Source organism: Kitasatospora sp. NPDC001175, from assembly GCF_053598215.1.
On sequence record NZ_JBSFJU010000030.1, the window covers coordinates 55,645 to 96,821 of the forward strand.

The 41,177-nt window shown below is 72.0% G+C and carries 39 protein-coding genes and 1 pseudogene (1 of these 40 running past the window's edge); 8 read left to right on the plus strand and 32 right to left on the minus strand.

From position 1 onward, the window contains the following. On the plus strand, positions 1 to 298 hold the 3' portion of the coding sequence (locus tag ACWDAK_RS21975) for a helix-turn-helix domain-containing protein (protein WP_427394484.1). The gene continues 1,691 nt to the left of window position 1, outside the view; 298 of the gene's 1,989 nt are visible here — the last part of the coding sequence; its start codon lies off the left edge, out of view; the stop codon is at positions 296 to 298. Between the two features lie 693 nt (positions 299 to 991). On the opposite strand, the gene ACWDAK_RS21980 is transcribed toward ACWDAK_RS21975, so the two are convergent. Continuing rightward, positions 992 to 3,418: a collagenase gene (locus tag ACWDAK_RS21980; RefSeq protein ID WP_427394461.1), complete on the minus strand. Its 2,427-nt coding sequence runs from the start codon at positions 3,416 to 3,418 to the stop codon at positions 992 to 994. Positions 3,419 to 3,717: 299 nt separating this feature from the next. Between ACWDAK_RS21980 and ACWDAK_RS21985 the strand changes: the two genes are divergently transcribed. After that, positions 3,718 to 5,166, plus strand: a complete 1,449-nt coding sequence (locus ACWDAK_RS21985) for an aminopeptidase P family protein (RefSeq protein ID WP_344635473.1) — start codon at positions 3,718 to 3,720, stop codon at positions 5,164 to 5,166. Between the two features lie 66 nt (positions 5,167 to 5,232). Here the strand turns inward: ACWDAK_RS21985 and ACWDAK_RS21990 are convergent, their stop codons facing one another. Beyond that, positions 5,233 to 6,267, minus strand: coding sequence for a nitronate monooxygenase (locus ACWDAK_RS21990; RefSeq protein ID WP_427394460.1), 1,035 nt, complete (start codon positions 6,265 to 6,267; stop codon positions 5,233 to 5,235). 123 nt (positions 6,268 to 6,390) lie between these two features. Between ACWDAK_RS21990 and ACWDAK_RS21995 the strand changes: the two are divergent. Next, positions 6,391 to 6,597 (plus strand): annotated as a pseudogene (locus ACWDAK_RS21995) (tyrosine-type recombinase/integrase); the annotation flags it as partial. 259 nt (positions 6,598 to 6,856) lie between these two features. On the opposite strand, the gene ACWDAK_RS22000 reads toward ACWDAK_RS21995, so the two are convergent. After that, a complete protein-coding gene (locus tag ACWDAK_RS22000) occupies positions 6,857 to 7,489 on the minus strand; it encodes a response regulator transcription factor (RefSeq protein ID WP_344635475.1) in 633 nt (210 codons plus the stop codon). Continuing rightward, complete coding sequence (locus tag ACWDAK_RS22005; protein WP_344635476.1) at positions 7,486 to 8,718, minus strand: sensor histidine kinase; 1,233 nt, start codon at positions 8,716 to 8,718, stop codon at positions 7,486 to 7,488. The genes ACWDAK_RS22000 and ACWDAK_RS22005 overlap by 4 nt, the downstream gene beginning before the upstream one ends. Before the next feature lie 174 nt (positions 8,719 to 8,892). Here ACWDAK_RS22005 and ACWDAK_RS22010 point away from each other — a divergent pair, with 174 nt between their 5' ends. Beyond that, complete coding sequence (locus ACWDAK_RS22010) at positions 8,893 to 9,966, plus strand: ABC transporter permease (protein WP_427394483.1); 1,074 nt, start codon at positions 8,893 to 8,895, stop codon at positions 9,964 to 9,966. A 61-nt stretch (positions 9,967 to 10,027) separates the two neighbouring features. Then, the gene (locus ACWDAK_RS22015) at positions 10,028 to 10,723 is read left to right on the plus strand and encodes an ABC transporter ATP-binding protein (RefSeq protein WP_344635477.1); all 696 of its coding nucleotides are present in this window, start codon (positions 10,028 to 10,030) and stop codon (positions 10,721 to 10,723) included. A 7-nt stretch (positions 10,724 to 10,730) separates the two neighbouring features. Here ACWDAK_RS22015 and ACWDAK_RS22020 read toward each other — a convergent pair whose 3' ends face one another. The 25 genes from ACWDAK_RS22020 to arc all read right to left on the minus strand — a co-directional run bounded on the left by ACWDAK_RS22020 (position 10,731) and on the right by arc (position 35,345). Beyond that, positions 10,731 to 11,327 carry a Uma2 family endonuclease gene (locus ACWDAK_RS22020; protein WP_344635478.1) on the minus strand — a complete coding sequence of 199 codons (597 nt, stop codon included), beginning with the start codon at positions 11,325 to 11,327 and terminating at the stop codon, positions 10,731 to 10,733. A 91-nt stretch (positions 11,328 to 11,418) separates the two neighbouring features. After that, positions 11,419 to 12,129, minus strand: coding sequence for a GntR family transcriptional regulator (locus ACWDAK_RS22025; protein WP_427394482.1), 711 nt, complete (start codon positions 12,127 to 12,129; stop codon positions 11,419 to 11,421). A gap of 46 nt (positions 12,130 to 12,175) precedes the next feature. Continuing rightward, positions 12,176 to 13,108 (minus strand): ornithine cyclodeaminase family protein, encoded by a 933-nt coding sequence (locus ACWDAK_RS22030; RefSeq protein ID WP_344635480.1) that lies wholly within the window; start codon positions 13,106 to 13,108, stop codon positions 12,176 to 12,178. Next, complete coding sequence (locus ACWDAK_RS22035) at positions 13,105 to 14,196, minus strand: proline racemase family protein (protein ID WP_344635481.1); 1,092 nt, start codon at positions 14,194 to 14,196, stop codon at positions 13,105 to 13,107. The genes ACWDAK_RS22030 and ACWDAK_RS22035 overlap by 4 nt, the downstream gene beginning before the upstream one ends. After that, positions 14,193 to 15,572: an aldehyde dehydrogenase family protein gene (locus ACWDAK_RS22040; RefSeq protein ID WP_344635482.1), complete on the minus strand. Its 1,380-nt coding sequence runs from the start codon at positions 15,570 to 15,572 to the stop codon at positions 14,193 to 14,195. The genes ACWDAK_RS22035 and ACWDAK_RS22040 overlap by 4 nt, the downstream gene beginning before the upstream one ends. Before the next feature lie 96 nt (positions 15,573 to 15,668). Beyond that, a complete protein-coding gene (locus tag ACWDAK_RS22045; RefSeq protein ID WP_344635483.1) occupies positions 15,669 to 16,673 on the minus strand; it encodes a proline racemase family protein in 1,005 nt (334 codons plus the stop codon). Between the two features lie 31 nt (positions 16,674 to 16,704). Further along, positions 16,705 to 17,568 carry a dihydrodipicolinate synthase family protein gene (locus ACWDAK_RS22050; protein WP_427394481.1) on the minus strand — a complete coding sequence of 288 codons (864 nt, stop codon included), beginning with the start codon at positions 17,566 to 17,568 and terminating at the stop codon, positions 16,705 to 16,707. Positions 17,569 to 17,727: 159 nt separating this feature from the next. Next, positions 17,728 to 19,185, minus strand: a complete 1,458-nt coding sequence (locus ACWDAK_RS22055; RefSeq protein ID WP_427394459.1) for an FAD/NAD(P)-dependent oxidoreductase — start codon at positions 19,183 to 19,185, stop codon at positions 17,728 to 17,730. Further along, positions 19,166 to 19,480 carry a (2Fe-2S)-binding protein gene (locus tag ACWDAK_RS22060; protein WP_344635484.1) on the minus strand — a complete coding sequence of 105 codons (315 nt, stop codon included), beginning with the start codon at positions 19,478 to 19,480 and terminating at the stop codon, positions 19,166 to 19,168. The genes ACWDAK_RS22055 and ACWDAK_RS22060 overlap by 20 nt, the downstream gene beginning before the upstream one ends. Positions 19,481 to 19,511: 31 nt before the next feature. Continuing rightward, entirely contained in the window at positions 19,512 to 20,741 is a 1,230-nt protein-coding gene (locus tag ACWDAK_RS22065) for an NAD(P)/FAD-dependent oxidoreductase (RefSeq protein ID WP_427394458.1), read from the minus strand. A gap of 140 nt (positions 20,742 to 20,881) precedes the next feature. Then, positions 20,882 to 21,817, minus strand: a complete 936-nt coding sequence (tatC, locus tag ACWDAK_RS22070; RefSeq protein ID WP_344635486.1) for a twin-arginine translocase subunit TatC — start codon at positions 21,815 to 21,817, stop codon at positions 20,882 to 20,884. A 69-nt stretch (positions 21,818 to 21,886) separates the two neighbouring features. Further along, positions 21,887 to 22,150 carry a Sec-independent protein translocase subunit TatA gene (locus ACWDAK_RS22075; protein WP_344635487.1) on the minus strand — a complete coding sequence of 88 codons (264 nt, stop codon included), beginning with the start codon at positions 22,148 to 22,150 and terminating at the stop codon, positions 21,887 to 21,889. Positions 22,151 to 22,281: 131 nt separating this feature from the next. Beyond that, on the minus strand, positions 22,282 to 22,494 hold the full coding sequence (locus ACWDAK_RS22080; RefSeq protein WP_344635488.1) for a hypothetical protein: 213 nt from the start codon (positions 22,492 to 22,494) through the stop codon (positions 22,282 to 22,284). A gap of 166 nt (positions 22,495 to 22,660) precedes the next feature. After that, positions 22,661 to 22,894 carry a hypothetical protein gene (locus ACWDAK_RS22085; RefSeq protein WP_344635489.1) on the minus strand — a complete coding sequence of 78 codons (234 nt, stop codon included), beginning with the start codon at positions 22,892 to 22,894 and terminating at the stop codon, positions 22,661 to 22,663. A gap of 18 nt (positions 22,895 to 22,912) precedes the next feature. Next, positions 22,913 to 23,869, minus strand: coding sequence for a helix-turn-helix transcriptional regulator (locus ACWDAK_RS22090; protein WP_344635490.1), 957 nt, complete (start codon positions 23,867 to 23,869; stop codon positions 22,913 to 22,915). A 64-nt stretch (positions 23,870 to 23,933) separates the two neighbouring features. Continuing rightward, positions 23,934 to 24,923, minus strand: coding sequence for a helix-turn-helix transcriptional regulator (locus ACWDAK_RS22095; protein WP_344635491.1), 990 nt, complete (start codon positions 24,921 to 24,923; stop codon positions 23,934 to 23,936). A 136-nt stretch (positions 24,924 to 25,059) separates the two neighbouring features. Continuing rightward, positions 25,060 to 25,434 carry an FKBP-type peptidyl-prolyl cis-trans isomerase gene (locus ACWDAK_RS22100; protein ID WP_344635492.1) on the minus strand — a complete coding sequence of 125 codons (375 nt, stop codon included), beginning with the start codon at positions 25,432 to 25,434 and terminating at the stop codon, positions 25,060 to 25,062. Positions 25,435 to 25,571: 137 nt separating this feature from the next. Continuing rightward, the gene (locus tag ACWDAK_RS22105) at positions 25,572 to 26,879 is read right to left on the minus strand and encodes an FKBP-type peptidyl-prolyl cis-trans isomerase (protein ID WP_427394457.1); all 1,308 of its coding nucleotides are present in this window, start codon (positions 26,877 to 26,879) and stop codon (positions 25,572 to 25,574) included. 156 nt (positions 26,880 to 27,035) lie between these two features. After that, positions 27,036 to 28,016 (minus strand): FKBP-type peptidyl-prolyl cis-trans isomerase, encoded by a 981-nt coding sequence (locus ACWDAK_RS22110; protein ID WP_344635494.1) that lies wholly within the window; start codon positions 28,014 to 28,016, stop codon positions 27,036 to 27,038. 119 nt (positions 28,017 to 28,135) lie between these two features. Continuing rightward, complete coding sequence (pafA, locus tag ACWDAK_RS22115) at positions 28,136 to 29,497, minus strand: Pup--protein ligase (RefSeq protein WP_344635495.1); 1,362 nt, start codon at positions 29,495 to 29,497, stop codon at positions 28,136 to 28,138. A 165-nt stretch (positions 29,498 to 29,662) separates the two neighbouring features. Beyond that, positions 29,663 to 30,412: a proteasome subunit alpha gene (prcA, locus tag ACWDAK_RS22120; protein WP_344635496.1), complete on the minus strand. Its 750-nt coding sequence runs from the start codon at positions 30,410 to 30,412 to the stop codon at positions 29,663 to 29,665. Between the two features lie 67 nt (positions 30,413 to 30,479). Then, the gene (gene prcB / locus ACWDAK_RS22125) at positions 30,480 to 31,319 is read right to left on the minus strand and encodes a proteasome subunit beta (RefSeq protein ID WP_427394456.1); all 840 of its coding nucleotides are present in this window, start codon (positions 31,317 to 31,319) and stop codon (positions 30,480 to 30,482) included. A 188-nt stretch (positions 31,320 to 31,507) separates the two neighbouring features. Next, on the minus strand, positions 31,508 to 31,726 hold the full coding sequence (locus ACWDAK_RS22130) for a ubiquitin-like protein Pup (RefSeq protein WP_280699658.1): 219 nt from the start codon (positions 31,724 to 31,726) through the stop codon (positions 31,508 to 31,510). 173 nt (positions 31,727 to 31,899) lie between these two features. Further along, on the minus strand, positions 31,900 to 33,411 hold the full coding sequence (gene dop / locus ACWDAK_RS22135; RefSeq protein ID WP_344635498.1) for a depupylase/deamidase Dop: 1,512 nt from the start codon (positions 33,409 to 33,411) through the stop codon (positions 31,900 to 31,902). A gap of 167 nt (positions 33,412 to 33,578) precedes the next feature. Further along, positions 33,579 to 35,345: a proteasome ATPase gene (gene arc / locus ACWDAK_RS22140; RefSeq protein ID WP_344635499.1), complete on the minus strand. Its 1,767-nt coding sequence runs from the start codon at positions 35,343 to 35,345 to the stop codon at positions 33,579 to 33,581. A gap of 282 nt (positions 35,346 to 35,627) precedes the next feature. Here arc and ACWDAK_RS22145 point away from each other — a divergent pair, with 282 nt between their 5' ends. Continuing rightward, positions 35,628 to 35,915: a ferredoxin gene (locus ACWDAK_RS22145; RefSeq protein ID WP_344635500.1), complete on the plus strand. Its 288-nt coding sequence runs from the start codon at positions 35,628 to 35,630 to the stop codon at positions 35,913 to 35,915. Positions 35,916 to 36,009: 94 nt separating this feature from the next. On the opposite strand, the gene ACWDAK_RS22150 is transcribed toward ACWDAK_RS22145, so the two are convergent. The 3 genes from ACWDAK_RS22150 to ACWDAK_RS22160 all read right to left on the minus strand — a co-directional run bounded on the left by ACWDAK_RS22150 (position 36,010) and on the right by ACWDAK_RS22160 (position 39,048). Then, positions 36,010 to 36,612, minus strand: a complete 603-nt coding sequence (locus ACWDAK_RS22150) for a hypothetical protein (RefSeq protein WP_344635501.1) — start codon at positions 36,610 to 36,612, stop codon at positions 36,010 to 36,012. Positions 36,613 to 36,885: 273 nt separating this feature from the next. Next, positions 36,886 to 37,842, minus strand: a complete 957-nt coding sequence (locus ACWDAK_RS22155) for a tRNA (adenine-N1)-methyltransferase (RefSeq protein ID WP_344635502.1) — start codon at positions 37,840 to 37,842, stop codon at positions 36,886 to 36,888. Positions 37,843 to 37,923: 81 nt separating this feature from the next. Beyond that, on the minus strand, positions 37,924 to 39,048 hold the full coding sequence (locus ACWDAK_RS22160) for a site-2 protease family protein (protein ID WP_425557561.1): 1,125 nt from the start codon (positions 39,046 to 39,048) through the stop codon (positions 37,924 to 37,926). 374 nt (positions 39,049 to 39,422) lie between these two features. Between ACWDAK_RS22160 and ACWDAK_RS22165 the strand changes: the two genes are divergently transcribed. Further along, positions 39,423 to 40,376 carry a RecB family exonuclease gene (locus ACWDAK_RS22165; protein WP_427394455.1) on the plus strand — a complete coding sequence of 318 codons (954 nt, stop codon included), beginning with the start codon at positions 39,423 to 39,425 and terminating at the stop codon, positions 40,374 to 40,376. Beyond that, positions 40,377 to 41,048 (plus strand): response regulator transcription factor, encoded by a 672-nt coding sequence (locus tag ACWDAK_RS22170; protein WP_344635504.1) that lies wholly within the window; start codon positions 40,377 to 40,379, stop codon positions 41,046 to 41,048. Positions 41,049 to 41,177: the final 129 nt, after the last annotated feature.

Genomic DNA, 41,177 nt, shown 5'->3' on the forward strand with positions numbered 1-41,177 from the left:
GGCCTGGGCGGAGGCCCTGCTGCGCCGCCTCACCGAGGACACCCGCGACCTGCGCGGCACCCTGCTCACCTGGCTGACCGTCGACACCGGCGTCGAGCGGACCGCCCGGCTGCTGGAGCTGCACCCGCAGACCGTAAGGGAGCACCTGCGCAGCGCCGAACGACTGCTCCAGCGCCAACTGCTGGCCGGCGGCGGTGGGTTGTACGAGACGGCGCTCGCCTTCGCCGTCCGGGGCGAACTGGACCTCACCGAGCCGGCCGCCGGCCCCACCACCGGGCCGGCGTCAAGTCCGCTCTGACAGCGGCACCGAGTCACCGCAGGTCAGGGGAACGGACCGTGCACCGGTGACGGTTGCGGCCCGGTCAACCGTGCACCGGTGCGGTACCGCCCGGACGGGCAGCCGTCCTAGAGTCAACGCATCGGCCGACACGGGGGACGGCCGGTCCCATACTCACCGGGCGGCGGACCCGCTGCTGCTGCGACCTCGGTCGCCGACCCCGCCCGGTGGCAAGGGTGCTCACCAGGTGCCGTCCGCTGTCCACATCGCGGCGGCCCTGGTGAGCGACGGGGCATCCCGGCGTCTTCAGCCGGTCACGACGTGTCCGGCTCCGGAGTCCGGCACTCCCGACATCCGGGTGCACCGGCCAGCAGGAGCCAACGCCCACCTCGGTCGTGTCCGATCGGTAGGGTGATCGGACCCGGGAACCCGTATCGGACCGAACGAGCGACTCAGTGCGTTCGGCGACGAGTTGATCGAGATCCACCGCTGGCTCCGCGAGGAACTGACCCGGCTGCGCGCGAATGTCGACTCCTCCGCCTGAACCCCCGGACCGCCCGGCCGGAGTCCGGCTCCCGGCGAGTACCCGCCGAGCATCTCCCAGGGCTCCGGCGCTGCCGGCCGGCCGGGCTCGTACCCGGTCCGCGGCCGGCTGCAAACCGGTCGGGCGCGGCATGCCGAGCGGCTGGCCGCCGCGGCCCGACCGGGGCTCGGTCAACGGCGCAGCGGGCCCTCACAGGTGTAGTCGGCGGTGCCGGCCTTGCCGTTCGGCCAGATGTCGACCTTGCCGAAGTAGCAGTTCATGTCGTCGAAGTTGTTGACGCTGCCCTTCGTCCGCTTGAGCAGGAAGTAGTCGACCGTGTCCGACATGTCCTTGAACACCGCGTCGCCGTCGGCGGAGTCGGACAGGTTGGCGGTGATCCTGCCGGTGCAGATGTAGCGCATCGGCTTGTTGTTCCAGTCGCCGTTGTTCTTGCAGACCGGCGTGGCACCGGTCGCGGCGGCGAAGGCGGACTGCACCGAGGAGGCGTACGCGAAGGTCAGCGAGTTGTCGGCGACGTAACTGGTACTGGGGACGTACAGGTTGTCGAGGTTCTTGATCTGCTCGTCCAGGAAGGCGCTGTACTCGGCGTTCAGCGCGGCGTCGTCGGAGACCTTGTCCCGCCAGCCCTCGAAGCCGGCCGGGTCGTCGGCCCGCTGGTAGCCGTACATCTCGCGGATCAGCGAGGGGTGCTTCTGCCACAGGAACTCGAAGAACGTCCCGGCGTAGTTGTAGAAGTGGAACGCCGGCGTGTCGCTGTACTTGGCGTGGATGAGCTCCTTGACCGTCATCCGGGGGATGCCGGCCGCCTCGTCCTGGGCGAGCTTGGCGACCAGCGACTTGCGCACCAGGATGCCCTGGTCCCGGGTGGAGCCGTCGAAGAACTCGGCCGTCCCCTCGTCCATCGCGGTGGTCATGTCGTCGTGGTACCAGCGGTCGTCGCCGAAGTAACCGGGCACCGCCCACCGGCCGTTGAGGTAGTGGGTGTACTCGTGCCGGAACAGCTCCTCCAGGGTGAGGGTGGAGTCCTGCGGCACCCGGCGCTGGTAGGTGTAGAAAGTGGCGCCGTTCTCGATGTAGATGCCGCCGTTGTTGGTGCTCATCCCGGTGAGCAGCGGGTGGTAGACCTCGTAGTCGGCGCGCGAGGCGTACAGGTGGATGTGCAGTGTGGAGTTGACGTCGCCGGCGAGCGGCTGGTCGGTGCCCAACACCCGGAAGAACTGGGTCTTCACCTGCTTGCTGGCGTAGTACATCTGGTCGACGGTGGCCTTGTCGAGTGCGGTGTGCACCTCGATCGCACCGTTGTCGTACTTGTAGGTGTACGGGAAGATCCGGGCCTCGATCTGGTCGGTGCAGACGCCGAACTGGGCGCACACGCCGTAGGTGTTGGCCCAGCCGACCACCTTGACCCAGGGGTCGGAGAACTCCCCGAAGGCGGACTTGGTGAGGTCGAGCAGCGGGCCGATGTCGGCGGTCACCGCGGCCTTGAGCGAGGCTATCTGGCCGAACCGGCCGTACTCGGCGACGGCGTCGCGGGCCAGCCAGGCGTTGGCGGTTCCCTTGAGGTAGCCGGCGCTCGCGAAGGAGCGGAAGGCCGCGCGGTAGTCGGCGTCGGCGGCGACGGCGGCCGTGAAGGCCGCGTCCTGGTTGTAGATGCCGAGGTAGTTGACGTTCAGCGCGGAGAGCGCGGCGCCGCTCCAGGCGGCGTTGTCGGCTAGCGCACTGCCGGGGCCGAACTTGCCGAGGATCCGCTTGACCAGCCCGAGGTTGTTCTGGCGCATCCCGCTGCTGCCCGCGACGATGCCGAGTTCGCGCATGGTGTAGCCGGCCGCGTCGGCGGTGTCCCAGGCGTGCGGGCCGGCGGTGTGGGCGTCGATGGCGCGCTGCATGGCGGCGAGGGTGGCGGGGTCGGTGGTGCCGAGCTCGGGGTGGGTGAAGTCGTGGTAGACCACGGCGTGCAGGAAGGTCCACAGCTCGTACAGGTGGGCCGAGCCGGTGCCGTCGTCCGAACCGGCGCTCTGCGCGATGCGGTTGGCGACGGCCTGGACGTGCGCCTGGTCCATGGTGCCGGCGAAGCGGGCGTCCCAGGTCCACAGGATGCCGTTCAGGCAGCCGTCGGCGGTGACCGCCGGGTCGGTGAGGAACCCCACCAGCTGCGTCGGGTCGAGGCCGGTCAGGCCGTCCACGGTACAGGGCACTCCGGCCGCCGTACGGGCAACCACCCGGTGCGGGGCGGGAGTCAGATCGGCCGCGGTGGGGGCCGGTCGGCCGACCTGGGCGGGGAGCGCGCCGGGGATCCGCGCGGTTCCGAGCGAACCGCCGCCGGGCGCGGGGGCGGCGGCGCCGGTCCTGGCGACGGCGGTGCCGAGGTGGTCCACGTCGTCGTAAGCGGTGGGGTCGGGCGTCGGCACGGTCCTCGGCGTGGTGGCCGCGGTGCGTGCAGCGGAGGCGGCGGTGTGTGCGGTGGAGGCGGCGGTGTGTGCGGTGGAGGCGGTTGGCGCCGGGGTGAGGGCCTGCGCGGTCTGGACGGCCGGCAGCGTCAGGGACGCCGCGATGGCCGCCGCGAGCAGAACCCGACGCGTGGTGTGCGTAGTTGACACCTGTGCTCCTGTGGGAGTGGGGGTGGTGGGGGGGATGGAGCGGTGCAGCTGTTCGTCGGTGCGCCGTCGAACACGCCCCGGGCCGTGCCGCGGTCGGAGAGGGGATCACAGCGGCGGTACGGCGACGGGAGGGTCCGATCCTGTGGGGGGCTGGCGCCCTGGGGTGTGACCCGTAACATAGTAATGTGAAATTGCACAGACAAGTGGGCGGCCGGCCCGTTATCGAGCCGTGTCCTGACAAGACGTCAACTCGCCTTTCACGCAAGGTAAACAGCCGCAGCTCAGAAGGGACCTCCGAGGTGACCACCGACCCCGGGCTCAACACCGGCAGCCATGACCTCCCCGTCAGCCCCGCCCTGAGCGCCTTCATGGGCACCGGCTGGGCCGCCACTCCCCTGCCATCGGGCCAGCGGGCGGCGGCGTACCGGTTCACCCCGGCCCGCCGGGCCAGACTCACCGCTGCCTTCCCCGGCGAGCGACTCATCGTCCCGGCCGGGCAGTTGAAGGTCCGCAGCAACGACTGCGACCACCGCTTCCGCCCGCACAGCGCCTACGCCCACCTCACCGGGCTGACCGGCGAGGACCAGGTCGGGCACGTCCTGGTGATCGAACCCGACGGGGAGGCCGTGCTCCATGTCCGCCCGCGCTCACCGCGTGGCGGCCCGGGCCCGTACGCGGACGAGTTCTACCGCGACCGCCGCTACGGCGAGTTCTGGGTCGGCCGCCGGCCCGACCTGGCCGAGACCGAGCAGCTCACCGGCATCCGCACCGCCCATCTGGACGACCTGGCGAAGCTGCTGACCGGCCATCAGCCACCGACCCGGCTGCTCGCCGGGGTCGACCCGCGAATGGACGGGGCACTCGGCCGGCCCACCGGACCCGAGGACGCCGCGCTCGCCGCCACCCTCTCCGAACTGCGACTGGTCAAGGACCGTTGGGAGGTGGAGCAGCTCCAGCTCTCCGTCGACCACACCACCACCGGCTTCGAGGACGTGGTCCGCGCCCTGCCCACCGCACTGCGCCACGGGCGCGGCGAACGCTGGCTGGAGGGAACGTTCAACCTGCGCGCCCGCGCCGAGGGCAACGGCACCGGCTACGAGACCATCGTCGCCTCCGGCGCGCACGCCTGCGTACTGCACTGGATCCGCAACGACGGCCCACTCGACCCCACCCAACTCCTGCTGTTGGACGCGGGCGTGGAGACCGACACCCTGTACACCGCCGACATCACCCGGACCCTCCCGCTCGGCGGCACCTTCTCGCCCGTCCAACGGGACGTCTACCAGCTGGTGCTGGCCGCCCAGGACGCCGCGATCGCGACCCTGAAACCCGGCGCGAGCTTCCGCGACTTCCACCGGGCGGGCATGCGCGTGATCGCCGAGGGGCTGGCCGAGTGGGGCGTACTGCGGATGTCCGCCGAGGAGGCGCTGCACGAGGACTCCGGCCTCTACCGCCGCTACACCCTCTGCAGCAGCGGCCACATGCTCGGCCTGGACGTTCACGACTGCGCCAGAGCGCGGCGGGAGACCTACCTCGACGGCGTACTGGAGGAGGGCATGGTCCTCACCGTCGAGCCGGGTCTCTACCTCCAGCCGGATGACCAGACCCTGCCCCTGGAACTCCGCGGCATGGGCGTGCGGATCGAGGACGACCTCGTCATCACCGCCGACGGCGCCCGCCTGATGTCGGGAGCGCTGCCCCGCACCGTCCCCGCGATCGAGGAGTGGATGGGCACCCTGCTCTCCTGACGGGCCACCAAGTCACCGCTGTCCCGTCTCCGTCCGGCCGTCGCCCTTGCACCGCGTCACCGGTCCCTACCGAGCCGCCTCCGCCTCCGTCCACAGCTGCCGGGTGATCTCCGCCGCCGGGCCGCTCCGGGCCAGCGCGTGGGCGGTACCGGCCCACAGGTGCATCCCGTCCGCATCGCCCCGCGCCGCGGCCGCGGCCCGCAGCGGACGGGTCAGGTGGTGCACCTCGGGGTAGGCGGCAGGCGCGTACGACTCGTAGCGGTCGATGAAGGCGTTGCGCAGCCCGCGTGCCGGACGGCCGGTGAACGCCCTGGTCACCACCGTCTCGGCGAAGCGCTCGTCCACCAGCGCCGCCCGGTACGCCGCATTCGCGCCCGACTCGTCACTGCGCAGGAACGCCGTGCCCAGCTGCACCGCCGCCGCACCGGCCGCCACTGCGGCGGCGATCGCCGCACCGTCGCCCAGGCCGCCGGCCGCGATCAGCGGCAGCGAGGTCTCCTTTCCCACCTGCGCCAGCAGTTCGAGCAGCGGCGTCTCCCCCGGCCGGTCCTGGGCCCGGTGGGTGCCCCGGTGGGCGCCCGCCTCCGGCCCCTGCACCGCCAGCGCGTCCAGCCCCAGCCCGGCCGCCGCGCGGGCCTCCTCGACCGAGGTCACGGTCCCGATCTGCCGACTGCCCGCCGCCCGCAGCGCCGCCACCTCCGCCGCACTCGGCAGCCCGAAGGTGTACGACACCACCGGGACCGGGTCGGCCAGCAGCGCCTCGACCTTGGCGTCCCAGTCGTCCCGGTCCGGCGCGATCCGCTCGGGCAGCTCCACACCGAGCCGCTCGGCCTCCGGACGCAGCCGCTCCCGGTAGGCGGCCACCTCCGCCTGGTCGGACGGCTCGCCGGGCACGAACAGGTTCAGCCCGAACGGCTGGTCGCTCAACTCCCGCAGCCGGGCGATCTGTTCGGTCATCGCCCGGGCCGTCAGATAGCCGGACGCCAGGAACCCCAGACCGCCCGCACCGTTCACCGAAGCCACCAGCGCGGGCGTGGACGCCCCACCAGCCATCGGCGCGGCCACCACCGGAACCGCAAGCCGCCCCAGCACATCCGCCACCGCCATGCCTCCCTCGCCCGATTTCGGTTCGCTTCACCCTACGTCCAAGCTGACTGACGAACCGTCAGACTCCGGCATGGTTCGGCCTGCTCGGTGAATTGGTCGAGCAGCGGGGCGAATTCCCTCACCGCCGACGAGGCTCGCACCTTCCCCACCTCCACCAACGGGCACCGAGTGCAGGCCCTGTTCGAGCTCGCGCTCCGCACCGAACCACGCAAGGGCGAACTCCTCGGCCTGCACTGGGAAGACCTCGACCTCGACGCCGGCACGGCCAGCATCCGCCGTACCATCCAACGCACCCGCACCAGCGGCCTCACCACCCTGCCGACCACCGGTGTCTGGTTCGCCGACTTCAACGGCGACAGCCACGCCGACTGCCTTTACACCAACCCCGACAACAGCGTCGACGCCGCCTTCTGGAACGGCGGCGACGGCAAGGGCGGCTGGACCAACCGCGGCAGGGTCGCCAGCGGCGCCTGACACCCGCCCTCAGGCTCGACGGCCTTCCGCAGCACCGCCGGAGAGGCAGCCCCGGCTCACCGGAACCGGGGCTGCCCCCGAACCAAGAACCGGCGCGCCCCGCCCCCGCTCACGCCGGCCGGATCAGTCCGCTCGCCAGTCCGGCCGCGATCGCGCCCGTCCGGCTGTCGACGCCCAACTTGTCGTAGATGTGCACCAGATGCGTCTTGACGGTGGCCTCGCTGATGAACAGCCGCCTGGAGATCTGGCGGTTGGCCAGGCCCTCGGCGAGCAGTTGCAGGATCTCCGCCTCGCGCGGGGAGAGGGTCGGCCGGCCCGCCCTGACCCGGCCCAGCAGCCGGGCCGCGACCGGCGGGGCGAGCACGGTCTCGCCCCGGGCGGCGGCGTGCACGGCGGCGGCCACCTCCTCGGGCGGGGCGTCCTTGAGCAGATAACCGGTCGCCCCGGCCTCGACGGCGGCGAGGATGTCGGCGTCGGTGCTGTAGGTGGTGAGGATCAGCACGGCCGGCGGGTCGGGCAGCGCGGTGATCCGCCGGGTCGCCTCGACCCCGTGCATCCCGCTGCCCATCTGCAGGTCCATCAGCACCACGTCGGGACGGACCGGCAGCGACTCCAGCAGCCGCAGCGCCTCCGCGCCCTCCGCTGCCTCGCCCACGGCGGTCACCTCGGGCAGGTCGTCCACCATGGCGCGCAGCCCGCGCCGGACCACCGGGTGGTCGTCCACCAGCAGGACCCGGATCACCGCGCCACCTCCGTCAGCACGCTCTCCGCCGTCCCGATCGCCCGCAGCGGCAGCGAGACCGCGACGGCGGTGCCCTCTCCGGGCGCCGACTCCACCGTGAGGCGGCCGCCGAGCGCCGCGATCCGCTCGCGCATGCCGTGCAGGCCGAAGGTCGGCCGTCCGGAGTCCGGCCGGGCGTACGGGTCGAAGCCGACACCGTCGTCGAACACGTCCAAGGTCACCTCGTCGTCGAGATAGCTGAGGGTCACCGCGATCCGCCCCGCCCGGGCGTGCCGGACGGCGTTCGCCAGCGCCTCCTGGGTGAGCCGCAGCAGCGCCACCTCGGCCTCGACCGGCAGCGGGTACGGATCGCCGTCGAGCCGCAGTTCCGCACCGGCGGCGCCGGCCAGCCGGCGCAGCGCCTCGGTGAGGGTGGCGTCGTCCAGCGCGGGTGGGGTGAGTGCCTGGACGAACCGGCGGGCCTCGGCGAGGTTGGCGGAGGCGGTCTGCCCGACCTCGCGGATCCGCTCCGCCGCCGTCGCCGGATCCTGTGGCAGCGCCGACTCCGCCGAGCGGGCCAGCAGCACGATGCTGGACAGGCCCTGGGCCAGGGTGTCGTGGATCTCCCGGGCCAGCCGCTGCCGCTCGGCGAGCCGCCCGGCCTCCCGCTGGCTGGCGGCGAGTTCGTCCCTGGCCCTGACCAGGTCGTCGATCAGCCGCTGCCGCTCCCGGCTCTCCCGGTACAGCGCGGCGTACCCGTAGGCGGTGAGCAGCGCGACGGCCGCGCCCGCGAGCGGTCCGAGCACCTTGGCGGTGGTCAGCCCGCCCTCCGTGGTGGCCTGGGCACCGATCACGATGCCGGTGAGCCCGGCGACGGCCGCCAGGCCCCAGCGCACGGGCATCAGGTGCAGACAGACGAAGTAGAGCGGGAACGCCAGGTAGCAGAACTCGGGATGCAGCAGGGTCAGCGCCACCCAGAGCGCCAGCACGGCGGCCGTCCAGGCAGCCGCCCACCACCGGCTCCGCCGGACGCGCTCGAAGGCGCCGCCGCTCAGGTACACGGCGGCGAGCAGGACGGCGGTGGCCAGGCCGGCGGTGCCGAGGCCGCCGGTCAGCACGCCCCGGACGGCCAGGACACCCAGCAGGGTGAGGAACAGCCCGTGCAGGGCGAGGTTCGTCAGCCGCAGGGCGGGGGTGACGGCGGCATGTCCGCTCTCCCGGGATGCCGGTGGTGGTGCTTCTCTGGTCACGCCTCCCGAGGGTACGGGCCCGGATGCGGTGCTCCCCGGGGTGCGGCATCAACCGTTCGATGTATTTCGGGATGCATCGCCCGCAGGGGTTGACTCCCGTCCCTCTCCCTGATGGAACGGGCTGGCCGCGCCGACAAGGTGGAGGAGTACTCACCTCCAGCCGGGAAGGTCCCCGTGTTCGTCGCACTGCGAGACATCCGATTCGCCAAGGGCCGCTTCGCCCTGATGGGCGCGGTAGTCACTCTGATAACCACCCTGGTCGTCTTCCTCTACGGACTGACCGGCGGCCTCGCCTCCGCCGCGTCCTCCACCATCACCGGTCTGCGGGCCGACCGGATCGTGTTCGGTGCCCCGGCCGGCGCCGCACCCACGGTCTCGTTCAGCAACAGCACCGTCTCCCCCGCCCAGGCCGCCGCGTTCGCGAGCGCACCCGGCGTGTCCTCGGCCAGGCCGCTCGGGCTGTCGCTGACCAGGCTGACTGCGAGCGAGGCTGCCACCTCGGTGAGCGTGCTGGGGACGGACGCCGCGCTGCTGCCGCCGCTGAAGTCCGGCAGCGCCCCGGCTGAGGGCCAGCTGGCCGTGGGCAGCGACACGGCGGCGGCGTACCACCTGGCGCCCGGCGCGCAGGTGCAGGTCGGCCCGGAGAAGCTGACCGTCTCCGGCATCACCGAGCAGCGCTCGTTCTCGCACGCGCCGACGGTCTGGACCACCCTGTCCACCTGGGAGCAGCTGAGCGGTCAGAACCAGCCGACCGCGCTCGCCCTGAGCACCGCCTCCGGCGCCGGGCCCGGTGCACTGGACGCCGCCCAGGGGACGAAGACGGTGTCCCTCGCGGACTCGCTCTCCGGGATCAACGGCTTCGACGCCGAGCAGGGCAGCCTGCAGATGATCCAGGGCTTTCTGTTCGTGGTGAGCGCGCTGGTGGTGGGGGCCTTCTTCACGGTCTGGACGGTGCAGCGCAAGCCGGACATCGCCGTGCTCAAGGCGGTCGGCGCGAGCAGCGCCTACCTGGTCCGGGACGCGCTGGCGCAGGCGGCGGCCGTCCTGTTCGGCGGGGCGGTGCTGGGCGGACTCGCGGGAGCAGTGGGCGGGGTGTTCGCGGCCTCGGCGGTGCCGTTCGACGTGAGCGTGCTGAGCGTGGCCGTACCGGTGGCGGTGATGGTGCTGCTCGGCCTCCTCGGCGCGGTCCTGGCCGTCCGCCGGATCACCGCCGTCGACCCGCTGGCCGCCCTCGGCGCCAGTCGCTGAACCGCCGGCGCCGAACCCACCGCACGCCCAGCCGCCCCAACTTCCCTGGAGTCCAACCGAAATGACCCTCTCCGAAGTCAAGACCCGCACCGGCCTCGCCCTGCACGAGGTGACCCTGACCTACCCAGACGGCGAGAATCGCCTGACCGCGCTCGACCGGGTGAACCTCGAAGTCGCCCCGGGCGAGTTCACCGCCGTCGCCGGGCCCTCGGGCTCGGGCAAGTCCAGCCTGCTGGCGGTCGCGGCGACCCTGCTGCGCCCGGACAGCGGGCAGGTCCTGGTGGACGGCCAGGACGCGGGTGCGCTCGGCCCCGGCGCGCGTACGGCGCTGCGCCGCGAGCGGCTGGGCATCGTCTTCCAGCAGTCCAATCTGCTGGCCTCGCTGACGGCGGTGGAACAGCTGCTGGTCCTGGAGTCGGTACGCGGCGGCCGGGTGAGAACCGCCCGCCGGCGCGCCGAGGAGCTGCTCGCCTCGGTCGGCCTGGACGGCGCCAAGCAGCAGCGCCGCCCGCACCAGCTCTCCGGCGGCGAACGCCAGCGCGTCAACATCGCCCGTGCTCTGTTCGGCAGCCCGTCCGTCCTGCTGGTGGACGAGCCCACCTCCGCGCTCGACCACGAGCGCGGCGCCCAGATCGTCGACCTGCTGGCCGAGGTCACCCGCACCCACGGCACCGCGACCGTCATGGTCACCCACGACCGCGACCTGCTGGGCCGGGTGGACCGGGTGCTGGAGATGCAGGACGGGCGGCTGCGCTGAGCGGCGACTACTTCTCGGGGCCGAGGACGCTGTCCACGGACAGCGTCACCTTGGCGCCGACCGACTCCGGCAGTTCGAACGACTGACCCGGATGGTGCACCGCGTGAACTCGGTACTCGCCGTCATGCGGATCGGTGAGCACCATCACCCTGCGGTTCTTACGATCGGCGATCACGTACACCGGTACGCCGGCCTGCGCATACGCCGCGGGCTTCCTCTTGAGATCGCTGCTCAGGTTCGAGGACGTGACCTCCAGCACCAGCCGGAAGACCGCGGGGTCGTAGCAGTTGAACTCGACCTTGTGGTCACCGTAGTCGGAGTCGACCACCGCCAGATCCGGAATCGCGAAGTCGGACGGACCGTCCGGAAGCCAGATGCCGATGGCCTGGATCACTCTGGTTCGCTCGCCATGAAGCCCCGCCGCCAGGAACGGGATCATGATGTCGGTCAGGGTGTCGCCGTGAGGTCCGTCGGCCGGTGGCGTCACTGTGATCTCGCTCCCGATGATCTCGACTCGGTGGCCCACCAGCTGATCGGAGATCTTGTCGGCGACTTCGAGCAGGCTCGGCTGCTCGATCGGCTCTTCCACTGCTGCGGCGGACATGGGATTCCTCCTGGCTGCCTGTGTCGAGTGGAATCATCGTAGGCCGCGGCCGGACGACCGGCCCGATTCCCGACGGTTCACCCGATCGGGATCACCGTGCACCGAGCCGCAGCGCCGGGCGCTCCCCGGCCGCCTCCGCCTGGCCGGACGCCCACAGGGACCGGACGTGGCCGAGGTGGCGGGCCATGCACTGCTCGGCGGCCTCGGCGTCGCCGGAGATCATCAGGTCGAGGAGTTCCAGGTGCTCCTCGGCGGAGGAGACCAGCTCGCCGCGCTGGTCGAGCCGGGTGAGGCCGTAGAGGCGGGAGCGCTTGCGCAGCTCGCCGACCGTCTCGACCAGCCGGGCGTTGCCGGCCAGGCCGAGCAGGCCGAGGTGGAAGCGGCGGTCGGCCTCCAGGTAGCCGATCAGGTCGTGCGCCCGGGCCGCCGTGACGATGGCCTCGGCCTCGGGCCGCAGGGCCTTCAGCTGTTCGGCGGAGGCGGTGCGGGTGACCCGGCCCACGGTGGGGACCTCGATCAGGGCGCGGATCTCGGTGAAGTCGTCCAGGTCGCGCTCGGTCAGCTCGGTGACCCGGAAGCCCTTGTTGCGGACGGCCTCGACCAGCCCCTCGCGGGCGAGGTCCAGCATCGCCTCGCGGACCGGCGTCGCCGAGACCCCGAAGTCGGCGGCCAGCGCGGGGGCCGAGTAGACCACACCGGGACGCAGCTCACCGGAGATCAGCGCGGCCCGCAGCGCATGGGCGACCTGGTCGCGCAGCCGCTCCTGGACGGAGATGAGGGTGCGGGGCTTGAGGTCGGCCATGGTGTTCCTCCGGTGGTTCAACAGGACACCATTGTACAATGTCACGTTACGGTGACGGCGGAACCGTCTCCCGCGCCCGCACCGCTTCGTACTGCGCCGCCGCGACCGCCAGGTCCTGCCAGGCCATCCCGATGCTCTTGAAGAACCTCGGCCGCCCCTGGGGCACAACTGCCGTGCCGCGCACCAGTTCTGACAGGTTAGCAAGCGGCTCGCCGGCCGCGATGGCGCCTTCGCCGAGCGGGATCACCAGGTCCCCCGCCGCACGCAGCGCGACGGCCCGCGCCTCCACGTACCGTGCGGAGCGGACGACGAGCGCGGTGTCCACCTCACGGGCGTCGGGCCGGTGCGAGCCGATGGCCGCCACGGCCGCGCGCGCGGGCACCAGCCCTCCGGCGAAGAGCGGGCCGCGCGCACTGGTGCAGCAGACCACCAGATCGGCCGCGGCCACCGCCTCGGGCGTCCCCGCCTCGGCGGCCAGCCCGAGCGTACGGGCGTAGCCGACCAGCGGCCCGGCCGACTCCGCGCTGCGGGTGACCACGGTGAGTCGGGTCAGCGGGCGGATGGTGCGCAGCGCGTCCAGGTGCCCGTACGCCTGCGGTCCGGCGCCGAACAGCACCAGGTGGCCTGCGTCCGGTGCCGCCAGCCGCCGCATGGCCAGCGCGGTGACGGCGGGCGTGCGCAGGGCGGTCAGGGCGGCGCCGTCGAAGTACGCCAGCGGCTGCAGCGTGGATCCGTCCAGCAGCAGGTAGCCGCCGGTGATCCGGGGCAGTCCGCGCCCGGGGTTGGCCGGGGCGACACCGGCGATCTTCACGCCCGCGTACCTGCTATCGGCGGCGGGCATCAGCAGCAACTCACCTGCCGGGACCGGGACATGGGACCTGGGCGGGCAGCGCTCGGGATCCACCCCGTCCAGCAGGGAGCGTTCCAGGGCGGCGACGGCCTGCGCGGGGGCCAGGTCGACGGGGAGCAGCCGGGTCACAGCAGGAATCCCGTCCCGAGCTCGTCGTCCGGCGCCAGCAGGAAGCGGTGCTCGCCGGTGCGGTGGGCGGTACCGGTGATCTCGGTGAGCACCCCGTCCGGGCGGGTGCCGGCGAGGCGGCCGGTGAAGACCGTGCCGATCACGGACTCGTGGCGCAGTTCCTCGCCGGGTGCCAGCCGTCCCTCGGCGGCGAGCAGCGCGAGCCGGGCCGAGGTGCCGGAGCCGCACGGGGAGCGGTCGATCTGACCGTCGGCGAAGACGGTGACGTTGCGCTGGCTCGGGCCCGCCGGGGTGTCGTCGAGTTCCTCGTGGAGGATCACCCCGTAGACGCCCGAGAGCCTGGCGTCCACCGGGTGCCGGGCGGCGGGCTCCTCGGCGAGGGCGGCCCGGATCTCCCGTCCGATCGCGGTGAGTTCGGGCAGGCGGGCGGTGTCGACCTCCAGTCCGAGGTCGGCGGCGCGCACGGAGGCGTAGCAGGCGCCCGAGTGCGCGAGGTCGACCGCGACCCGGCCGCGTGAGGTGTCGACCGGCAGGCCGCGGGCGGTGATCCGGGTCGGCACGTTGCGGAAGGTCACGGCGGTGGTCCGGCCGCCGCTGCGGTGAACTGCCGCGCCGACCCGCCCGGACGGGACGTCGATCCGCACCCGGGCCGTGCCGTCCTCGGGTGCCTGGACCAGCCCGGAGTCCACCGCCCAGGCGCCCAGCGCGATGGTCCCGTGGCCGCAGGCCGTCGAGTAGCCGTCCTTGTGCCAGAACAGCACCCCGAGCTGGGCCCCGTCGTCGTCGGGCGGAACCACGAAGCCGCCGTACATCCCGGCGTGGCCGCGCGGTTCCCGGCTCAGCAGCTGCCTGATCCGCTCCAGCTCGCCCGGGCGCGGCGCGGTCGTACCGCCTCCCCCGATCAGCACCGCCCGCCGCTCGGCCACCGAGTCGCCGGGCACGGGCGGCAGCCCGCTGCCGACGATCCGGAACGGCTCCCCGGCCGTGTGGTAGTCGACGGCCTCGACCCGGCGGAGCCCCGCGCCCCCGGGGCTCCGCCCGACTGCTTCCCGCTCCCCGGGTGCCGTCTGGCCGTGCGGCGTGCTCATCGCGCCGGCCCCGCCGGCAGGAGGGTCACCGTCCGGCTCGCGGTGAAGAAGTCGAGCACCGCCTGCCCCTGCTCCCGCGCCCCGTGACCGGCCGACTTCGTCCCGCCGAACGGCAGATGGAAGTCCACCCCGGTGGACGGCGCGTTGACCCGGATCATGCCCGCGTCCAGTCGGTCGGCGGCGGCGAGGGCGGCGTCCAGGTCGCCGGTGTGCACCGAGGCGGCCAGGGTGTGCGGGGTGCTGTTGGCGATGGCGACCGCCTCGTCCAGGTCGGCGGCGGGCAGCACGACGGCTACCGGCCCGAAGAACTCCTCGCTCAACAGCGGGTGTCCCGCGGGCACTTGGGCCAGCAGGGTCGGTTCGACGAACCATCCTGGCCGGTCCACCCGGCCGCCGCCGGTGAGCACCTCGGCCCCGGCCACCCGCGCGGAGTCGATCGCACCGGTCAGCCTGACCAGCGCGGCGGCGTTCACCACCGGCCCGCAGACCGTACCCGGGTCGCCCGGGTCTCCGGCCACCGTGGCGGCCAGCGCCTTGACCAGCGCCTCGACCAGCGGCCCGTACGCGTCACCGATCGCGATCACCCGGCTGGTGGCGGTGCACTTCTGGCCCGCGTACCCGGCGATCGCGGCGGCTAGGTCGGCCGCCGCTCGGCCGAAGTCCGCGTCGGGCAGCACGATGGCCGCGTTCAACCCGCCCAGCTCGGCCTGAACGGGCACCCCGCGCGCGGTGCCGGCCGCGATCACGGCCTGCCCGACCGCGGTCGATCCGGTGAAGGAGACCACGTCGGCCGCCCCGACCAGCGCGGCACCCTCCGCCGCACCGCCGGGCACCACCGTCAGGACGCCCTCCGGCAGGCCTGCCAGCTCGGCCAGCCGCAGTGCGCAGGCCGTGCCCTCCGGCGCGGGCTTGAGCACCACCGTGTTGCCGACGGCCAGCGCCGGCGCGGCCTTCCAACTGGGAATGGCCAGCGGGAAGTTCCACGGGGTGATCAGCCCGGCGACCCCGTACGGCCGGCGCCTGGTGAGCAACAGCCCCTCCCCGGCGGCCGGTTCGTGCACGGCCCCCGAGGGCGCGTACGGAGCCTGCGCGTAGTACCGCCAGATCGCGGCCGTCCTGGCGACCTCGCCGCGGGCCTCGGCCAGCGGCTTGCCCACCTCCCGTACGGCCAGCGCGGCCAGCTCGCCGGCATGCGCCTCGACCGCCTCGGCGGCGTGTGTGAGGGCAGCGGACCGCGCGGCGGCGCCGGCCGCCGACCACGCGCGCTGCGCGGCCCGCGCCCGGTCCACCGCGGCGGCCGTCCCGGCGGCGCCGGGGATCTCGACGGAGACCACCAGGTCCGCCGGGTCGGCGGGGTTGTACGAACTGACAGTCACAGCAGAGCCTTTCGGTAGTGGCCGGCCCGGCGGCGCGAGGGCCGGCGCGCCTCTCGCGCGCTCGCCGGGCAGTGGGTCGGAGCGCCAGGCGGTGGGTCAGAGCAGGAAGCCCGCCGGGAACGGATCACTCGGGTCGAGGAAGTACTGGGCCGTCCCGGTGATCCAGGCCCGTCCGGTGACCGTGGGCACGACGGCGGGCAGCCCCGCCACCTCGGTCTCCTCGACCAGCCGCCCGGTGAAGCCGGTCCCGATGAAGGACTCGTTCACGAAGTCCCGCCCCAGCGGTAGTTCACCACGCGCGTGCAGCTGGGCCATCCGCGCGGAGGTCCCCGTGCCACAGGGCGACCGGTCGAACCAGCCGGGGTGGATGGCCATCGCGTGCCGCGACCGCTCGGCGGTGGAGCCCGGCGCGAGCAGCTGGACGTGGTGGCAGCCGTGGATCCCCGGGTCCTCGGGGTGCACCGGCCGGTCCTCGCTCGCGTTGACGGCCGCCATCAGGGCCAGCCCGGCCTCCAGGATCTCCTGCTTGCGCGCCCGCTCGAACGGCAGCCCGAACTCGGCGAGCGGCAGGATCGCGTAGAAGTTGCCGCCGTACGCGAGGTCGTACGTCACCGTGCCGCGGCCGGGCACCTCCGCCTTCCGGTCCAGCGCGACCGAGAACGACGGCACGTTGCGGATGGTGACCGCCGTCGCCTCGCCGTCCCGCACCCGCACCTCGGCCACCACCAGACCGGCCGGGGTGTCGAGCCGGACCGTGGTGACCGGCTCCACCACCGGCACCATGCCCGTCTCCACCAGCACGGTGGCCACTCCGATGGTGCCGTGCCCGCACATCGGCAGCAGCCCGGAGACCTCGATGTAGAGGACCCCGAAGTCGGCGTCGGGACGGGTGGGCGGCTGCAGGATCGCCCCGCTCATCGCGGCGTGGCCGCGCGGCTCGTACATCAGCAGGGTCCGGAAGTGGTCCAGGTGCCGCTGGAAGTGCAGCCGGCGCTCGGCCATGGTGGCGCCCGGGATGGTGGCGAACCCGCCGGTGATCACCCGGGTCGGCATGCCCTCGGTGTGCGAGTCGACGGCGTGGAAGACATGACGGCTGCGCATGCAACCCCCTCTGGCTCGAATCGGCGTCCGGTCAGTCCAGGCCCTCGGCGACGGCTTTCTCGGTCGCGGCCCGCACCGTCGCCTCGGCCTTCGGCGCAAGCGGCAGCCGGGGCGGACGGGTCGGGCCGCCGGGACGTCCCACGATCTCCATCGACAGCTTGATGGCCTGGACGAACTCGGTTCTGGAATCCCAGCGCAGCAGCGGGTGCAGCGCCCGGTAGAGCGGCCGGGCCGCCTCCAGGTCACCGGCGACGGCGGCCCTGAACAGCCGGACGCTCGCCTGCGGCAGCGCGTTCGGGTAGCCGGCGATCCAGCCGACGGCACCGGCCAGCGCCAGCTCCAGCAGCACGTCGTCGGCGCCGATCAACAGGTCCAGGCCGGGCGCCAGTTCGGCGATCTCGTAGGCTCGCCGGACGTCGCCGCTGAACTCCTTGACCGCCACGATCGAACCCTCCCCGTGCAGCCGGGCGAGCAGCTCGGGCACCAGGTCGACCTTGGTGTCGTACGGGTTGTTGTACGCGACGACCGGCACCCCGACCCGCGCCACCTCGGCGTAGTGGGCGCTCACGGCGTCCGCGTCGGCCCGGAAGGCGTTCGGCGGCAGCAGCAGCACCGACCCGGCCCCCGCCTCGGCGGCCTGCTCCGCCCAGCGGCGCGACTCGGCGCTGCCGTACGCGGCGACCCCGGGCATCACCCGCGAGCCGTCGCCCACCGCCTCGACCGCGGTGGCGACCACCCGGGCGCGCTCCTCGTCGGTGAGGGTCTGGTACTCGCCGAGCGAGCCGTTGGGGACGACGCCGTCGCATCCGGAGTCGATCAGCCAGCGGACGTGCTCGGCATACGCGTCGTAGTCCACCGAGAGGTCTTCGCGCAGCGGCAGGGCGGTGGCGACCATGATGCCGCGCCAGGGACGGGCGGGCTCGTGTGTGGCGAGGGACACGGGGCAACAACTCCCTTGTGAGATGAGATATTTCAACGCAACTACGGTCAGGCCCCGGGGGTGTGCGGGGGCTCCGCTCGCTCACCGCGGCGCCGCCCCCGCACGTGCGTACCGCTACCCGGGCGGATCGAGCTCGGCCAACCGGGCGAGCGGCACCGGACAGGCCAGCGGTCGACTGTCGGCCCGGGCCGGACCGCCCCCGGCCAGGCAGGCGACCGCGGGTCCGCACATCCGCCCCTGGCACCACCCCATCCCGGCCCTGGTGAGCAGCTTGACGGTACGGGCGTCCGCCGCGCCGAGTTCCTCGACCGCCTCCCGGATCCGCGCTGCCGGCACCTCCTCGCAGCGGCACACCTCGGTCTGCGGGCTCAGCCACTCCGGCCAGCCGGGGCCCGGCCGGTGTGCCGCGGCCATCAGCTCCGCGAAGGCGCGCCGGCGCCGCCGGAACGCGCGCAGCGCGGACGGCACCGGCCGGCCGGCGATCACCCGGGCCGCCGACTCACCCTCGGCGATGGCGAGATCGGCACCGCCGACACCGCAGGTCTCACCGGCCGCCCACAGCCCCGGCAGGCTGGTGCGCAGCCCGTCGTCCACGGCCAGCGCGAGGGTGCCGTCGGGGGCGAGCCGGGTCCGGGCGCCGAGTTCGGTGGCGAGCTCGATCTGCGGCACCAGGCCGTGGCCGACCGCCAGCGCGTCACAGCGGATCCGCCGGCCGGTGCCGGGGATCGGCCGCCAGTCGCGGTCCAGCCGGGCCACCGTCACGGCCGTCAGCCGGTCCGTGCCGTGCGCCTCGACGACCGCGCCGCCGCGCCGCAGCCGTACCCCGTGCCGGAGCAGGGCCGCAGCGTGCCCTGCTCCCTCGGCCAGCTTGGCCGGGTTGGCGGCGAGGGTGCGCAGGCCTCGGGCGTAGTGCAGGTAGTCGGTGGCCTCGACCACGGCGGGGACTTCGGCTCCCGCACTCACCAGCGAGGACGCGGCGGCGAGCAGCAGCGGACCGCTGCCCGCAACCACGATCCGGCGGCCGGGCAGCACCAGGGAGGACTTCAGCATCGCCTGCGCGCCACCCGCCGTCACCACACCCGGCAACGTCCAGCCGGGGAAGGGCAGTTGGCGCTCGTACGCACCGGTGGCGAGCAACACCGAACGCGCCGCAACCACGGACCGGCCCTCGACCCCGACCCGCTCGGGGCCGAGGGTGGCGTGCAGGCGCCAGGTCTCACCGCGTTCGAGCACCCAGACCTGATGGTGCGTCAGATAGTCGAGGCGCCCGGCGCGGGTGTGCGCCGCCAGGCGGCCGGACAGCCGGGCGAAGGCGGGCCAGCCGTGGTGCATCCGCTCGGGGTGCGCGGCACCGAGCCCGGGCGCCGGGTGCCGGTAGTACTGGCCGCCCGGCCGGGGGCCCGCGTCCACCAACGCGCAGCGCAACCCCAGCTCGGCGGCGGTCACGGCGGCGGCGAGCCCGGCCGGCCCGGCCCCGATCACGGCCAGGTCGTAGACCTCGCCCCCGGCGCGGCCGGCCGCCTCGGACTTCGGGCGCTGGGGGCGAGGGGACTCAGACGACGAGGTCGGCACGGCCGTGGCCCTCCTGGGTGGTGACGGTGTCGCCGGGCTGCGCGGGCAGCAGGCAGGTCCGCTGGTTGGGCCGGCCGTTGACGGTGGCCAGGCAGTCGAAGCAGACCCCGATCCCGCAGAACGCGCCCCGCGGGCGGCCGCCGGACCTGGTGGTGCGCCAGGCCAGGATGTTCTGCGCCCAGAGCACGGCGGCGATGCTCTGGCCGGGCAGCGCGGGCAGCTCCCGGCCGTCGAACTCGATGCCGTACGCGGCCTCGGGCCGCGCCCCGGCCTGCCGGGCAGGGGTCCGGCGCATGCTGTCTCCGATCCTCGGCGGGTGGTCCGGTTCAGCCATGGGAGGCCCCAGGCCCGCCGGACTCCCCGGACTCCCCGGCGAAACGGTCGACCCGGAACGGCTCCATGTCCAACTCCGGCTCCTCATTGACAAGTTGGCGACTGATCAGCAGGCCGGTGGCGGGTGCGAGCCCGATTCCCGCACCCTCGTGGCCGCAGGCGTGGTAGAGACCGGGCACCCTCGGGTCGGCCCCGATCGCCGGCAGATGGTCCGGCAGGTACGGGCGGAAGCCCCGGTAGGCCCGCTGCACCATGACCCCGGCGAGCACCGGGAACAGCGCGGCGGCCTGGCCGGCCAGCCTCCGCAGCACCTCGACGGAGAGGGTCCGGTCGAAGCCCACCCGCTCCCGGCTGGCGCCGATCAGCACCGGGCCCGCGGGTGTCCCCTCGACCACGGCGGAGGTCTGCAGTGCGGCCGACGCGCTGGAGACGTCCGCGACGTAGTCGGCGGCGTACACCTTGTGCCGGACGATCCTCGGCAGCGGCTCGGTCACCAGCACGAAGCCGCGCCTGGGCAGGACGGGGAGGGCCACCCCGGCCAGCGCGGCGACCTCGCCGCCCCACGTCCCGGCGGCGTTCACCACGGCGGGGGCGTCGATCCGGCCCCGGTCGGTGGTGACACCGCGGACCGATCCGTCCCGGCCGGCCCGGACGGCCGCCACCGTCTCCCCCAGACGCACCTCGGCCCCGGCCCGCCGGGCCGCCCGCAGCAGCCGGGCCGCCGCCAGGGCCGGTTGGAGCTGGGCGTCCTGCGGGTAGTGGAAGCCGCCGGCCAGCCCGGGAGCAAGATGCGGCTCCAGCTCGTGAACTTCCCCACCCGCGATCTCGGCGGCCGTCACCCCGGCCTTCCGCTGTCCGGCGGCGAAGGCCCGCAGCGCGTCCATCCCGGACTCGTTCGAGGCGACCACGACACCGCCCTTGGGCTCGTACTCGATCCGCTCCCCCAACGTCCCGCCCTTCCCGGCGGGCCCGCCCGGCCCGTCCTCGGACTCGGCGAGCTCGCGCCAGAGCCGGACGGAGAGCAGGGCGAGGTCGAGTTCGGGCCCGGGCTCCTTGTCGGAGACCAGCAGGTTGCCCTCGCCAGCGCCGGTGGTGCCGCCCGCGACCGGGCCGCGGTCGACCACGGCGACGGAGAGTCCGGCCAGCGTGGCGTAGTACGCGCAGGCGGCGCCGACCACTCCGGCGCCGACCACCACGACGTCGTGGGGGTGTCTGGTGAGCACGGCAGTAATATGTCACATGGCGTACGTCCTGCCAAGGGTGCGCAAAGACAACGGGCCGCCGGGCATCGCGGCAAGCGGAAGGCCCCGGACCGCCGAGCTGGGCGGTCCGGGGCCTTGAGCGGGCCCGGTTGGCGCGGGGATCAGGTGATGTCGTCCATCTGCTCCTCGCGGGCGGCGGGGAGGGGCGCGGGCGGAGCGGGCGCGGCCGAGGCGGCGACCGACTCCGCGACCTCGACCGGGGCGGCCGTCAGGTCCAGCTGCGAGGCCTCGTCGTCGTCCAGATCGGCATCGGGGTTGCGGCGGGCCCGGCGGCGGTCGTTGAGCAGGGCGATGCCCACCGCGAGGAAGTACAGGCCCCAGATCGGCGCGGCCAGCACCAGCATGCTGACCGGGTCGGCGCTGGGGGTGGCGAAGGCGGCGAAGACGGTGATCGCCATCACCATGCCGCGCCACCAGCCGAGCAGGCGCTTGCCGCTGACCACACCACCGAAGTTGAGCATCACCAGCAGCAGCGGGAACTCGAAGGCGAGACCGAAGACCAGCACCATCCGCAGCGCGATGTCGAAGTAGTTCTCCGGCGGCAGGATCGGGGTGGTGCCGTTGGGGCTGAACGAGATCAGCACCTGCACGGTGGTCGGCAGCAGCAGGTAGGCGACGACGACGCCGGAGAGGAACAGCGGGGCGCCGCCGGCCATGAAGCCGATCGCGTACCGCCGCTCGTGCCGGTGCAGACCGGGAGCCACGAACGCCCACAGCTGGTACAGCCAGACCGGGACGGCGGCCACCACACCGGCGGTGAGCGCGACCTTGATGACCAGGCCGATGGGCGTGGTCAGACCGATGGTGGAGATCTGGGCGCACTTGCCGTGGAAGTGCGCCACCTCCTCCGGGGTGTTGCACCGCGGGAGCGGCTCCATCAGGAACGACTCGAGCTGCCGGTGGTAGATCGCGGCGATGATCGTGAACAGCACGATGGCCAGGGCCGACTTGACCACCCGGTTCCGCAGCTCACGGAGGTGGTCGGCGAGGGCCATCCGGCCCTCGGGGTCCTTGGGCGGTTTCGAAGACTTGCTCAACCCCGGTCCTCAACTCGTGCGACGGAGCCCGCCGGGCGACGGGCTCCGGTTAGTAAGTGTGCCGTCTGCTCAGTCCTGGCGGCCGGGGCCCTGCCCGGTGACCGGCCGGGAGCCGGCGGAGTCGCCCGGGGCGGCCTTGATCGTCCGCGGCGCTTCCACCGCGGGCTGCGCGGCCGGCGCCTCCTGGCCCTCCCGGTACATCGCCTTGGTCTCGCTCTTCAGGATCCGCATCGACCTGCCCAGCGCACGCGCCAGGTCGGGCAACCGCTTGCCGCCGAACAGGGCGAAGGCGAAGACCACGAGCAGCAGGAACGCGACCGGCGAGATCCTCATGTGTGCGACCACCTCTCCCGCAGGGGCAGCACTCCCCTACTCCGGGCGATGGTAGCTCCTGCGGATGTCGCCCGGACAAACCCCGCCACCCGTCCGGTACCGACCGAGGTCCAGACCACCCGCCGCTCGGGCTAGCCCCGCTCCCCGGCGGGCTGCACGGCCCCGTCCGGCGCCCCGAGCGACAGCCCGCCCAGCTCGCCGGCCGCCGCTGCCAGCGTCCGCGAGGCGGTGTCCACCTCCCGGGCGAGCGCCCGTACGTCCAGCCAGAGCCGGCAGGCGAGCACCCCGAGGACGAGCAGGCCTGCGGTGGCCAGGAGAACGGCGGCAACGATGGTCCATGACACGCCGATCGACTCTACCCGCTCGGTGTCACCGGAAGGGGCGCGGGGGGAACCGCGCCGCCCTCCCCACGCCTGTGTGAAGGGCCACCACGCGGCTCCCCGCGCCCCGGGGTCCCGTACGACCGAGCGGGCGGCCGTGCCGAGGGCCGGCCAGGTGCCCCTGCGGGCCTCAGCCCTCGACCGTGAGCAGCCGCATGGTGCTCACCCCGGCCCCCATCAGCGCGGCCACGATCTTCTCCCCTGCGGGCTTGCGCACCGCCGTCCCGCACTCGGGACAGGTGAAGCTGTAGAAGGTGCGCTCCTTGCTGGCGCCCAGCGCCAGCCGGAAATCCGCCGCGGGAAGCTCCACCTTCTCCCGGCAGTGCGAGCAGTAGACCTTGAACCTGGTTCCGGCGTTTCCCACCGCTCCGTCCGCCACCGCTCAGCCCTGCCCCTCCCGGTAGAGCTTCAGCGCGGCCAGCGCCGCGCCCCTGGCCTGCTCGGCCAGCTCGGGCGGCGAGACGATCCGGCCCTCGCGGCCCAGTCGCAGGGCGAGCGGCCGCAGCCCGGCCGGGTCGGCGCTGCGCAGGGTGATCCGCAGCCCGCCGTCCGCGAGTTCCTCGGCGGCGTCGTGGGGGTAGTACTCGGCGACCCAGCGGCCGCCGGGACCGACCTCGACCACCACCTCGGGGTCGTCGGCGGCGGGGTTGACCAGCCCGGCGGACAGGTCGCGGGGCTCCAGCCGGGGCGGGTCGGCGGGCTCGTCCAGAACCCTGATCTCGGCGATCCGGTCGAGCCGGAAGACCCGCCGGTCCTCGGAGGTGCGGCACCAGCCTTCCAGGTAGGTGTGGCCCTCGGTGACGAGCCGGATCGGGTCGACCTCGCGCTCGGTCATCCCGCCGCGGCCGTGCGACCAGTAGCGCAGCCAGATCAGCCGACCCTCGCTCAGCGCCCGGTCGATGTCGGCGAAGACCCGGCCCTCGGCCTCGAAGGTGACGCCGACCCGCGCGCTGGACTCGGCGCTCTCCCCGGCGGCGTCCTCGATCTTGGCCACGGCCCTGGTGAGTGCCTGCCGGTCGCGCTCGCGCAGTCCGGGCAGCCCGGCCACCGCGCGGGCGGCCACCAGCAGGGCGGTCGCCTCGTCGGCGGCCAGCCGCAGCGGCTGGGCGACGTCGTCGACGTTGTGCCACCAGATCCGCTCGCCGTCGGTGTCGATGTCGAGCAGGTCGCCACCGCGGAAGCTGGTGCCGCACATCGGCAGCACGTTGAGGTCGTTGATCAGCTCACGCTCGGTGATCCCGAAGGCCCGGGCGACCTCGGCCACCTCGGCCCCGGGACGCTCGCGCAGGTAGGTGACCAGCGAGAGCATCCGCCGGGTCTGGTCGATCGCGTTGCTCATACGTCCACCTCGCCGTACCCGGCGCTCGCCTCGCTCAATGCGCACCTCACTCCGACTCGCCCGCTCATGCGTGCGCTCCCGCCTCGTCGAGGTTCTTCAGACCGGCCACCGCCAGCAGCCGGTCGACCACATCCGCCCGCAGCTCCTCCGGCCCGAGCACCACCAGGTCGGGCCCGAACTCGGCCAGGTCGGCCCCCAGGCCGTTGCCGTACGGGATCTCCAGCTCGTCCCAGCCGTCGTCCACCTGGCGGGTGTTCAGCGCCTTGGTGCGCAGCGGGAAGCCCGCACCGCGGCGCAGCCGTACGGTGGCGGTGGCGGTGGCGCCCTCGCCGGCGAAGGAGGCGACCACGGCGCGGACGTCCACGTGCTCGGGGACGACACCGGTGAAGGAGCCCGCCCGGGAGCGGACCTTGCCGGTGATCCGGCTGAGCCGGAAGACCCGGGCGGCGCCGCGGTCCCGGTCCCAGCCGGCCAGGTACCAGTGGCCGCGCCAGCACTCCAGCGCCCAGGGCTCGACCGAGCGCTGCTCGGCGGCCGCCGCGCCGGCCTTGCGGTACTCGAAGACCACCGGCCGCCGGTCGCGGGCGGCGACCAGCAGCGGTTCGAAGGCCGCCTCGCGGGCCGGGATGCGCGGTTGCAGGGTGTCGGGCTCGGTGTCCTCGGTGAAGGGCACCCCGGCCGCACGGAGCTTCTGCAGCGCACCGCTGGCCGCGCCGGACATCTTGGCCTGCTGCCAGACCCGGGCGGCGACCGTCAGCGCGGCGGCCTCCTCGGCGTCCAGGGCGATCTCGGGCAGCCGGTTGCGGTCGCGGCGGGCCAGGTAGCCGATCTCGCCGTCCAGGGCGCTCTCGTCCACGTCGATGACCAGGCCGAGTTCGCGCAGATCGTCCTTGTCCCGCTCGAACATCCGGTTGAAGGCGTCCTCGCTGCCCTGTTGCCAGGCTTCGCGGTAGGCCTCGATGGACTCCCGCAGCTCCTTCTTGGAGAGCGGACGTCTGGTGTTCATCAGGCACAGGGCTAGGTTCATCAGCCGCTCTGCCTTGGCGATCGCCATCGCTGACCCTTCCTGGGCGACATTCAAGATCTGGCCGACCCGACCGTACCGGTCCGGGCACTCACCGCAAAAGCCGGTCGCGAAAACGGCTCAGGGCCGCACCCCGCGAACCGGGGTGCGGCCCTGATTCAGCTGATCAGACGCCGAGCAGGTCGACGACGAAGATCAGGGTCGAACCCGCCGGGATGAGCGGGCTCGGCGACTGGTTGCCGTAGGCCAGGTGAGCCGGGATGACCAGCTCGCGGCGGCCGCCGACCTTCATGCCCTGGACGCCGAGGTCCCAGCCCTTGATGACGCGGCCCGCACCCAGCGGGAAGCGGAAGGTCTGGTTACGGTTCCACGAGGCGTCGAACTCCTCGCCGGTCTCGAAGGTGACACCGACGTAGTGAACCTCGACCATGGCGCCTGCCTTGGCCTCGGCACCGTCACCGACCTTGATGTCCCGGATCTGCAGTTCGGTCGGCGCCTCGCCGCCCGGGAAGTCGATCTCCGGCTTTTCGAGCTTGCTCACAACAGACTCTTCTCGTTCGGTGCTGTACGTGAATGAGCGGCAGTCGCCCGTACGGACCCACCGTACGAGCTCCCGCCGCCTACTAAGGTCAGGACCTGCGGCGGGTCGCCCCGCGCAGGTCACCGGACCATTGTCTTCTAGTTGTCGGCCGCGCCGACACCCGCATCCAGGATGTCGATCACGAAGACCAGTGTCGAATTCGCCGGGATGGAGGGCATGGCCTTGTCCTTGTAGCCCAGCGAGGCCGGGATCACCAGCTCGATCCGGCTGCCGACGTTCTGGCCGATCACACCCTTGTCCCAGCCCTCGATCACGTTGCCGCCACCGGTGACGAAGCTGAACGCCTGGCCGTGGTCCAGCGAGGAGTCGAACTTCTTGCCGTCCTTGTACAGCACGCCGGTGTACTGGACCAGGACCTTCTCGCCGGCCTCGATCTTGTGGCCCTTGCCCTGGATCAGCACCGCCGACTTGAGCTCGGTCGGGTCCGGCGCGCCCGGCACCGGGGTGATGTCGGCGGCCTTCCTGCCGTTGTCCTTCACCTTCGGCATCCCGGCCGGCGGCTCGGCCATGTCGCCGCTCAGCGTGGCGTCCGGGGCGTTCGCCTGCCGGATGTCCAGTACGAAGACCAGGTTGTCCTTGGCGCCGACACCCATCGAGCTGTTGCCCTGAGCGCCGAACGCCGCGGCCGGCGGGGCCACCACCAGCACCCGGCTGCCCACCTTGTGCCCGGCCACCACACTGTCCAGCGCCGGGATCAGCTGGCCCGCACCGGCTTGGTAGAGCTGCGGCTTGCCCTTCTCGTAGGTGCCCTGGATGTCCTTGCCGGTCGTCCAGTCCTTGGCCGTGAAGTCGACCGAGACCCAGTTGCCCTTCTCGACCTTCGGGCCGTCGCCCTCGGTGAGCTGCTTGGCCACGAAGCTGCCGTCGGCCGCCTCCGTGGGCAGGTCGATGGTGGCCTTCTTGCCGAAGTCGCCCGAGACCGTCGGCAGCACCTTGGCGCTGTCCTTGACCGGCGGAACAGGGTCGGTCGTCGGCGCGGCGGAGGTGGGCGTGGAGTCGGCCGCCTGGGAGCCGCTGGACGAGCCCGACTTGTCGGTCAGGTACAGCGTCACACCACTGCCGACCAGCAGCACCGCGAGCACCGTGCCGAGGATCACCCCGAGCTTGCCGGCCGAGCCCGGGTTCTCGTCGTACCCGGACTCGTCGATCTCCTTCTTGCGCACGGTGGAGGCGAACACCTGCGGCGCCTGCTCACCCTGCCCCCCGCTCGGGGCCTGCCGTGGCAGGTCCTGGCCCCAGCCCGCCTGCTGCGCCAGGACCGACGGCGGCACCACGATCGACTCACCGTTGCCCGGCAGCGGGCCGCCGGGCCGCGAGGCGGCCGGGTCGCCGGCCGCGCCGCCGCTCGCCGTGCCCGCGCCCTGGCCCGAAGTGTTCTCAGTCATGACTCCCCGTCCATCCCACGCCGCCCCCTCACCAGGGCCTGACGACTCATACCACATGCGGAAGGGCAGCAGTATGTCAGGTGACCATGAGGCCGGGTGATTCTGCTGCCCACTCCCGTCGAGGCTACGACCATCGGGGTGACGGGGCAGTGCGGTCTAGACCGCCTCCAGGATGTCGATCACGAAGACCAGCGTCGAGTTCGGCGGCACCGCGGCCTGCGACTGGCTCTGGTAGCCGAGCGCCGGGGGCACCACCAGCAGCACCCGGCTGCCTACCGTCTGCCCGACCAGCCCCTGGTCCCAGCCCTTGATCAGACTCCCGGTGCCCACCTGCAGCGCCTGGGCGCCGCCGTGGCTCCACGAGGAGTCGAACTGCTGGCCGTTGCTCCACAGCACCCCGGTGTACTGGACCACGACGGTCTGCCCGGCCTGGACCTGCTTGCCGTCGCCCTTGACCAGGACGGCCTTCTGCAGATCGGTCGGCGGCGCCTGGCCGGCCGGCACCGTGATCGTCGGCGCGGCCTTCCCGTTGTCCTTGACCTGCGGCATGCCGGCCGGCGGCTCGGTGATCGCCCCGGCGATGGTGGAGTCCTGCGGGACCGCCTGCATGACGTCCAGCACGAAGACCACCGTGTCCCCGGCGTTCACCCCGAGCGTCGGGTTGCCCTTGGCCCCGAACCCCGCCGCCGGCGGGGCCACCACCAGGACCCGGCTGCCCACCTTGTGCCCGAGCACCCCCTGGTCGAAGGCCGGCACCAACTGGCCGCTGGCGGCCTGGAACAGCTGCGGCTTCTGGTTGGCGTCGTAGGAGCTGCCGACGTCCTTGCCGGAGGTCCAGTCCTTGGCGGTGTAGTTGATCGTCACCCAGTCGCCCTTGGCGACCGTCGCACCCTCGCCCTCGCTCAGCGTGTTCACCACGAACTGCCCGCTCGGCTGGCCCGGCGGGATGGTGATGTTCGCCTTGCTCCCGAAGTCCCCGGCCACCGTCGGCATCGGGGAGGCGGAGGCGACCGGGCTCGGCACCGGGGCCACCGAGGGCGAGGCACTGGGCGAGGCCCCCGACGAGGAGGTCCCACCGCTGCAGGCGGCGAGCAGCGCAAGGGGAAGGACTACCAGCAAACCGGCGATTCGACGCATAACGGTCAGACTATGGCCCGATCCGTCCAGCACCGCGCAGACACAGCGCACGGACTCGGGGATGGCGATCGGACCGGCCATCCGGTCGCCACCCTGATCCGTCGTCAGCAGGCCGCGGCTCACATCCCCGCGATCAGCTTCTCCACCCGCTCGTCCACCGACCGGAACGGGTCCTTGCACAGGACCGTGCGCTGCGCCTGGTCGTTCAGCTTCAGGTGCACCCAGTCCACCGTGAAGTCCCGGCGCTGCTCCTGCGCCCGCCGGATGAAGTCGCCGCGCAGCCGGGCCCGGGTGGTCTGCGGCGGCACCGACTTGGCCTCGAAGGTCTTCAGGTCGTTGGTGACCCGCTGCGCCTGCCCCTTGTTCTGGAGCAGGTAGAACAGGCCGCGCCGGCGGTGGATGTCGTGGTACGCCAGATCGATCTGAGCCACCCTCGGGTGGGACATGGTCATCTGGTGCTTCTCGCGGTAGCGCTCGATGAGCTTGTACTTCATGATCCAGTCGATCTCGGTGGCGACCCTGGCCAGGTCCTCGGTGCGCACGGCCTCCAGGGTCCGGCCCCACAGGTCCAGCACCCGGGCCACCGTGCCGGTGTTGATGCCCTTGCGGTCGGCGAAGTCCAGCGCCTTGGTGAAGTACTCCTCCTGGATGTCCAGCGCGCTGGCCTCCCGGCCGTTGGCGAGCCGGACCTGGTGGGTGCCGGTGAGATCGTGGCTGACCTCGCGGATCGCCCGGATCGGGTTCTCCAGGGTCAGATCGCGCATCACCACCCCGGCCTCGATCAGGCGCAGCACCAGGTCGGTGGCGCCGACCTTGAGCAGGGTGGTGGTCTCCGACATGTTGGAGTCGCCGACGATGACGTGCAGCCGGCGGTAGCGCTCGGCGTCGGCGTGCGGCTCGTCGCGGGTGTTGATGATCGGACGGGACCTGGTGGTCGCCGAGCTGACGCCCTCCCAGATGTGCTCGGCCCGCTGGCTGACGCAGAACACCGCGCCGCGCGGGGTCTGCAGTACCTTGCCCGCGCCGCACACCAGCTGGCGGGTGACCAGGAACGGGATCAGGATGTCGGCCAGCCGGGAGAACTCGCCGTGCCGGGCCACCAGGTAGTTCTCGTGGCAGCCGTAGGAGTTGCCGGCCGAGTCGGTGTTGTTCTTGAAGAGGTAGACGTCCCCGGCGATGCCCTCCTCGTGCAGCCGCCGCTCGGCGTCCACGAGGAGACCTTCGAGGATGCGTTCGCCCGCCTTGTCATGGGTGACCAGCTCGACGACGTCGTCGCACTCGGGTGTGGCGTACTCGGGGTGCGATCCCACGTCGAGGTAGAGGCGGGCGCCGTTGCGCAGGAAGACGTTGCTGCTGCGGCCCCAGGAGACTACGCGGCGGAAGAGGTACCTGGCCACCTCGTCCGGAGACAGTCGTCGTTGTCCCCGGAACGTACACGTGACACCGTACTCATTCTCCAGCCCGAAAATTCGGCGGTCCATGAGGCATCTTTTCTCTTCCGGGAGCCATCCGAAACCCTTGCGGGACAAGGGGCATCCCCGGCCGGAGGCCGGGGCGGCAATCCGACCACGAGAAGCCTTCAACTGGCCGCAGGCACACGGGAGTCCCGCACGGCCGTCGGACCGCACGGGACTCCCGCTGCCGCATCACTCCGCCGTTTCGCCGGCGGCGTCCTCCTCCGTGGCGGCGCTCTCGTCGCCGTTCAGCAGCCGACTGAGCTGGCCGCCGAGGATGCGCTTGAACTTGCGCTTCTGGAAGCGCTGGCGGTCGAGCACGGCGACCTCCAACTGCTCGGTGGTGAGGGTGCGCGGGGTGCCCCCGTTGGGGTCCCTGGCGAGGCCCTCGACGGCCACCTTGAGGGCCTCGGCGAGGGTCATCCCGGTGCGGTGGCGCTGGCCGATGTAGTTGCCGATGGAGTCGGCGTTGCCGCCGACCACCACGGTGTTCTTCTCGTCGACCACCGAGCCGTCCGGGGTGAGCCGGTAGATCTGGTCCTCGTCGGCGGTGCGGCCGACCTCCGCGACGATCAGCTCGACCTCGTAGGGCTTCTCGCCCACCGAGGAGAAGATGGTGCCCAGCGTCTGGGCGTAGACGTTGGCCAGACCGCGCGCGGTGACGTCGGCCCGGTCGTAGGAGTAACCGCGCAGGTCGGCGTAGCGGACGCCGCCGATGCGCAGGTTCTCGAACTCGTTGTAGCGGCCGACCGCGGCGAAGGCGATCTGGTCGTAGATCTCGGAGACCTTGTGCAGGGCCCGGGAGGTGTTCTCGGCGACGAAGAGGATGCCGTCGGCGTAGGTGAGCACGACCACGCTGCGGCCGCGCGCGATGCCCTTGCGGGCGTACTCCGCGCGGTCCGCCATGGCCTGCTGGGGGGAGACGTAGAACGGCGTGGACACCGGCGGTCGTCCCTTCTCGGTGTGTGCCCCTCCGGTCCGTGGTGGACCGGAGGGAGGGTTCGGCGGACTAGAGGAGCGGGGCCTGCGGGCCGTTGGGGTGCTCCAGGCGCTGGTCGGTGATCGAGACCGCGATCTCGGCGACCTCCTCCTCGGACAGCCTGCGGAAGCCGTCCTCGGTGATCTGCGAGACGATCGGGAAGATCTTGCGGGCGAAGTCGGGACCACCGGTCGCGGAGTCGTCGTCGGCCGCGTCGTACAGCGCCTGGACCACCAGGGTGGCGGCCTGATCGGCCGTCATTCCGTCGCGGTAGAGCTTCTTCATCGAGCCGCGGGCGAACATCGAACCCGAGCCCGTGGCGGCGAACCCGCGCTCCTTGGAGCGGCCGCCGGTGACGTCGTAGCTGAAGATCCGGCCCCGGCCGAGGTCGAGGTCGTAGCCGGCGAAGATCGGGACCACGGCCAGGCCCTGCATGGCCATCCCGAGGTTCCCCCGGATCATCGTGGTGAGGCGGTTGGCCTTGCCCTCCAGGGACAGGCCGGTGCCCTCGATCTTCTCGTAGTGCTCCAGCTCCAGCTGGAACAGCCGGACCATCTCCACCGCGAGGCCCGCGGTGCCGGCGATGCCGACCGCACTGTACTCGTCCGCCGGGAAGACCTTCTCGATGTCCCGCTGCGCGATCACGTTGCCCATGGTGGCCCGGCGGTCGCCGGCGATCACCACGCCGCCCTCGAAGACCGCGGCGACGATGGTGGTGCCGTGCGGCGCTTCCACGATGCCCTCTGGCAGGCTTCGGCGCCCGGGGAGCAGTTCGGGCTGGTGCTGTGCCAGGAAGTCGAGGAACGACGAGGACCCGGGGGTGAGGAAGGCGGCCGGTAGACGCCCGGTGCCACCAGTGTTGGCTTCCACTCGATTCCTTCCAAGTAGATCGTTTCGGATGCCCCGGACCTTACCCGTTCCGTGGCGCCGAACCACATCCCGGGTGCGTCCGATTATCAGCGCATTCGCGCGCAACGGGCCTCGGTGGCCCATTACGCGCGAATGCGGACTCTCAGGTAAACCACGTCAGGCCCGCCATTCGACGACGGACCTTGACGTCACTGGCCACCCTTCTGGACAAACTGCCGCACGAAATCCTCGGCATTCGACTCCAGGACGTCGTCGATTTCGTCCAGAACCGCGTCGACGTCATCGCTCAGCTTTTCCTGGCGTTCCTTGAGGTCCTCGGACTGCTGCGCTTCGGCGGCCTGCTCCTCGACCTCCTCGGAGGAGCGGTTCGCCCGCTGCTGGCCGCCGCCGGTGTCCTTGCTCGCCATTTCCCTCACCCCGCTCGATTCGTCTCGCACGGCTGGTCTGTGGTGTTGCTGGTCAGACCCTATCCACCGGGTGCGGATCCCGCGCCCAGTGCTACTTCAACGCTCCGCGCTCCCCCGGATGATTCCCATCCGGGAAGCATTCACCCATGGTGATCCGGAGGTCACCGGACGTCTCAGCCGCCCGCCAGCACCCGGAGCAGGTCCTCGGCGGTGCGGCAGCGGTCGAGCAGTTCCTTGACGTGGTTGCGGGTGCCCCGCAGCGGCTCCAGGGTGGGCACCCGCTGGAGCGAGTCGCGCCCCGGCAGGTCGAAGATGACCGAGTCCCAGGAGGCCGCCGCCACGTGCTCGGCGTACTGCTCCAGACACCGGCCGCGGAAGTACGCCCTGGTGTCCTCCGGCGGCTTGGCGACGGCCTCGGCGATCTCCTCGTCGGTCAGCAGCCGCTCGAACCGGCCGCGGGCCACCAGGCGGTTGTAGAGGCCCTTGTCGGGGCGTACGTCGCTGTACTGGAGGTCGACCAGGTGCAGCCGGGGGCTGTCCCAGTCCAGGCCGTCCCGCTGGCGGTAGCCCTCCAGCAGCTCCTTCTTGGCGATCCAGTCGAGCTGCCGCGACAGGCTCATCGGATCGCGCTCCAGGCGGCCCAGCACGTCCTCCCAGCGGGCCAGGACGTCCTTGGTCTGGTCGTCGACGTCCTGGCCGTAGCGGTCCTCGACGTACTTCCGGGCCAGCTCGCAGTACTCCATCTGGAGCTGGACCGCGGTGAGCTTCCGGCCGCTGCGCAGCGTGATCAGGTGGGTCAGCGAGGGGTCGTGGGAGACCCGGTGCAGGGTGCGGACCGGCTGGTCGATCGCCAGGTCGACGGCGATGAAGGCGTCCTCGATCATCGCCAGCACCAGCGAGGTGGTGCCCAGCTTGAGATAGGTGGAGATCTCGGAGAGGTTGGCGTCCCCGATGATCACGTGCAGCCGGCGGTACTTCTCCGCGTCGGCGTGCGGTTCGTCCCTGGTGTTGATGATCGGACGTTTGAGCGTGGTCTCCAGGCCGACCTCCACCTCGAAGTAGTCCGCCCGCTGGCTGATCTGGAAGCCGTCGGCCGAGCCGTCCTGGCCCAGGCCCACCCGGCCGGAGCCGGTGATCACCTGGCGGGAGACGAAGAACGGGGTGAGGTGGCGGACGATGTCGGCGAACGGGGTCGCCCGCTTCATCAGGTAGTTCTCGTGGGTGCCGTAGGAGGCGCCCTTGTTGTCCGTGTTGTTCTTGTACAGGTGGATCTTCTGCCCGTTAGGGAGTTCAAGGGCACGCTGCGCGGCCGCGGCCATGATCCGTTCCCCGGCCTTGTCCCAGAGCACCGCGTCGCGCGGATTGGTCACCTCGGGTGAGCTGTACTCGGGGTGGGCGTGGTCGACGTAGAACCGCGCGCCGTTGGTGAGGATGACGTTGGCGAGGCCGATGTCCTCGTCGGTGAGCTGGCTGGCGTCCGCGACCTCCCGCGCGAGGTCGAAGCCCCGGGCGTCGCGCAGCGGATTCTCTTCCTCGAAGTCCCAGCGAGCCCGCCGCGCCCGGTGCATCGCCGCCGCGTACGCGTTGACGATCTGGGACGAGGTGAGCATGGCGTTGGCGTTGGGGTGCCCCGGTACCGAGATGCCGTACTCGGTCTCGATCCCCATCACGCGCCGTACGGTCATGCGGCCCTCCTTGCCCGGTGCCCTGCCCGGCCGGGCCTGGCACTGACGTACCGCCTACACACCACCGCGGCGGACCTCCCGCCGATGATGGGTCGAGCCTAGTCCTGAGACGAACCGTCCGGCTGCGACCGTTCGAAGCGGTGCAGCCGGACGGTGGGTTCGAACCGTTACAGGTACTGCCCCGTGTTGGCGACAGTGTCGATGGAGCGGCCGGACTCGGCGCCCTGCTTCCCGGTGACCAGGGTGCGGATGAAGACGATCCGCTCGCCCTTCTTTCCGGAGATCCTGGCCCAGTCGTCCGGGTTGGTGGTGTTGGGCAGGTCCTCGTTCTCCTTGAACTCGTCGACGCAGGCGGCGAGCAGGTGGGAGACGCGCAGTCCCCGCTGGCCGTTCTCGAGGAAGTCCTTGATCGCCATCTTCTTCGCCCGGTCCACGATGTTCTGGATCATCGCGCCGGAGTTGAAGTCCTTGAAGTAGAGGACTTCCTTGTCGCCGTTGGCGTAGGTGACCTCCAGGAAGCGGTTCTCCTCGGTCTCCGAGTACATCCGCTCCACGACCGACTGGATCATCGCGGCCACCGTCGCCGGGACCGAGTCGTCGTGCTCCCTGAGGTCGTCCGGGTGGAACGGCAGCGAGTCCTTGAGGTACTTGGAGAAGATGTCCTTGGCCGCCTCGGCGTCCGGACGCTCGATCTTGATCTTCACGTCCAGTCGTCCCGGTCGCAGGATGGCCGGGTCGATCATGTCCTCCCGGTTGGAGGCGCCGATCACGATGACGTTCTCCAGGCCCTCGACACCGTCGATCTCGGCCAGCAGCTGCGGGACGATGGTGTTCTCCACGTCCGAGCTGACGCCCGAGCCGCGGGTGCGGAAGAGCGACTCCATCTCGTCGAAGAAGACGATGACGGGCGTGCCCTCGCTCGCCTTCTCCCGGGCCCGCTGGAAGACCAGGCGGATCTGCCGCTCGGTCTCGCCGACGTACTTGTTGAGCAGCTCGGGGCCCTTGATGTTGAGGAAGTAGCTCTTGCCCTGCGGGCGACCGGTGGCCTCCGCCACCTTCTTGGCCAGGGAGTTGGCCACCGCCTTGGCGATCAGCGTCTTGCCGCAGCCGGGCGGGCCGTAGAGCAGCACGCCCTTGGGCGGGCGCAGCTCGTACTCCTTGAACAGGTCGGCGTGCAGGTAGGGCAGCTCGACCGCGTCCCGGATCTGTTCGATCTGGTTGGCCAGACCGCCGATCTGCCGGTAGTCGATGTCCGGCACCTCTTCGAGGACGAGCTCCTCGACCTCTGCCTTGGGGACGACCTCGTAGACGTAGCCGGAGCGGGGCTCCAGCAGGAGGGCGTCGCCGGCCCGCAGGGTGAGCTCGTGCAGCGGCTCGGCGAGCCGGACCACCCGCTCCTCGTCGGTGTGGCCGATGACCAGGGCGCGCTCGCCGTCCTCCAGGACCTCCTTGAGGGTGACGATGTCGCCGATGCGCTCGAAGGCCATCGCGTCCACGATGTTGAGGGCCTCGTTCAGCATCACTTCCTGGCCGCGCCGCAGCTCGTCGAGCTCGACACTCGGGCTGACGTTGACACGGAGCTTGCGCCCACCGGTGAAGATGTCGGCGGTGCCGTCCTCGTTGGCGCCGAGGAAGGTGCCGAATCCGGCGGGCGGCTGGGCGAGCCGGTCGACTTCCTCCTTGAGGGCCACGATCTGGTCGCGGGCCTCGCGCAGCGTGGAAGCGAGCCGTTCGTTCTGGGCGGTTACTCCGGCCAGATTGGTCTGGAGCTCGACGATGCGGTCCTCGAGGATTCTCGAGTTGCGCGGCGAGTCGGCAAGCTTGCGACGCAGGACGGCAATCTCCTGCTCGAGGTACGAGACCTGAGCGGCCTCGTCGGAACCACGAGCGGGACGGCCGGCGCTGCGGTTGTAATCGTCATCGTGGGCTGCCACGGTCCTCACCTCCTCCGGGGGGAGCTGGACGCTTCCAGACCCTACCTGCACCCAGGGGTCCCTAAACCCCTAGATCAGAAAGATGGAACGGGCGTGTCCGATCTCCGCCCTTGCACGCTTCCCCTCTGCTAGGGAGATACCCACCGCGCACCGCCCAAAGCGGACCAGATGTATCGTCGGTCAGGTCAATATCCGATCGTGACCCATGGCGGAGCTCGGATCGGTGTACGAATGGCAGGAATGCCCCATCAAGGGCGACCAGCGACAGAAACGGCAGGGGACATGTCGGGCACCGGCGAAGCGCTAGAGGTCTGGATCGATCAGGATCTGTGCACCGGCGACGGTATCTGCGCGCAGTACGCACCGGAGGTCTTCGAGCTGGACATCGACGGTCTCGCCTATGTGAAGGGCGAGGACGACGAGCTCCGCCAACAGCCGGGCGAGAGTGTTCCGGTACCGCTGACGCTGCTTCAGGACGTGATCGACTCCGTCCGCGACTGCCCCGGTGACTGCATCCACGTCCGCCGCGCCGCCGACCGGGTCGAGGTCTACGGGCCCGAGGCCGAGTAGCCGGCGCCGCCGTGGCGTCCAGCAGGCACGGTCGCGGCGGGAGTTGCACCTGGAAGCCGCCAACCGGCCGTGACCGGTTGGCGGTTGGGCGGCGTCAGGCCTGGCTCGCGGGGGCCTTGGTCTCGGTACGGGTCCACCCGGCGCCGTGCCGGGTCCAGCTGAGACTGAGGACCAGGTCGGGGGCGAAGCGCGGGACCTCGTCGCTGGAATAGCCCTTGGCGTGGCCCGTTATGGTGCCGTCACTGCGCACCTTGAGGGCGGTGACGGTGAGCCGGTCGGCCTCGGTGAGCAGGCTCGCCCGGACGGTCGGGCGGCCGTCGGGGCCGGCCGTGAGCAGGAAGACGGCATCGCTCGGGGTGCCGTTCGGGGCCGCGCAGTGGGCGGCGGCCACCGTGCTCGGCACGCCGTTCAGCCTGGTGCCGAAGCTCAGCGCGATGGTGACCGGGAACGGGCCGCAGTCCAGTGGCAGTTGGGCCTTGGCCGGATCCGGTGCCGCGGCCGCCGCCAGCGCCTCGGCCGGCTGACCGGCCGGGCTCGGGGTCGGCCGGCCCTGGGCCGGGGTGGCGACCAGTGTGCCGCCCACGACCACGGCGCAGGCCACGGCCACCAACGCCCAATGCCGGGGCCTGGCGTGCGCGTTCTGGTCGATCTGATTCTTCGCCGGGATCTGGTGCACCGTCTCGTCCGCTTCCTGCACCGGGCAGTCCCCTCCACGGTGGTGGTGTGAGGCAGCATCGTCCCACATCCGGCGCACTCCGTCGCAATCGGGGAAGCACGAGGGGCGCGGGGAACCGCGCGATGCGGAAGACGACGCGGTTCAGCCGGGACAGACGAGTAAGGTGCACCACCCGACCTCTCGGCGGGTGGTGCACCTTGCTTTCCGGTGGAAAAGCACCGGACCGATTTCTTCCGATTAGCGCGGTTCCCCGCGCCCCCGGAAAACTCCTCCGCGCCCCTGTCGGGGCACTTCTCAGCCGAGATCGGGCTCCTCGGCCGCATTGCGGGCGGCCCGACGGGCGGCGGCACGTTCCTGCAGCGTCGCCTCCGGGGCTCCGCTGTCGTAGTCCTCGCCGTAGGCGCCCTTGGCCGGGCGGCGGCGGCGCAGCGGCGGCTCGACGCCGTCCGCGAGCCGGCGAGCGGTGAGCAGGAAGCCGGTGTGGCCGATCATCCGGTGGTCCGGGCGGACGGCCAGGCCCTCCAGGTGCCAGGTGCGGACCATGGTCTCCCAGGCCTGCGGCTCGGTGAAGGTGCCGTGCTCGCGCAGTGCCTCGACGGTCTTGGACATCTGCGTGGTGGTGGCCACGTAGCAGCAGATCAGACCGCCGGGCACGAGCGCCTTGGAGGCGACGTCCAGGCACTCCCAGGGGGCCAGCATGTCGAGGATGACCCGGTCGACGTCGGTCTCCACCAGGCTGTCCTGGAGGTCGCCGACGGTCAGCTTCCAGGCCGGGTGCGGGCCGCCGAAGTAGCGCTCGACGTTGCCGCGCGCGATGTCGGCGAAGTCCTGGCGGCGCTCGTAGGAGGCGAGCATGCCGGTGTCGCCGACCGCGCGCAGCAGGTACGTGGAGAGTGCGCCGGAGCCGACGCCGGCCTCGACCACGCGGGCGCCCGCGAAGATGTCGGCCATCGCCAGGATCTGCCCCGCGTCCTTGGGGTAGATCACGGCGGCGCCGCGCGGCATGGACAGGACGTAGTCGGGGAGCAGGGGGCGCAGCGCGAGGTACGGGACGTTGCCCGTGGTACGCACGACAGTGCCCTCGGGGGCGCCGATCAGCTCGTCGTGGGGGAACGCACCCTTGTGGGTGTGGAACTGGTTCCCGGCCTGGAGCGTGAACGTGTAGTGGCGACCCTTGGGGTCGGTCAGCTGAACCTGGTCCCCGACCTGGAAGGGCCCGCGTCGGCGGGTGGCACCGGTCGGTTCGGACATGCGGACAATCCTAAGGGAATCGGAACGCTCCGCCGACCACGTGATCGTCCACCGTCCTCGGGAGCGCTCCCGGCTGTCGGTTCAGGGAGAGGACGGCCGCCCCGCGACGGCGGCGGTGAGGCGGCGTTCGATGTCGGCGAGGGCGAGCACCCCGTACGGGCTGCCGTCCGGGCGGACCACCAGGTACTCGCTGGCGGGGGTGCGGCGCAGCGCGGCCAGCAGTTCCTCGCCGGTCAGGTCCAGGCTCAGGCACAGGCCGGGCTCCAGGGTGCGGGCGAGCGGGCCGACCGCGACCCAGGGGCGGCGGTGCTCCGGGACGGCCTGTACCGCGGACTCCTTGACCAGTGCGGTGGGCTCGCCCCGGCCGTCCACCACCACGACCGCGCCGGCCTCGGCCTCCCGGGCCCGGCGCAGCGCCTCGCCCAGCGGGGTGTCGGCGGCGACCTCGACCGCGCGGCGGGCCAGTTCGCTGACCCGCAGGCCCGGCAGCACCTCCTTGAGCCGGGCGTTGCGGAGGGCGCCGCTGGCACCGTTCCAGATGATCACTGCGAGGAGGGCGGAGAGCGCGCCGTCGATCAGGCTGTCGGTCGCGGTGCGGTCCACCCCGCGCGAGGCGGCGACCATCGGCAGACCGAAGAGCACCAGCAGGGCGAGTCCCCGGCCGACCCAGGCGGCGGCCACCGTCCCGGCCATCGGGCGGCCGGTGATGCCCCAGACCACGGCGCGCAGCATCCGGCCGCCGTCCAACGGCAGCCCGGGCAGCAGGTTGAAGGCGGCCACCACCAGGTTGCTCACCATCAGCCCCGCCAGCAGCACGCTGGGTACGGTGCCCGGTTCGACCGCGAGCAGGGCGAGGTAGAACACCCCGCCGAGCGCCAGCGAGAGCAGCGGTCCGACGAAGGCCAGCCAGAACTCGCGGGCCGGGGTCTCGGCCTCCTTCTCGATCTCGGAGACCCCGCCGAAGAACTGGAGCTGGATCCGGCGGACACCGAGCCGGTACCGCAGCGCGACCAGGGTGTGCGCCAACTCGTGGACGAGTACCGAGCCGTAGAAGGCGATCGCGAAGGACAGCGACACCAGGTAGCGGACACGACCCAGTTCGGGCAGGACGGTGGACAGCTGGCTGCCGAAGATCCAGGTGATCAGCGCGGCGATGACGAACCAGGACGGCGTGACGTAGATCGGCACGCCGAAGGGACGGCCCATCCGGATCCCGCCGGGCCGCCCGGGGCCGCCGGGCGTCCCCTTCCCGTCGGTCGGCGGTTGCGCGGAGGTCTGCTGCCCCCTGATGTCACTCACCGTGGCCCCTTCGTCGGTCGTCGAGTCCCCCCACTGTGCGCCCACGCTACGTGATCTCCATCGGAAAACCCCGTGCGCCCCTCGCTACCGGGGTCATACCCCGCCGTCGGCACTCCTGCTCACACAGCAAGCTTGCACCCGCCCGGCGGCGCGGGGCTGCGCCCGATCAGCCGGGTGTGCGGGACAGGAGGTGCGGCGGGCCCGGCAGCGGCATCCGGGCGGGAGCCCCGTGTCAGCGGCTTGGCAGCGAGATGTGAGCGCGGGGCAATAGGGTCGGGGGCATGCACCAGACCGACACCGCTCAGCTCACCGCGCCCGGCGTGCCCCGGCAGGCCGTGGCGCCGACCGGGCTGTCCCCGTCCCGGGCGGGCGACTTCATGACCTGCCCGCTGCTCTACCGGCTGCGGGTGATCGACCGCCTGCCCGAGCCGCCGAGCGCGGCGGCGACCCGGGGCACGGTGGTGCACGCGGTGCTCGAGCGCCTCTTCGACCACGCCCCGGCCGAGCGGACCCCGGAGCGTGCGCTGGGTCTGCTGCGCCCGCAGTGGCAGCGGCTGTTGTCCGAGCGCCCGGAGCTCGCCGGGCTGTTCCCGGACGACGAGGACGGCAGCGCGGTGGCCCGCTGGCTGGGCGACGCGGAGAAGCTGCTGGCCCAGTGGTTCCGGCTGGAGGACCCCACCCGGCTGCACCCCGTGGAGCGCGAGCTGTACGTGGAGACGGTGCTGGGGTCCGGTCTGCTGCTGCGCGGCTACATCGACCGGGTCGATGTGGCACCGACCGGCGAGGTCCGGCTGGTGGACTACAAGACCGGCCGGGCGCCCTCGCGGGACTTCGAGGGCAAGGCCATGTTCCAGATGAAGTTCTACGCCCTGGTGGTGTGGCGCTGGAAGGGCGTCATCCCCAGGCGGCTCCAGCTGGTGTACCTGGGCGGCGGGGGCGACGTGGTCACGTACGACCCGGACGAGGCCGATCTGCTGGCGGTGGAGCGGAAGTTGGAGGCGCTCTGGGAGGCGATCTCCAGCGCGGTGGCCACCGGCCGGTTCCCGGCCACCCGAAATCGGCTGTGCGACTGGTGCGACCATCAGGCAAGCTGCCCGGAGTTCGGCGGCACTCCCCCGCCGTACCCCCTGCCGGTCCTGACGGGCCCCGAGCGCGGACCCGCGGACCCGGCCGGCCCTGGCGGGCCGGCAAGACCGAACGAGCTCAAGAGCGACGAAAGCAACAAGGAGTCGTAGGTGACGATCCGAGTCCTGCTGGTGGACGACCAGCCGCTGCTGCGCACCGGCTTCCGGATGATTCTGGAGGCCGAGTCCGACCTGGTGGTGGTCGGCGAGGCGGGGGACGGTCAGCAGGCGCTGGAGCAGGTACGGGCGCTCCAGCCCGACGTGGTGCTGATGGACATCCGGATGCCCCGGATGGACGGGGTGGAGGCCACCCGCCGGATCGCCGGTCCCGGCCGGGACGGTCCGGTCAAGGTGCTGGTGCTGACCACCTTCGACCTGGACGAGTACGTGGTCGAGGCACTGCGCGCGGGGGCCAGCGGCTTCCTGCTCAAGGACGTCCCGGCCGAGGAACTGGTGCAGGCGATCCGGGTGGTCGCGGACGGTGCCGCGATGCTGGCCCCGAGCATCACCCGCCGACTGCTGGACATGTACGCCACCAAACTGCCGTCCGGCGACGAGGCGCCGCCGCAGGCGCTGACCGCGCTGACCGAGCGCGAGATGGAAGTGCTCAAGCTGGTGGCCCGGGGACTGTCCAACGCGGAGATCGCCGGTGAGCTGTTCGTCAGCGAGACCACCGTGAAGACCCACGTCGGTCATGTGCTGACCAAGCTCCAGCTGCGTGACCGGGTGCAGGCTGCGGTGTACGCGTACGAGAGCGGCCTGGTCCGGCCCGGCACGCTCTGACCCCGCCGGCATCGGACGGCGAAGGGCGGCCCCTCCTCCGGTCGAGATGCACCACCCCTTCCTGGCCGCGGTCTCCCAGGACCCGGTGCTCAGCCGGGTCAAGCTGATCGCCGAGCCCTGGGACGTCTC

Bases quoted from the DNA above. Each gene is read 5' to 3' on its own strand.
- ACWDAK_RS22015 (WP_344635477.1), top strand. From the start codon at position 10,028: ATGACCCTCTCCGAAGTCAAGACCCGCACCGGCCTCGCCCTGCACGAG.
- ACWDAK_RS22020 (WP_344635478.1), bottom strand. From the start codon at position 11,327: ATGTCCGCCGCAGCAGTGGAAGAGCCGATCGAGCAGCCGAGCCTGCTC.
- ACWDAK_RS22025 (WP_427394482.1), bottom strand. From the start codon at position 12,129: ATGGCCGACCTCAAGCCCCGCACCCTCATCTCCGTCCAGGAGCGGCTG.
- ACWDAK_RS22035 (WP_344635481.1), bottom strand. From the start codon at position 14,196: ATGAGCACGCCGCACGGCCAGACGGCACCCGGGGAGCGGGAAGCAGTC.
- ACWDAK_RS22045 (WP_344635483.1), bottom strand. From the start codon at position 16,673: ATGCGCAGCCGTCATGTCTTCCACGCCGTCGACTCGCACACCGAGGGC.
- ACWDAK_RS22050 (WP_427394481.1), bottom strand. From the start codon at position 17,568: ATGGTCGCCACCGCCCTGCCGCTGCGCGAAGACCTCTCGGTGGACTAC.
- ACWDAK_RS22060 (WP_344635484.1), bottom strand. From the start codon at position 19,480: ATGCGCCGGACCCCTGCCCGGCAGGCCGGGGCGCGGCCCGAGGCCGCG.
- ACWDAK_RS22075 (WP_344635487.1), bottom strand. From the start codon at position 22,150: ATGAGGATCTCGCCGGTCGCGTTCCTGCTGCTCGTGGTCTTCGCCTTC.
- ACWDAK_RS22090 (WP_344635490.1), bottom strand. From the start codon at position 23,869: ATGAGCAACGCGATCGACCAGACCCGGCGGATGCTCTCGCTGGTCACC.
- ACWDAK_RS22095 (WP_344635491.1), bottom strand. From the start codon at position 24,923: ATGGCGATCGCCAAGGCAGAGCGGCTGATGAACCTAGCCCTGTGCCTG.
- ACWDAK_RS22105 (WP_427394457.1), bottom strand. From the start codon at position 26,879: ATGACTGAGAACACTTCGGGCCAGGGCGCGGGCACGGCGAGCGGCGGC.
- ACWDAK_RS22110 (WP_344635494.1), bottom strand. From the start codon at position 28,016: ATGCGTCGAATCGCCGGTTTGCTGGTAGTCCTTCCCCTTGCGCTGCTC.
- pafA (WP_344635495.1), bottom strand. From the start codon at position 29,497: ATGGACCGCCGAATTTTCGGGCTGGAGAATGAGTACGGTGTCACGTGT.
- ACWDAK_RS22130 (WP_280699658.1), bottom strand. From the start codon at position 31,726: ATGGCGAGCAAGGACACCGGCGGCGGCCAGCAGCGGGCGAACCGCTCC.
- dop (WP_344635498.1), bottom strand. From the start codon at position 33,411: ATGACCGTACGGCGCGTGATGGGGATCGAGACCGAGTACGGCATCTCG.
- ACWDAK_RS22145 (WP_344635500.1), top strand. From the start codon at position 35,628: ATGTCGGGCACCGGCGAAGCGCTAGAGGTCTGGATCGATCAGGATCTG.
- ACWDAK_RS22155 (WP_344635502.1), bottom strand. From the start codon at position 37,842: ATGTCCGAACCGACCGGTGCCACCCGCCGACGCGGGCCCTTCCAGGTC.
- ACWDAK_RS22160 (WP_425557561.1), bottom strand. From the start codon at position 39,048: ATGGGCCGTCCCTTCGGCGTGCCGATCTACGTCACGCCGTCCTGGTTC.
- ACWDAK_RS22165 (WP_427394455.1), top strand. From the start codon at position 39,423: ATGCACCAGACCGACACCGCTCAGCTCACCGCGCCCGGCGTGCCCCGG.